The organism is Rhizobacter sp. OV335 (assembly GCF_900142965.1).
In the GTDB taxonomy this organism is placed as follows: Bacteria; Pseudomonadota; Gammaproteobacteria; order Burkholderiales; family Burkholderiaceae_C; genus Rhizobacter.
The window spans coordinates 96,387-148,537 of sequence record NZ_FRCQ01000017.1; the positions used below are offsets into that span (position 1 = coordinate 96,387).

A 52,151-nucleotide genomic window follows, 5' to 3' on the forward strand; every position below is an offset into this window, starting at 1 on the left:
CCAGTCGACCACCTCGTTCGACGGCATGGCGGCCGCGATGCCGTTGCCCTGGGCCATGTCGCAGCCGATCGCGATCAGGCGCTGCGCCTGGGCCCGCGATTCCACGCCCTCGGCCACGACCGTGCAGCCGAAGGTGCGCGACAGGCTGATCACGCCGGCGACGATCGCGTGGTCCTGCGGGTCGAGCAGCATGTTCTGCACGAACGAGCGATCGATCTTCAGCAGGTCGAGCGGCAGGCGCTTCAGGTAGGTCAGGGTGGAGTAGCCGGTGCCGAAATCGTCGAGCGCGAAACGCACGCCGAGCTTGCGGCACTCCTGCATCAGCTGCACGGTGTAGTCCACGTCGGCGAGCGCCGCGGTTTCCAGCACCTCGATCACCAGCCGCTGCGCCACCGGCGAGTTGTAGCGCGACAGCAGCCCGGCCAGGCGCTGCGCGAACAGCGGCTCCTGCAGGTGGCGCGCCGAGACGTTGATGCTGACCGTGAGGTCGAGCCCCTGGCGCTGCCACTGGGCGAGCTGCTCGATGCCTTGCTGCAGCACCCAGTCGCCGACGCTCGCGCTGAGACCGGTGTGCTCGATCAGCGGCAGGAAGTGCGCCGGCGCGATCACGCCGTGCTGCGGATGCTTCCAGCGCAGCAGCGCCTCGACGCCCATCACGGTGCCGTTGCGCAGGTCGACCTTGGGCTGGTAGTAGAGGCAGAACTCCTGCGCATCGAGCGCGGTCTGCACGCGGCTGAGCGCCTCGAAGCGCTCTTCGGTGCGGCGGTTCAGCTCGGTGTCGAAGAACAGCGAACCGTTGCGCCCGGCCTGCTTGGCGCCGTACATCGCATGGTCGGCGTGGCGCAGCAGCGTCTCGGCATCGGCCCGGTCGACCGGGTAGACGGTGGCACCCAGGCTGGCCGTGACGATCACCGGCCCGATGCCCATGCCGAGGTTGTACGGCAGCGAGACCTGGCGCAGCACGCGCTCGACGGTGGCCTGCGCATCTTCGAGGGTGGCGGCGCGCAGCAGCAGCACGAATTCATCGCCGCCGAGGCGCGCGACCTCGTCGGTCCAGTGGTCCCAGCGCCCGAGGGCGTTGCGCAGCCGCTGCGCCAGCTCGACCAGCAACCGGTCGCCGGCCTCGTGGCCATGCGTGTCGTTGACCGGCTTGAAGTTGTCGAGGTCGAGGTAGCAGACCACCAGCAGGTAGCCGTCGCGCTCGCTCGCGCGGATGGCGTCGCGCAGCATCTGCGCGAGCCGGGCGCGGTTCGGCAGCCGCGTCAGCTCGTCGAAATGCGCCTGGCGCTCGAGCTGTTCGCGGTGCAGCCGGGCCTGCGTGGTGTCGGACAGCACCAGCACGTGGTGGCGCAGTTCGGCGTCGGGGCCGGGGATCGCGGAGATCGTCACCTGCAGCGCGCAGAGTTCGCCGTCGCGCCGCCGGTCGATGATCTCGCCGCGCCACGAGCCGGTCGATGCGAGCGCGGCGGCCATGCTGGCGCGTTGCGCGGCACCGGGCTCGCCGTCGCTGGCGGGGCGCAGCAGGGCCGGCACCGCGCCGAGCATCTCCTCGCGCGAGAAGCCGGTGATCTTCGTGAAGGCCGGGTTGACGTCGAGCACCCGGCACGCCGCGTCGGTGATGATCAGCCCCTCGTGCAGGTACTCGAACAGCCGCGCCGTCACGTTCTGCCGCTCCTCGGTGGCATGGCGGTCGGTGATGTCGATCGCGGTGGCGATCACGCGCAGCGGCTCGCCGTCGCGCTGCCGTTCTACGGCGCGGGCATGGCCTTCGAGCCACAGCCAGCGGCCGTCCTTGGTCTGCAGCCGGAACTCGAACGCATCGGCCTCGCCGGCCGGCGTGGTGCCGCGGCTGCGCGGTTGCAGGGCATTCAGCAGGCGGGCGCTGTCGGACGGATGGGTGCGGGCCAGCAAGCCGTCGATGCGGTGGCCGAACTCGACGCTGCCGTAGCCGAGCATGCGCAGCCAGCGGCGCGAGTAGCTGATGTGGCCGCTGCGCAGGTCCCATTGCAGCGTGCCGACGCCGGCCGCATCGAGGGCCAGCTGCCAGCGCGTCTCGTTGGTCGCGGTGCGGCCGACCACGGCACAGGCGAGCAGCGGCGTGGCGCACACCGTGGCCAGCCAGGCGGACAGCGTGGCCACATCGGCCAGCGGCCCTGCGCCCGACGCGACCAGGCCCTTGGCGGCCCAGGCTGCGAGGCCTGCAGCAATCAGCAAGATGGTGGCCGAGGCCGGCAGCAGCCCGCGGCGCGCGGCCAGGCCACCGAGCAGCAGGTGCGGGACACTGGCCAGTGCGAGCATCGACTGGATGTTGCCGTGGCGGGCGAAGCCCCAGGCCGCGGCCAGCGCGGCAGCGCTCAGCGCAGCGGTGGCGAGCCAGCGCCATTGCGCACAGGCCCGCTGCAGCGCACCGCGCGACAACGCGAGCAGTGGCAGCGCGAGCAGCGCCGAGGCCAGCGCGTCGCGTGCCGCGGTGAGGGTGGCCGGGTGCAGCCACGCCTGTCGATCGAGCGGGCCGTCGACCGTCAGGCAGACGAGGGCATTGGCCACCGCGACCACGGTGGGCAGCAGCAGGCCGAGACCGATCATCAACCCGGCATCGCGCCAGCCGTCGATGTTGCCGATGAAGCCGAGGCGGCGCAGCAGCAGCGCCGACAACCATGCGCCGCCGACCGTGCCGGCCGACAGGGCGGCCGCTTGCCAGGGCAACAGGTCGGCACCGAGCAGCACGATGCACCCGGCCAGCCACAACCCGGGGGCCATGCCGGAGCCCCAGCGCAGCAGGGCGGCCAGCATCACGCCGCCGGGCAACCAGGGCAGCGGCGCCGCGAGACTCTCAAGATTCAGGAGGGGATTCGACAGCCCCCAGCGGCCGAGGGCCAGACATGCCAGCGACGCCAGCACGGCCTGCAGGGCCCAGACGCTCAGGCGTTTGGACGGCAGCAGGATGACGGGCAGGGTGGGCAGGCGGGAAACGGGCACGTGGGCGTCGCGAGGAAGCTTTTGAATGTACCCCGCGGCGCCTCCGCCAGACACCGGCCGATACCCTGCAGATGCGGGGTATCGGTCAGTCGATGGAATCGATACGGATTTCGGAAACTCAGAGCGCGAAGTCTTCGAGTTTCTTGCCGGCCGCGACGGCCGCCTTCAGCCATTTGGGTTGCAGGCCGCGACCGCTCCAGGTTTCGCCGGTGGCGTTGTTGCGGAACTTGGCCGCGACTTTCCCGCCTTTGCTGGCGCCGGCTTTGCCACCCGACTTGGCGCCGCTCTTGCCGGTCAGGTCGGAGGCCGACAGACCGTATTCGTTCATCAGCGACTTGACTTTGGCAATCGCATCCTGGCGTTCACGCTTTTGCGTGGCTTCGATTTCCTGCTCGAGGGCAGCCTTCTTGGCGAGCAAATCCTGCAACGTGGTCATCGATGGTTTCCTGTTGAACCCGGCTATATGTGCCGGCGCCGGGATTCTAATTCAGGAAACCCCGGCAAGCCAAGCGGAAACTGTCGGCCGCGAAACTCCCGGTTTCAGGGCGTCGGCGGAACGTATCCCGCGGGTTGCTCGGCGCCTTCGCCGAAGAAGAATCGCTCCATTTGCCGGGCCAGGTACTGGCGGGCACGCTGGTCGGCCAGGTTCAGCCGGTTCTCGTTGACCAGCATGGTCTGGTGCTTCATCCAGGCGGCCCAGGCCTCCTTGCTGACCTCGTTGTAAATGCGCTTGCCGAGTTCGCCGGGGTAAGGCGCGAAATCCAGGCCTTCGGCCTCCTTCTTCAGGTAGACGCATTGCACCATTCGAGCCATGAGGTAACTCCAATCGATCTGTTTGTGATGTTGTGAAACGAAACTGGCGATTCAGGCCAGCTTCTTGACCAGGACCTGGGAACGCCGATCCCAGTTGTATTTGCGCTTGCGGGCCTCGGGCAGCCAGTCGGGATCGACCTGCTTGAAGCCGCGCTTGATGAACCAATGCATCGTGCGGGTGGTCAGCACGAAAATGCTGTCGAACCCGGCGCCACGGGCACGCTGTTCGATGCGCTTGAGTATTTTCTCGCCATCGCCTTGCCCTTGCACATTCGGGGACACCGTCAGCGCGGCCATTTCGGCGGTATGCGCTTCGGGGTACGGATACAGCGCGGCGCAACCGAAGATAACGCCGTCGTGTTCGATGACGGTGTAATGGTCGATATCGCGTTCGATTTCGGTCCGGTCGCGTTTGACCAGGGTTCCGTCCTTCTCGAACGGTTCGATCAATTGCAGGATGCCGCCGATGTCGTCGGCGCTGGCTTCGCGCAGGCTTTCGAGTTTCTCGTCGACGATCATCGTGCCGACGCCGTCATGGGTGAACAATTCCATCAGCACCGAACCGTCGACCGAGAACGGCACGATGTGCACCCGCTCGACGCCGTCTTCGCAGGCCTTCACCGCGTGCTGCAGGTAGAACGCGGTGTCGGTCGGCTGCATCGGGTTGGGCAGGCCGGCGAGCAGCTTGCGCGCGTCGGCCAGCCCGAGCTCCTGGTCGATCTCGCTGTCGGGATCCAGCGGGTCGAGCGGGATGCCGCGCACCTCGGTCACGTAGATCAGCTTGTCGGCCTGCAGCTCGCTGGCGGTGCTGGCGGCCACGTCTTCCATGCTGAGGTTGAAGGCCTCTCCGGTGGGCGAGAAGCCGAACGGCGACAGCATCGCGAGCGCGCCGATCTCGACCAGCTTGCGGATGCCGCTTGCATCGATCTTGCGCACCAGGCCGGTGTGCTGGAAATCGATGCCGTCGACGATGCCGACCGGGCGTGCGGTGATGAAATTGCCCGAGACGACGCGGATCTGGCTGTGCGCCATCGGCGTGTTCGGCAGGCCCTGCGAGAACGCGGCCTCGATCTCGTAGCGCAGCTGGCCGGCGGCTTCCTGGGCGCAGTCGAGCGCGAGCGGGTCGGTCACGCGCATGCCGTGGCTGAAGCGCGAGGTGTGGCCCTTGGCGCGCAGCTGCTCCTCGACCTGGGGGCGAAAACCGTGCACCAGCACCAGCTTGATGCCCATTGCGTGCAGGATCGCGAGGTCTTGCGCGAAGGCCGACAGCTTGCCGGCGGCGATCAGCTCGCCGGCGATGGCCACGACGAAGGTCTTGCCGCGGTGCGCATGGATGTGCGGCGCCACCGAACGGAACCACGGCACGAAGGTGTGGGGGAAGACGAGGTTCATGGCGTGGCCGCACGATGGGCCGCAGTTTGAAATAATCGACGATTTTGCACGAAGGCTTCGAGTGACCTCTGCCCCGCGCCGCGGCCCATCGCCGGTGGCCAAACCTGTTGTTGCCAACCCGATCCCACCGATCACCTTTCCCGAATCGCTGCCGGTGTCGTCGCGGCGCGACGAGATCGCGCAGGCCATCGAGGCAAACCAGGTCGTGATCGTCTGCGGCGAGACCGGCTCCGGCAAGACCACGCAGCTGCCGAAGATCGCGCTGACGCTCGGCCGCGGCAGGGGCGCCGGCGGCAGGGGCCTGATCGGGCACACGCAGCCGCGGCGCATTGCCGCGTCCAGCGTCGCCAAGCGCATCGCGCAGGAGCTGAACACGCCGCTCGGCGAGCATGTCGGCTTCAAGGTGCGCTTCCAGGATCGCCTGTCAGCCGGCGCGAGCGTCAAGCTGATGACCGACGGCATCCTGTTGGCCGAGACCCAGACCGATCCGCTGCTGAAAGCCTACGACACGCTGATCATCGACGAGGCCCACGAGCGCAGCCTGAACATCGACTTCCTGCTCGGCTACCTGCGGCAGATCCTGCCGCGCCGGCCTGACCTGAAGGTCATCGTCACGTCGGCCACCATCGATGCCGACCGTTTTGCGCAGCACTTCGCGTCGCGGAACGGGCCTGCGCCGGTGATCCAGGTGTCGGGGCGGCTGTTCCCGGTCGAGCAGCGCTGGCGGCCCTTCGAGGAGTCGCGCGAATACGGTCTGAACGATGCGATCGGCGATGGCGTCGACGAGCTGTGGCGCGAGGGTGCTGGCGACGTGCTGGTCTTCCTGCCCGGCGAGCGCGAGATCCGCGAGGCGGCCGAGCATTTGCGCAAGCACCATCCGCCGGGTGTCGAGGTGGTGCCGCTGTTCGCGCGGCTGAGCCAGCAGGAGCAGGATGCCGTGTTCGAGCCGCACAGCGCGCGCCGCATCGTGCTGGCCACCAACGTCGCCGAGACCTCGCTGACGGTGCCGGGCATCCAGTACGTGATCGATGCCGGCACCGCGCGCGTCAAGCGCTACAGCTACCGCAACAAGGTCGAGCAGCTGCAGATCGAGCCGGTCAGCCAGGCGGCGGCCAACCAGCGAGCCGGCCGCTGCGGGCGCGTCAGCAACGGCATCTGCATCCGGCTCTACGACGAGAAGGACTACAGCGAGCGGCCGCGCTTCACCGACCCGGAGATCCTGCGCTCGTCGCTGGCCGGCGTGATCCTGCGCATGATGTCGCTCGGGCTCGGGCTGGTGGAAGACTTTCCGTTCCTCGAGCCGCCGCCGCGCCGCGCGATCGCCGACGGCTACCAGCTGCTGCACGAGCTGGGCGCCGTCGACGAGCAGAACGAGCTGACGCCGACCGGGCGCGAGCTGTCCAAGCTGCCGCTGGACCCGCGTGTGGGCCGCATGATCCTGGAGGCGCGCAACCGCGAATCGCTGGCCGAGGTGCTGGTGATCGCGTCGTCGCTGAGCGTGCAGGACGCGCGCGACCGGCCGATGGAGCACCAGCAGGCGGCCGACGCGGCGCACAAGAAGTTCGACGACGACCGCTCGGAGTTCGTCGGCACGCTGAAGCTCTGGAAGTGGCTCGAAGACGCCCGCGGCGGCAGCAAGGAGCACAAGCTCTCGCACCGCAAGCAGGAGCAGCTGCTGCGCGACAACTTCGTCTCGCCGCGCCGCGTGCGCGAATGGCGCGACATCCATTCGCAGCTGCACACCGTGGTGGCCGAGCACGGCTGGCGGCTGAACACGCTGCCTGCCACCTACGACCAGCTGCACCTGGCGATGCTGGCCGGTTTGCTCGGCAACATCGGGCTGAAGAGCGACGAGGACGACTGGTACCTCGGGGCGCGCGGCATCAAGTTCTACAAGCACCCGGGTTCGCACCTTGGCAAGAAGCCGGGGCGCTGGATCGTCGCCGCCGAGCTGGTCGAGACCACGCGCCTGTTCGGCCGCGGCATCGCCAACATCGAGCCGCAATGGCTGCCGGGCATCGCCGGTCACCTGATCAAGACCCAGCTGCTGGAGCCGCACTGGGAGAAGAAGGCGGCCGAGGTGGTCGCGCTCGAGCGGGCGACGCTGTACGGCCTGGTGATCTACAGCAACCGGCGCGTCAACTTCGGGCGCGTGGATGCGCCGGCGGCGCGCGAGATCTTCATCCGCGAGGCGCTGGTGAACGGCGAGTGGGAGACGCGGCTGCCGTTCCTGGCCGCCAACCGCAAGCTGATCGCGCAGGTCGAGGAGCTGGAGCACAAGTCGCGCCGGCAGGACGTGCTGGTCGATGACGAGCTGATCCATGCCTTCTACGACCAGCAGTTGCCGGCCGACGTGTGCAGCGGGCACAGCCTGGAGCGCTGGTACCGCGAGGAGAGCCAGCGCCAGCCGAAGCTGCTGTTCCTGACGCGCGAGGAATTGATGCGGCACGAGGCGGCCGGCATCACGACCGCGTCGTTCCCGAAGACGCTGCGCATGGGGGGCGTCGACTGCATCGCGACCTACCTGCACGATCCGGGCGACCCGAAGGACGGCGTGACCGTCACCGTGCCGATCTATGCGCTGAACCAGGTCAACGACGAGCGCTGCGAATGGCTGGTGCCCGGCATGCTGAAGGACAAGGTGCTGGCGCTGCTGAAGACCTTGCACCAGCGCCCGCGCTCGCGGCTGGTGCCGCTGCCGGACTATGCGCAGGGCTTCATCGACCAGGTGCAGGAGGCGCATGGTTTCGGCGCGGGCAGCCTGGTCGACGTGCTGCTGAAGGCGGTGCGCGACAAGACGCAGCTCGACGTGAAGCGGGCGGATTTCAAGCTGGAGCAGCTGTCGCCGCACCTGTTCATGAACTTCCGCGTCGTCGACGAGAACGGCCGGCAGCTGGGGCAGGGCCGCAACCTCGCGAGCCTGAAGGCCGAGCTGGGCGTGCAGGCGCGTTCGGCGTTCCAGGCGCTGGCGGTGTTGCGGCCGGCGGTGGCGGTGGCGCCGGCGGCACCTGCGGTTGCGGCCGGAGCGGCGTCTGCTGCGAACACGATCGTCGTCAAGACGGCACCGGGCCGCGCGAGTGCACCGGTGGCCGACGTTCCCGATCCCGCCTACACCGACTGGACCTTCGGCGAGCTGCCCGAACTGATGGAGGTGAAGCGCGGCAACCAGGTGCTGGTGGGGTTCCCGGCGCTGATCGACCGCGGCAGCCATGTGCAGATCGAGGTGTTCGACGAACCCGACGTGGCGGCGCACAAGCACCGGGCCGGCTTGCGCCGGCTGGTGGCGTTGCAGATCCGCGACGCGCTGAAGTACCTCGAGAAGAACATCCCGGACCTGCAGAAGATGGCGGTGCTGTACATGCCGCTGGGCACGGCCGAGGAGCTGCGCGAGCAGATCATCGACCTGGCGCTCGACCGCGCGTTCCTGGCCGACCCGTTGCCGGCCGATCCGCAGGCCTTCCGGCGCCGCATCGACGAAGGGCGAGGGCGCCTGACGCTGATCGCCAACGAGATCGCGCGCAGCGTGATCGTGGTGCTGACCGAGTTTGCCGCGGCGCAGCGCAAGCTGAAGGATGCGCGGGCGCCGAAGGAGGTGGGCGACGACGTGCAGGCGCAGCTGGCGCGCCTGATGCCCAAGCGCTTCGTGCTGGCGACGCCGTGGGCGCAGCTGGCGCACCTGCCGCGCTACCTGAAGGGCGTGACGATGCGCCTGGACAAGCTGCGCGCCGACCCGGTCCGCGACGGCCAGCGCCTGGCGGAGCTGCGCCCGCTGGAGCAGCGCTACCTGCGGATGGTGGCCGATCGCAAGGGCGTGCACGACGCGCGGCTGGAGGAGTTCCGCTGGCTGCTGGAGGAGTTGCGAATCAGCCTGTTTGCGCAGGAATTGCGCACGCCGCAGCCGGTCAGCGTGAAGCGGCTGGAGAAGGCGCTGGGGGCGCTGACGGTGTGATGGATGCAGCGAAAGCCGGACGGAATTCGATGCGAAGTCGATCTGTTCCGGTGCGCGAGCGGCCCGGAACGCTGCGAGCGCTGGTTACAATGCGCCGGTTCGGGGTGTAGCGCAGCCTGGTAGCGCAACTGGTTTGGGACCAGTGGGTCGGATGTTCGAATCATCTCACCCCGACCATCAACTCTCTTCCTTCGTCAGGCCCTCAGCCTGTTCCCTCGCTGCCCGTAGCTCAACTGGATAGAGCAGCTGCCTTCTAAGCAGCAGGTCGGGGGTTCGAGTCCCTCCGGGCAGACCAAAATCAATGACTTAGCGTCGCTTGGGTGCGGCAGGTGTCTAACTATTCGGCATCTGTCTAACTTCTAGCGGCGCCGGCCCGACTTCACCCGGCGCTCAGACTTGCCGTCGACGTAGTGCTCGGTCATCTTGATCGAGCGGTGGCCGAGCAAGTCCTTGGCACCTCTGCACGACCACGCAGGTCGTGGATGTTCAGGTCTTCGATCCCTGCGCGAAGGGCACGTCTGGGTGTTCGTCGAGTGCACATCGAATCAAGCGCTTCCTGAGTCGTGGGTTCATCATGCGCCAGACGACGGTGGCCACTCGTTCCGCTTCTTCTGGCATCCGCTGGTTGCTCCGTCGCCGTCGAGCGAATGGCATGTGGTTTTCAGAGGCGCATTGCGCTTCATCCAGAATGCCGCCTAACCCGTCCATCTAGGGGACGTCCAACATCTGGCTTCGCCAGCTGTCGGCCGCCCCTCATGTCAAACGTTAGGGCTCATTGATTGCTCACGATCTGTCTCGAAGGGCCGAGTGCTGCTGGCAAGAGCAGTCTCGTGCAAGCTCTGGCTACCATGGTCGAGGCTGTCGCCGTTCCAGAAGTGAACCTGCTCTTCTCGAGACCCAGCGATCCAGATCCGCACTGGTACCTTGAACGGCAGCAAGAACGTTGGGAGCGTGCGTGTCGCTCTGCATCCGGCGCTTCGCTAGCCGTTCTGGACGGTGATGTCCTGCAGGCGCTCTGGTACGGTTGGGCATACGGTTTCACCAATCACCAGTCGTTGTCCGAGCTCGTTGCGTTCTACCGGCCGTTGATGGCATGCGGAACGCTCGCGTTCCCCGACGCATACTTCGTTCTCGAATGCTCTGTCAAAGAGCTGCGCTCTCGTAAAGCAGGCGACGCAACCCGGAAGCGTAGAAACTTCGACCTTCATCTCCAGTTCATCGAGCCCCAGCGCGTTTATTTCCAGGTGCTTCAATCATTGGCACCGGCGCTCGTTCATTGGCTGCCCATGTCCTCGGTCTCTGGTAACGTGGAAGCAGTTCGACGCGTGCTGGCGTCAACAGAGCTTCGAAACAAGTCCAATGATTTGGCAATCTTTGATCAGGTGTCTGAGTTCCTTCAACGAAACGTGTTCCGCGGTGAGCCTTGGCAGGCTGTTGAAATTCGACGTTGAGGACGTTGATCGATTGTCCTGATCACGCGATTCGAGCCGAATTGACGAAGGCTTGGCTGTCGATCTCTACTGATGAGGTCTGGAGCACGCGCGTCACGCGTCGCTGCTGGTCGACACGCTGGAGTCCGCGGTACATCGTCTGTCGTAGCCGCCCGACCGTCTTTGCCCAGCCGAAGTGCTCTTCGATGCGCTTGCGCACGATGTGGCTGGCGGCGTAGCCGGCGTGACGAGCCGTTCGGCCATCGACGGCGCTACCGCCCCTACGAGTCGTGTGGCTCGCCACGTGCGGCGTCATGCCGCGCTTGCGGCAACCGGCGATGAAGTCTCGCGTGTCGTAACCCTTGTCGGCCGCGACCGTCTTGCGGTGCGCTCCGGGGACGGTGTCGAGCATCGTCAATGCTGCCGACCCGATGAACCAACGAAACAGCAGGTTGTAGCGAACCTGCTCCATCAGTTGCCGCTCGTTGCGAACGGAGAAGAACACCTGGATCAGCATTGCCCGCAGCAGCTTCTCGGGTGCAATCGATGCTCGCCCTGTCTCGGCGCAGATGGCATTGAACAGCCCGTTCAAGCCCGTCAGCGCCTCGTTGACCACCCCGTGAATGGCTCGCAGCGGATGGTCTGCCGGCACGAAGTCGTCGAGCTTGGCCAGCGTGAACAAGCCTTCCTGCATTCCATCTGATCCGCGCATCGGTCTCACCCACGTCGTTGCGTCGACTCAACCGTACCAGCATCAGCCTCTTCGCGAACCGGCAGTTCCCCGGGGAATTTCAACAGCCTGCCAGGTCGTCCGCCGTCGGACTGGGCCTGATTCGAGCCGCTGCAACGCGGGTGGAGCAGTCGATTCACGGCCACGCTCTGGCGACGCGCCACCGCAACGGGAGTGAATTGCGTGTGCCGCTATCGGCGAAATGCTGATTTCACGATGCGCCAAGTCTGAGCTGCCGGACTTGGAAGAACGTGTGCCCAAGCTGCACAGGTGCAGGAACGCGGCGAGAAATCAGTGCGCCGCTGATGGACGGGTGCCGCGCGCTCTTCTACACCTATGGGCCGTGCCCAGATGCCTGTCGCTTGCTGGTGCGCGCGATGAAGGGAGTGCAATGACTGTTTGCCATGACGACTCAAGAGACTCCGGGAGGAAAACCGTGGCAGATGTCGCTTCAAGACCTCGCGTTGGAGATGACTTCAATTCGATTTCTCGAGATGGCACACTCGAGAATATTTCTCAACGGCAGTTGAAAGACTTCGTGAATGGCAGTCAAAGGACGCGTGAGTCCGACGTGCTGCAAAAAATTGCAATGAGCAGCCGAGGTGCCGCTCGGAGTGCGAGCTTCCAGGCCATGGCGGACAGATATGTCTTGCAGAAGACCGGTTGGCAGGGGCGGCAAGAAATTCCAGGGAGTGGAATTGCGCAGCTGGCGCGGATAGATGTTCCGGCGCAATTGCAGAATGTGTTTGCTGCCCAATATATTGACACCCAGCAGCTGACTCTCGCAGAGTTGGAGGCGCTGTATGCGAAAGTCACCGAAATGAGTGAGAAGCCGGCAGGTGACACGGTGGCCGAGAGGGAGAAATATCAAGCGCTGCTGGAGAGTATTTCCGTGGGCCTGCTGGATGCCATTGTCGCGGAGGATTACAAAGCGGAGGCATCAGTTGCCGCTGAAAGCGGCCTTGTGGATGAGCCATCGATGATGGGTGAGTCCCCACCGAAATCCTTGGGCGAGGATGAGAAAAAGGCTGAGCCAGGCGTCAGTGGTGGCTCCAAAGCATGGGCTCCGACAATTGGTGGATATTATTGGAAGCATATCTTCGAAGGTCATGCTCTGGGATCGGACAAGAAAGGTAAATCCAAGTGGGCGACGGATGACAAGGAAATACTCAAGGCGTACGTGGATGCAATCTTCGAGGCAAACAAGGGGTATATCAAGCCGCATCATTTCGGTCAGAATAATCGTCGCCTGTGGGGGCAACTGCCGAGCGTCGTAGGGGTCGGGGGGAAAACAGGTGCTCCAACCAAAGGGGTCATAATTTGGGTGCAGGTCGAGCGTGCATATGGGCGTTGCAAAATAATCAGCGCATACCCAGGTGAATATTAAATTCGAAGGTCGCGAGCATGCATGCACCGGCAGATAAACCACAGGTGGATGGAACTCGATCGAGTGACGATTCTCCCTCCCGAGGTCGCAGGGGCGCCGAAGCCGCCCCCAGCTCCTTTGATACACCAGGAGGTGTTGCGCAAAGAAGAATGCAAGAGATCGTCAACAACAGCCCGCAGGCCAGACGGACTTCCAAATTCCAGTTGATGGCCGACAACTTCGCGACGAGGCTGAATGCTCCAATTCAGGGAAAGTTTTCTTTCGAGAGCAGTCTCGCGAACGGTTGGTATGCTTTCCTGAAGAAATTCTCTTCACGCATGGATCTCTTCAAACTGGTGGAGAGAGATGAGGATCTGAATATCACGATCAAGGCATCCGACAACAATCCGAACATGAAGAACAAGTTCGGGGCGACCCTGGGGATGATCGAAACCGATGATGAAGAATTTGTGCCGATCAAACATCTGGGTCAGGAAAAGCACGACAAGAAGATGAATTCGATGAAGGCGATGTGGTTGACCATTGAAGTTTTTGGAAGTCCGCTGGTCGGCATGCAGAACGAGGAAGCCGTGCCTACCCCTCGTTCACTGGAAGAGCAGCTTGTGACGTTTGCACATGAATGGCATTTGCACGCCGTTCCCTACATCGAGTTGTATCAAAGCATCAAGATGTACAGGTCAAATGCAGATTCGCTTGAGGAGCATGACCTTGGTGAAGGAGTGAAGATTCCCAGGGGAGAATTCTTCAGGCTCCGCATGAATGATAAATTGAGGAGTGTTCTGACGGACGACCAGCACAAAGACTACAAAACCATTGCTGCATTCATCAAGTCGGTTGGAGGAAAAATGGAGGATCTGGGTAAATTGAAGAGTCTGCAGGAGAATCCAGCCGTGATAGAAGGAATCATCGGCAGATTGGATTCTGCAATGGAGGATCAAGGCGATCGATATGATTGGGACCAGGACGCCATCGCAGACGAGCTGTCGAAGTTGACGTAGATATTCGCCTGCGCGGCTACTTCGTTGCAGCCTGGGCCGACGGCAAACCTTGCGCCTGCGCCGACCACCGCGCCATCGTCTGCATCGTCCGCTGGATCGGCTCGGGGCCGATGCTCTCCGAGCCGGCGAACGGCCGGTCCATCGCGGCGATGAAGAAGAACACCAGCCCGAACACGCCCGAGAGCAAGGCCACCGCGCTGAGGTTGAACGCCGAGCGCGGCAGCACGTAGGTCGTCAGCAGGGTCAGCATCGTCGCCAGCACGACCACGCTCCACAACGTGGCGGGCACCTGCGCCTCGCTGGCCTGGGTGCGTTCCCGGCGGGCCCTGATCAGTTCGTTGGTCCGGGCCCAGATCTCCGGCATCAAGGCGGCTTCGCGCGGCCCCACCGGGTCGATCCGGCCGATCACGCGAAACATGTCATCGAGGAGGTCGCGCGCCTGTTCCGGGAATTCGCCCTTGCGCATCGCGGCCCATTCCTGGTCGACCACGACACCGGCGTATGTCCGCAGCAGGTCGCGGGCTTGGCGCGACTGCGCGGTGTCGTAGACCGCCAGGTCGCGCGCCAGCGCGGTCATCACGACAGCCTCGTTTCGCACCGCCTTCTCGGCCGAGCCGAACGACTCCCACACCGAGATCGCCGAGAACGCGAGCAGCAGCGAGTTGATCGTCGCGATCACGCCGAGCAGTGCGATCGCGAGGTTGCGCTCGGCCTCGGCGAAGGTGACGCGGCAAAGGCGCTGGAAGGCGAGGTAGCCACCCAACCCGATCAGGATCCAGCCGCCGCTGATCAAGAGGCCGAAGAGCCAGTTCGGAAGGTCGTAGAGGGCCAGTGGCATGCCGCCACGATAGCCTCGCGCCCCATGCCGGGCCATCAGCGAATTGCTGAGATGGCCCTTCGAAAAACCCGCGAGTACAACGGAAGCGGGAAGGCTACGCGACCTGCGAGCGCACCCACGAGACGATCTCCTGTGCCGGCAGGGCACCGCTGCGGCGGGCCACCTCCTTGCCGCCGCGGAACAGCAGCAATGTCGGGATGCTGCGGATGCCATAGGCGGCCGCACTGCGCTGCGCGGCCTCGGTGTCGAGCTTCGCGAAACGCACGCCGGGCAACTGGCGTGAGGCCGCCTCGAACTGCGGCGCCATCGAGCGGCACGGGCCGCACCATTCGGCCCAGCAGTCCACCAGCAGCGGCATCTCGTTGCCGGCGACATGCCGCTCCAGGCTCGCATCGTCGACCTCGATCGGGTGCGATGGCAGCAGGCTCTTGCCGCAGTGGCCGCACAGCGGATCGTCGCCCAGCCTCGCATCGGGGACGCGGTTGCGGGTCAGGCACGAAGGGCAGACGAGTTGCATGCAGGGCTCCTTGCCGTCCTCAGGCAGCGTAGTTTTCAGGGAAGAACCGGCGCTCGATGAGTTCAATGAGGATGTGCAACACCTTGATGTGCAGCTCCTGCACGCGGTCGGCATAGCGGCCCCCCGGCGTGCAGACGTAGACGTCGGCGAGCGCCTCGAACTCGGGGTTGCGCTTGCCGGTCAGCGCGATCACCGACAGGCCTTGCTCCTTCGCGACGCGGGCGGCGCGCAGGATGTTCTTGCTGGTGCCGCTGGTGCTGATCGCCAGCAGGCAGTCGCCCGGCCGGCCGTGCGCCTCGACATAGCGAGAGAACACCTGCTCGTAGCCGAGGTCGTTGCCGACGCAGCTCATGTGGCTGGCGTCGCTGATCGCGGCGGCGCCGAGGGGCGGGCGGTCATTCCGGTAGCGGCCGGTGAGTTCTTCGGCGAAGTGCATCGCGTCGCACATCGAGCCGCCGTTGCCGCACGAGTAGACGCGCCCCTTGCGCTCGAAGACCTGGATCAGCAGCGCGGCGGCCTGCTCGACGCTCGCGAGCGCCGGACCATCGGACAGCAGCGCGTCGAGCGCGCGCTGGGCTTCGCGCAGGTTGGATTGGATGTGTTCGATCATGTCGGGTGTTCCATCAGGACATCTGGGGACGGCCAGCCCGTCCGCAATGCCCCGAAGGTTAACCCTTGGCCGCGCCCAGTCCGGTCGTGGCCGGCACGATGCGGCCCCATCGGGCGGTGTGCGAGGCCAGCACGCAGACCGTCCAGCAGACCCACGCGGTCCACAGCGAGTGGCTCAGGTAGTGCGCGCCGCGCATCACCTGCACCCAGGCGAAGACACTGCCACAAGCCAGCGTGATGGCCAGCCAGCGGCGTGCCGCCACCGGCGATGCGCGGCGCAGCGCGAACCAGCCCGCCAGGAACGAGAACGCCGTCGACGCGTGGCCGGACGGGAAGCACTGGCCCGAGCCGCCGTCGCGCTTCCAGAACTGCCAGTGCGGCACGTAGTCGAGCACGTCGCCACCGAAGCGGGCGAGGTCCCAGGGGCAACTGGTGGCGCTGTTGCGCTTGAGCAGCGGAATCAGGATCACGCAGGCCAGCGTGGTCGTCACCCACCAGACCCGCTCCCGCTTCGTCAGGCCGCGGGCGAAGGGCAGCGGGCGCCAGATGCCGACCAGCAGCACGCCGAACAGCGCCCAGGCCGGCCAGCGGGCGGCGTCGTGGAGCAGCGTGCCGGTGAGCCAGCGGTCGCGCCAGGCAAAGCCTTGGGCGTTGCCGAACCACGAGGTGAGGGCGAGGTCCAGGCCGCTCAGGTCCCAGGCGAGCAGCACGGCCAGCGACAGCAGCACGACCAGCAGGTCGGCGCGCAGCGTGAGCGCATGCCGGGCCGGTGTTGACGGATAGACGGGAGCCACCATGGGTCGCGATGCTCGCGACCCAGACTTAGGCCCGCCTTAGTCGAACCCGTCAACGATCCGGCAGTGTCAACTGCGTCACGTGGGATGGGCCCTCGGGATGCCGTGTGATATGGTCGCGCCGGCACATCCGGGGCTCAGTCCGCGGTGTGCAGCCCTGGTCTCGGCGTACGAAGGAAGTCGGTCAATCAAGAACCGGCACGGGAGGCGGCGCCTGTCGCAACTCATGGAAACTCCGATGTCGAAAACTCTGGCCCAACTGAAAAAAGAGATCGCAAACCTCACGCGTGAAGCGGAGAAGCTGCAACGCAAGGAAATCGAAGGCGTCGTCGTACGCATCAAGGAAGCGATCGAGGCCTATGGCCTGACGGCCGCCGACCTGGGCCTGGGCGGCGCAAAGCGCGGCCCGAAGCTGGCCGCAGCCAAGAAGGTCACTGCGAAGCGCGGCCGCAAGAAGGCGGGCGGCGAGGTGAAGTTCCGCGACGAGTCCGGCAACGTCTGGGGCGGCCGTGGCCCGCGTCCGAAGTGGCTGCGCGATGCGTTGACGTCCGGCAAGCAGCTGTCTGATTTCGCCGTGGAATGACGACCCCTCGGTCGACGAGTACGTCGACCGATCCCCCGGGGGGATGCGGCCCGGCGCTCGGCCCGCTCCGCTTCAATCACCCGGGTATTCCCTCTGGTGACTCCAACGCGATGGTCCTTAAATAGCAAACGTTCGCGCAAACGTTTGCGTATGAAGATGGACCGCCGCAACGAAGAACGTGGTGCGAACGAAGTACCGTCCGGGCGGTTGACCGTCCCGCTGCCCGGGCAACAATCCACGCTTCGAGGAGACACACAACATGACGATCGCTTTCCACAGCCGCCAACGCCGCGGCATCGCCGTGGCCGCCGCCGCCCTGGCTGCCGGCTTCTTCCTGACCGCCGCCCACGCCGATGACGCCAAGCCGCGCGTCGGGCTGGTGATGAAATCGCTGGCCAACGAGTTCTTCAAGAACATGACCGAAGGCGCGCTTGCCCACGAGAAGAAGCGCGGCGACTTCACGCTGAAGGCGGTCGGCATGCAGTCCGAGACCGACTTCGACGCGCAGACCGCCGCGGTCGAGAACTTCGTGACGCAGAAGTACGACGTGATCGTGATCGCGCCGGCCGATTCGCGGGCGATGGTCGCACCGGTCGCGAAGGCGCTGAAGGCCGGCATCACCGTCGTCAACTTCGACGTGGCACTCGACCCGGCGGCGATGAAGAAGGCCGGCCTCGACCTCGCCTTCGTCGGTCCCGACAACCGCGCCGGCGCCAAGCTGGCCGGCGATGAACTCGCCAAGGCGATCGGCCCGGGCGCCAAGATCGTCATCATCGAAGGCAACCCCGGCGCCGACAACGCGCTGCAGCGCAAGCTCGGTTTCGAGGACGCGGCCAAGGCCGGCAAGCTGAACATCGTCGCGTCGCAGACCGCGCACTGGGAGACCGAGGAGGCCAACGCGGTCTTCACGAACATCCTGACCGCCAACCCCGACATCAAGGGCGTGATGGTCGCCAACGACTCGATGGCGCTCGGCGTCTCGAAGGCGCTCGATGCCGCGGGCAAGTCCGGGCAGATCAAGGTGGTCGGCTTCGACAACATCCCGGCGATCCGCCCGCTGATCAAGCAGGGCAAGGTGCTCGCGACGGTCGACCAGTTCGGCACCGAGATGGCCGCCAACGCGATCGACTACGGCATCAAGTCGCGCAAGGACAAGCAGCCGCTGAAGGGCTGGGTCAAGACGCCGATCGAGCTGGTCACCGCCAAGAACCTCAAGTAGTTCGCGCTGCCCAGGGAGCCCGCGCGTGGACAGCACCACCAACACCGCAACCAGCGCCACCGTCGCGCTCGAGCTGCAGGGGCTGACGCGCCGGCATCCCGGCGTGACGGCGCTCGACGGCGTCGACCTCACGCTGATGCGCGGCGAAGTGCACGCGCTGGCCGGCGAGAACGGCGCCGGCAAGTCCAGCCTGATCAAGATCCTGTGCGGCGCCGACCGCCCCGACGCCGGCCGCATGCGGCTGTTCGGCGAGGTCTACGCGCCGCAGTCGCCGCTGGCCGCGATGCGCGCCGGCATCCGCGTCGTGCACCAGGAGCTGCACATGCTGGGCGAGCTGTCGGTGGCCGAGAACCTGCTGTTCGAGCGGCTGCCGCGCACCCGGCTCGGTCTGCTCGACCGCGCTGCGATGGAACGGCGTGCACGCGAGCTGCTCGCTCTGGTCGGGCTCGACGAGCTGTCGCCGGCCACCCGCGTCGGCACGCTGGGCATGGCGCAGCAGCAACTGCTCGAGATCGCGAAGGCGCTGTCGAACCAGCGCGGTGGCACGGCGCGCATCGTCATCATGGACGAGCCGACCGCGACGCTGACCCCGCGCGAGACCGACCGCCTGCTCGCCATCATCCGCAAGCTGCGCGGCGACGGCGTCACGGTGGTCTTCGTGTCGCACCACCTGCAGGAGCTGTTCGAGGTGTGCGACCGCGTCACGGTGCTGCGCAACGGCCGCCACGTCGCGACGCAGCCGATGGCCGGCACCTCGACCGGCGAGCTGGTTCGCCTGATGGTCGGGCGCGAGCTGGTCGAGCGGCCGGCGCGCGTCGCACCTGCAATCGATGCCAGCCAGCCCACGGCGTTGCGGGTCGAAGGCCTGCGCCACGCCGGCCGCCGCGATGCACCCAGCATCGATTTCAGCCTGCGCTACGGCGAGATCGTCGGGCTGGCCGGCCTGGTCGGCTCCGGCCGCACCGAGACGCTGCGCGCGATCTTCGGCGCCGACCGCGCCGCCGCCGGGCAGGTCTTCCGCGACGACCGGCCGGTGCGCATCGCGAGCCCGAAGGATGCCCTCGCGCACGGCATCTGCCTCGTCACCGAGAACCGCAAGGAAGAAGGCCTGGTGCTCGACATGCCGATCCGCGCCAACCTGAGCCTGGCGCGGCTCGGCGCGGTGTCGCGCGGCGGGCTGCTGAGCGCCGAGGCCGAGAACGCGGCCGCGCGCCGCATGGTCGGCGAGCTGCAGATCCGGCTCGCGTCGATCGCGCAGCCGGTGCGCCAGCTGTCGGGCGGCAACCAGCAGAAGGTGGTGCTCGGCAAGTGGCTGCTGCGCGACCCGAAGGTGCTGCTGCTCGACGAGCCGACGCGCGGCGTCGACGTCGGCGCCAAGGCCGAGATCCACGCGCTGCTGGAGCGCATGGCCGCGCAGGGCATGGCGGTGCTGGTGGTGTCGTCCGACCTGCGCGAGCTGATCGGCCTGTGCGACCGCATGCTGGTGATGAGCCGCGGCGTGCTGGTCGGCGAGCTGCCGCGCGCGCAGTTCGATGAAGAGGCCATCCTCGCGATGGCCTACCGTGAATACCTTGTTCGTCCGCCACAAGCGGCCTAGCAACAGAAGGCCTGGATCCGATGCAAACGATGAACCTGACACCGTCCCCCTCCGCCGGCGCCTCGATGGGCGACCGCGCCGCGCTCGTGCTGCGCGAGGCCGGCATCGGGCTGGCGTTGCTGGTGCTGCTCGGCGTGTTCGCGCTGCTGTCGCCGATCTTCCTGACCGCCGGCAACATCACCAACATCTTCACGCAGATCTCGATCAACGTGATCCTCGCGGTCGGCATGACCTTCGTGATCCTGATCGGCGGCATCGACCTCTCGGTCGGCTCGGTGATGGCGCTCTGCGCGGTGGTGGCCGGCACGGTGCTGAAGCTCGACGGGCTCGACCCGGCCATGGCGATCGTGCTCGCGCTGGCGGCGAGCATCGCGGTCGGCGCGGCCTGCGGGCTGGTCAACGGCGCGGTGTCGGCCTGGTGGGCGATCCCGTCGTTCATCGTCACGCTGGGCATGCTGAACATCGCGCGCGGCGCGGCGCTGCAATGGACGCAGGCCCGTTCCATCTACGAGTTCCCCGACGCCTTCAACAACTTCGGCAGCGCCACGCTGCTGGGCGTGCCGGCGATCTTCCTGGTGGCGCTGGCGCTGGTGGCGGCCGGATGGTTCGTGCTGAACCGCACCGTGTTCGGCCGCCTGGTCTACGCCATCGGCAACAACGAAGAGGCGGTGCGGCTGGCCGGCCACAGCGTGCGCTTCTACAAGATCGCGGCCTTCGTGATCTGCGGCGCGGCGGTTGGCGTCGGCGCGGTGATCTACATGACGCGGCTGACGATCGCGAGCCCGATCTCGGGCATCGGCTTCGAGCTGAATGCGATCGCGGCGGTGATCATCGGCGGCACCAGCCTGTCGGGCGGGCGCGGCTCGATCATCGGCACGCTGCTCGGCGCGTGCATCATCGGGGTCCTGGCCAACGGCCTGATCCTGATCGGCATGAGCGACTTCCTTCGGCAGATGGTCACCGGTTTCGTCATCATCCTCGCGGTGGTGCTGGACGTGCTGCGCGCACGGCTGGCGCAGCGTGCCGCGCGATGAACGGCAGCGAGCGCAACGAGAGCGGCGAACGCAGCACCGGGCGCGAGGCCCGTGTGCCGGCCCGCATCAGCACCATCAAGGACGTGGCGCTGCAGGCCCAGGTCTCGGTGACGACGGTGTCGCACGTGGTCAACGGCACGCGCTTCGTCAGCGAGGCGGCGCGCCAGCGGGTGCAGCAGGCGATCGAGGAGCTGCGCTACGTGCCGAGCGCGCTGGCGCGCAGCCTGAAGAGCAACCGGACGCACACCGTCGGGATGATGATCCCGAACAGCTCGAACCCGTATTTCGCCGAGATCATCCGCGGCATCGAGGACACCTGCTACGAGGCCGGCTTCAACGTGATCCTGTGCAACTCCGACGACGACCCGCTGAAGCAGAGCACCTACGTGCGCCTGCTGAGCGAGAAGCAGGTCGACGGGCTGATCGTGATGTCGTCCGGCGCCGACGGCGAGCTGCTCGACACGCTGCGCGATGCCAACATGCCCCAGGTGGTGGTCGACCGCGAGATCGACGACCTGGAGGCCGACCTGGTCGAGGTCAACCACGAGGCCGGCGGCGTGATCGCGACCGAGCACCTGCTGTCGCTCGGGCACCGGCGCATCGCCTGCATCGCGGGGCCGCAGACGCTGTCGTCGGCGCGCCAGCGCGTGCTGGGCTACCACCGCGCGCTGCGCGAGGCCGGCCTGTCGGTCGACGACCGGCTGCTGCGCAGCGCCGATTTCACGAGCGCCGGCGGCCATGCCGCGATGGCCTCGCTGCTGCAGGGCGGCGTGCAGCCGACCGCGGTGTTCGTCTCGAACGACCTGATGGCGATCGGCGCGATCTGCGCGGCTGCGTCGCAGGGCTTGCGCATTCCGCAAGACCTGTCGGTGATCGGCTTCGACGACATCGCGCTGTCGGCCTACAGCAACCCGCCGCTGACTACCGTCGCGCAGCCCAAGCACCGCACCGGCGAGCTGGCGGCGCAGCTGCTGATGCAGCGCATCGCCGACCGCGGGCGGGCGTTGCAGCGCGAGATCCTGCAGCCGTCGCTGACGGTGCGGCAGTCCACCGGGCCGGTGCCGTCATGACGCAACGGATTGTCGTGCTCGGCAGCGTCAATGCCGACCTGGTGCTGCGCTGTGAACGGTTGCCGGGGCCCGGCGAGACGGTGCATGGCCGCGAGTTCAAGGTGCTGCCGGGCGGCAAGGGCGCGAACCAGGCAGTGGCCGCGGCGCGGCTCGGCGCGGCGGTCAGCTTCATCGGCTGCGTCGGTGCCGACGACCACGGGCGCGAGGCGCGGCGCCGGCTGGCGGCCGAGGGCGTCGACATCGCGCACCTGGCCGAGGTGGCGCAGCCGACCGGCGTCGCGATGATCCTGGTCGACGACCACGGGCAGAACAGCATCGCGCTGTCGGCCGGCGCGAACGCGGCGCTCGATGTCGCGCAGGTCGAGGCGGCGGCGGCGCTGATCGCGTCGGCGGCGCTGCTGGTGTGCCAGCTCGAATCGCCGCTCGCCGCGGTGACACGGGCCATCGCGATCGCCCATGCGGCGGGCGTGCCGGTGCTGCTGAACCCGGCACCGGCGCAGGCCTTGCCGGCGGCCTTGCTGCAGCAGGTCGACGTGCTGGTGCCCAACGAGAGCGAGGCGGCGGTGCTGCTCGGCGAGGCGCTCGCGCCGGCCGACGCGGCGGCGCGGCTGCGCGAGCGCGGCCCGGTCACGGTGATCGTCACGCTGGGCGCCGACGGCGTGCAGTGCGCCGACGAGCGTGCCAACGTGCACGCGCCGGCACCGCGCACGAAGGCCGTCGACACCACCGGCGCGGGCGACACCTTCATCGGCGCGTTCGCGGCCGCGCGCTGCGCCGGGGCAGAACTGCACGCGGCCATCGCGCATGCGCAGCAGGCCGCGGCCTTCAGCGTGGCGCGGCCCGGCACCATCGATTCGATGCCGTTCGTGCGCGACCTGCAACCGGCGCTCTCGCCCTCGTGAAGAAGACGCCGCTGCTGCACCGCGGCCTGTCGCAGCTGGTGGCGGGCCTGGGCCATGGCGACCTGGTCGTGATCGCCGATGCCGGGCTGCCGGTGCCGGTGGGCACGCCGTGCATCGACCTCGCGCTGACGCGCGGCGTGCCGTCGTTCGACCAGGTGCTGCAGGCGATCCTCAGCGAGATGCAGGTGGAGCGCATCGCGCTGGCCGACGAGGCGCTGCAGCGCAGCCCCGGCTTCGTCGAACAGGTGGGGGCCCGGATGCAGGGCGTGCCGGTGGAGCGGCTGTCGCACGACGAGCTGAAGCGGCGCAGCGCGTCGGCGCGCGCGATCGTGCGCAGCGGCGAGTTCACGCCGTACGCCAACCTGCTGCTGTACGCCGGCGTCGTGTTCTAGTGCCGACAGGCCCTGGCGCGATACAGTCTCGCCCCATGGACATCGCCGCCGAACTGTCGAGCCTGCACCAACCGCTGCTGCGGTTCGCGCAGCTCCAGCTGCGCCATGACAGCCTGGCCGAAGACGTGGTGTCGGAAACGCTGCTGGCCATCCTCGAGACACCGGAACGCTTCGAGGGCCGCAGCTCGCTGAAGACCTACGCGACCGGCATCCTGAAGTTCAAGATCATCGACGTGCTGCGCCGGCGCGGGCGCGAAATCCACGTCGAGCCGCTGGGCGAGCAGAGCGTCGACGACGCGCTCGACGCGCTGTTCGCGGCCGACGGCCACTGGCGCGAGGCGCCACCGGCCTGGCAGCACCCCGAACGGGCGCTGGAGCAGGCGCAGTTCTTCGACACGCTGCAGCTGTGCATCGACAAGCTGCCTCCGAAGCTCGCGCGCATCTTCATGATGCGCGAGTGGCTCGAACTGGAGATCGACGGTATCTGCGGCGAGCTGCAGATCACCAGCAACAACTGCAGCGTGATGCTGTACCGCGCGCGCATGCAGCTGCGCGAGTGCCTGCAGCTGCGCTGGTTCAAGGACGCGGCATGAGCGAGCCGGCTGAAGACGACGACATCGACTGCCGCGCCGCATCCCACCTGTTGAGCGCCGCGCAGGACGCGCCGCTGCCGCCGGACGACGAGCGGCGGCTGCTCGCCCATCTGACGGCCTGCAGCATGTGCCGCAACGTGCAGGGGCAGCTGGGGGTGTTGCGAGACGCGCTGCGCAAGCTTGGCCGCGGCGATTGACAAGATCACGCCGGGATCACATTTTGGAATGGGTGCATCCAGCGGGTAAGTGACCCCGGCTTCCTTCGACGAACCGCAACGCCAAGGCCTTGGCGTTGCCCACACCATTCGAAGGAGCCACATCATGAACAACGCCAGGAAGCCTGCCCACCACCGCGTCGCACTGCTCGCCACCGCGCTCGCCGCCACGATGTTCGTTGCCGCCTGCGGCGGCGGCGACGACGATGCACCGGCCCCCGCACCGCAGCCGGTGCTGTCCCACCAGCTCTACACCGAGACCAACGAGACGGCGAACGCCATCGTGCACTTCACGCGCCAGGCCGATGGCACCCTGGTGCGCAAGGAGACCACGCCGACCGGCGGCGCCGGCACCAACGCGGTCAATGCCGCCGGCAACACGGTGCCCGATTCGCTGGTCAGCCAGCACAGCATCATCGCGAGCCCCGACGGCTCGACGCTGTTCGTCGTCAACGGCGGCGACGATTCGATCTCGGTGATGGCGGTCGACCCGTCCACCGGCGCGCTGACGCTGAAGAAGCGCAGCAGCACGGCGGCCGGCCACATCCCGAACAGCCTGGCGCTGAACCACGGCGTGCTGTACGCGACCTTCATCGGCGGTGCCTCGCAGCTCGCGGCGTTCAAGGTCGAGGCCGACGGCGGCCTGACGCAGCTCGGCAGCTACGACCTGCTGGCACTCGGCGGCCTCGCGACGGCCGCGCCGACGCAGGTCATCGTGTCGCCCGACGGCGGCTTCGCGGTGGTCAGCGCCGGCACCGGCAGCAACGCGATCCTGTCGTTCCCGATCGCGGCAGACGGCACGCTCGGCGCGCCGGTCACGTCGGCCGGCGTGCTGGCCACGCCGTTCGCCGGGGCCTTCGTGCCCGGGGCGGCATCGCCGGTCTACCTGTCCACCGGCATCTCGACGCAGTCGCTGAACGCGTTCTCGTTCTCGGCGACCGGTGCGCTCGCGGCGCTGGGGCAGGCCAGCGCGCCGGGCACCGCGGCGCCGTGCTGGCTGGTCGTCACGCCGGACGGCAAGACCGCGTTCGTCGGCAACGGTTCGGGATCGATCTCGTCGTACGCGATCAACGGCAACACCTTGACGCTGCTCGACGCCACGGCGGCACTCGAGCCCTCGGTGCAGGCCGGCATCAACAGCGTCGCGGCCGATTCATGGATCAGCCCGGACAGCAAGTTCCTCTACACCGCCTACCTCGGCGACGACAAGGTCGTGGCCTACGCGATCGGGTTGAACGGCTCGCTGGCGAAGCTCGGCGAAACGGTGATCGGCACCGCCACGCACCTGAGCCTGCAGGGCATGGTCGGCATCTGAGTCAGGGCCGGCGCAGCAGCGCCCGCAGCGGCACCGCGTCGGCCATCGCGCGGTGCCCGGCGTCGCCGGGGTGCAGGTGATCCCCGGAATCGAACGCCGGCTGCAGGCGCGACGGCTGTGCGGGATCGCGCAGCAGCGCGTCGAAGTCGATCACCGCATCGAACTCGCCGCTGTCGCGGATCCACGCGTTGAGTTGCCGGCGCAGCGCGTCCTTGTGCGGCTGGAAGTAGTCCGCGAGCGGCGTGCCGGCGAGGGCACCCTCGAACGGCGTCAGCGTCGCGCCCAGCACGCGCACGCCGCGCCGGTGGGCACTGGCGATCAGCTGGCGGTAGCCCGCGATCAACTCGGCGAGCTCGGGTGGCCTGCGCTGCGGGTCGAAGGCGGTGCCCGGCCAGCTGATGTCGTTGATGCCGATCAGCACGATCACGCTGCGCACGTGCGGTTGCATCAGCACGTCGCGGTCGAAGCGCGCGAGTGCGCTCGGCCCCATGCCATCGGTCAGCAGGCGGCCGCCCGAGATGCCGGCGTTCAGCACCGCGATGCGCTGCGGCGCGAGGCGCGCGGCCAGGAAGTCGGGCCAGCGCGTGTCGGCATCCATCGTCGCGCCGTTGCCGTCGGTGATCGAATCGCCGGTCACGACGACGCTGCCGCGCGGCGAGTCCGCTTCGACCGCGATGGCGCTGAGGAAGATCCGCGCGGTCAGGCCCGGCGTGGGTGGGAGCTGTGCGGCAGCCACCTGATTGCCGGGCGCGAGCGATGCGGCCTGCCGGCCGTCCCAATGAAAAGTCTGCGTCGAGGTCGGCTTCGGGAAGTAGAGGCTGACCGCCAATGACGCGAGCGGCGCGACCTCGAACTCCACCGGATCGCTGAGCACCGGCGCGCCGGGCGGCACGATGACGCCGGCCTGCCCGCCGAAGGTCACGACGCGGCCGCGTCCAGGTGCCGAGGCCAGCGCCACCTGCGCCGCGCCGATCACCAGCGGCTCGCTGCCGTACTCGTTCGACAGTTGCAGCCGCACGCGGTGCCCGCCGAGGCTCAGCCGGACGACTTGGCGCAGTGTCTGGTTGTCGAGCAGCGGCGGCGTGCTTGTCGGCAGCGCGAACTCCGCGCCCCAGCTCGCCTCGGGGCTGGCGGTCCAGCTGGGGATCCAGGTGCCGGCGTCCGCAGGCAATGCGGCCACGCAGGCGAGGGCAGACACGGTCGCGGCGAGGCCGCGCCGCAGGGTGCGGCGTGCTGTCATGGGGTGTCCTTGGTCAGGCGTTGGCGGAGGCGATCGCGGTCGGCCGGCGGTCCAGCGTCATCGCGAGCGCCGCGATCGCGAGGCCGGCCAGCGGCAGCAGCGCCGCCACCCAGGCCAGCGACGCGAGCCCTGGTCCACTGGCGATCACCGCGCCCCCGAGCCACGCGCCGAGCGCATTGCCCAGGTTGAAGGCTGCTATGTTGAAGCTCGACGCGAGGCTCTGCCCGGCGCCTTGCGCCTTGTCCAGCACCCACATCTGCAGCGGCGCGACGGTCGCGAACGACGCGGCCCCGAGCAGCCCGACGAACAGCACCGCCGCCACCTGGTTGTGCAGCGCCCAGCCGGTCAGCGCCAGCACGATCGCCAGCACCGCCAGCGAGCCCAGCACCGTGCCGGCGAGGTGCTTGTCGGCCAGCTTGCCGCCGGCCAGGTTGCCGATCACCAGGCCGCCGCCGAACACCAGCAGGATCGGCGACACCGCGGCGGCGCTGAAGCCGCTGACCTGCGTCAGCAGCGGCGCGATGTAGGTGAACAGCGCGAACAGCCCCGCGAAGCCGAGCACCGTGGTCGCGAAGCCGAGCAGCACCGGGCGGCGCAGCAGCGCGTCGAGGTCGGCGCGCAGCGAGCTGCCGTCGCGGTTCGCGGGCTGGGCCGGCACGAACAGCGCCAGTGCCGCCATCGCCAGCAGCCCGACCGCGCTGACGGCCCAGAAGGTGGCGCGCCAGCCGAAGTGCTGGCCCAGCCAGGTGCCGAACGGCACGCCGAGGATGTTGGCCACCGTGAGGCCGGTGAACATGATCGCGATCGCCGACGCGCGTTGCTGCGGCGGCACCAGCCCGGTCGCGACGACCGAGCCGACGCCGAAGAAGCTGCCGTGCGCCAGCGCCGTCAGCACGCGCGCGGCCATCAGAAGCTCGTAGGTCGGCGCCAGCGCGCAGCTCAGGTTGCCGAGCGTGAAGACTGCCATCAGCGCCAGCAGCAGCGTCTTGCGCGGCCAGTGCTGGGTCAGCGCGGTCAGCAGCGGCGCGCCGACCACGACGCCCAGCGCGTAGCCGGAGATCAGCAGCCCGGCCGACGACACCGACACGCCGAGATCGGTGCCCACGTCGAGCAGCAGTCCCATGATCACGAACTCGGTGACGCCGATGCCGAAGGCGCCGACGGTCAGCGCATACAGCGCCAGCTTGGTGTTCTTCATGACTGTGAATTCAGATGCCGTTGAGTCGGGAATGATGAGTTCAAACTACGTCTTGGACTAGACTGCCCGGCGGAAAAGCACTTGTGAACCGATTTCATCAGCGAGGACCGGCATGGCACGACTGGATGTGAACCGCTCGGGCGAGATGGAGGTGTTCGTGCGGGTCGTCGAGCTGGGCGGCTTCTCGGCCGCGGCGCGGGCATTCCGGATGACGCCGTCGGCGGTCAGCAAGCTGGTCGGGCGGCTCGAGGCGCGGCTGGCGGTGAGGTTGCTCACCCGCTCGACGCGGCAGGTGCAGCTGACGCCCGAAGGCTGCGTGTTCTACGAGCGCGCGGTGCGCGTGCTGGCCGACCTCGACGAAGCCGAGCGCGGTGCGGCCACCAACGATGCGCCGCGCGGGCGCCTGAGCGTGAACGTCAACGTGCCGTTCGGCGAGCATTTCCTGCTGCCGCTGGTGCCGGCCTTCCTGGCGCTGCACCCCGAGGTCACGCTCGACATCGTGCTGACCGACGAAGTGATCGACCTGCTCGAGCGCCGCACCGATGTCGCGGTGCGGGCCGGGCCGCTGAAGAGTTCGCAGCTGCTGGCGCGCAAGCTGGGCGAGACGCGCAAGCTGATCGTCGGCTCGCCGGCCTACCTGCAGCAGCGCGGCACGCCGGTCACGCCGGCCGACCTGGCCGCGCACAACCGCCTGGGCTTCACCTATGCGCGGGCGTTGGAGGGATGGCCGCTGCTGCAGGACAGGCAGGTCGTGCCGGTGGCGCTGAACGGCACTGCGCAGGTGAGCGACGGCGAATCGCTGCGCCGGCTCGCGGTGGCCGGCCTCGGGCTGGCGCGGCTGGCGGCGTTCCAGGTGCGCGACGACATCGCGGCCGGGCGGCTGGTGGCGGTGCTGGAAGACTTCAACCCCGGCGATGTCGAAGAGGTGCACGCGGTGTTCGTCGGCCAGGGCGGGCACCTGCCGTCGCGGGTGCGGGCGCTGCTGGATTTCCTGGTCGAGAACGTGCGGATCGGCTAGCCGCGCCGCTGCCGCGAGGAGATACTCTCTACCATCGTTCGCGTTGCGACAAGGAGCTGACATGGGACCCCTGGAACGCATCACACAGCGACCTGACATGATGGGCGGCAAGGCCTGCATCCGCGGCATGCGAGTCACCGTGGGAATGGTGGTGGGGCAGGTCGGCGCGGGCCGTAGCGTCGATGACATCCTGGCCGACTACCCCTATCTTGAGCGGGAAGACATCCTGCAGGCGTTGCGCTATGCCGCCTGGCGCGCCGACGAGCGCGAGGTCGAGTTGGCCGGTGTGTGACGCAGGATGCGTCTTCTCGTCGACATGAACCTGTCGCCTCGATGGATCGGTGTCTTGAATGCTGCCGGCATCGAAGCCCGCCATTGGTCGACACTGGGTGCCTGCGATGCCCCCGACCCGTTGATCATGGCGTATGCGGCCGAACACGACTACGTCGTGCTGACGCACGACCTGGACTTCGGCGCCATGCTGGCTGCGACCCAAGGTGACAAGCCGAGCGTCGTGCAGATCCGCGCCGAGGACGTGAGTCCCTCTGCGATCGGCTTGTACGTGGTTGCCGCGCTGCGCCAGATGACGGCCGAGCTAGAGGACGGTGCGCTGCTGACGATCGACACGAAGCGCGCGCGCTTGCGCTTGTTGCCGTTGCAAGTGAAGCGCTGATCAGCTGACCGCGCGGCGCCAGGTGTCGCGCCCGGCGATCTTGAATGCAACAGGCGCGCTTGCCTAGAATGCCCAGCCTGTCCGGGTGTTCTCCGCCCCGGCGCCATCGTGAGGAAGGCATTCATGCAACACCTGTCCGGCATCTGGGTCCCCGTCATCACGCCGTTCGCGGCCGACGGGCGCGTCGACCATGAACGGCTCGCCGCGCTGGTCGCCGGGCTGGTCGCCGACGGCATCCACGGCCTGGTGGCTTGCGGCACCACCGGCGAAGCGGCGACGCTCGACGAAGCCGAGCAGGCCGCCGTGCTGCGCACCGTGTTGCAGGCGGCGGGCGGGCGCAAAGTGCTGATGGGCGTGAGCGGCATCGCGCCGCGCGAGGTGGCGGCCGCGTGCCGGCGCTTCGGCGAGCAGACGGTCGCCGGCTTCCTGGTGCCGCCGCCGTCTTACGTGCGGCCGTCGCAGCAGGGCATCGTCGAGTTCTACCGCGAGGTCGCGGCCGCCGCGCCGAGCGCGATCGTCGTCTACGACATTCCGTACCGCACCGGCACCGAGATGAGCCTGGCGACGCTGCGCAGCATTGCCGCGATCCCCGGCGTGCGCGGGCTGAAGGACTGCGGCGGCGATCCCCGCAAGACGCAGGCGCTGATCGCCGACGGCCGGCTCGCGGTGCTGTCCGGCGAGGACCACAACATCTTCACGACGCTGTGCCAGGGCGGGCAGGGCGCCATCGCGGCCAGCGCGCACCTGCACCCGCGCGGCTTCGTCGAGATGTACGACGCGGTGCAGGCAGGCGACCTGCCGCGCGCCCGCCGGCTGCACCATGCGCTGGCGCCGATGGTCGGCGCGCTGTTCGCCGAGCCGAACCCGGGCCCGCTGAAGGCGCAGCTGGCGGCGCTGGGCCGCATCGGCCCGGCCTTGCGCGCCCCGATGACCGCGGCCAGCGCGCCGGTGGCCGCGGCGCTGCACGCGGCCTGGCAGCAGGCCGGCGTCAGCCTGTCGGGCTGATCGACTTCAGCGCCTGCTGGCAGGCGGCATCGCGGTCGGCCTGCGGTTTGGTCTTCAGTTCCTCGAACGCCAGGTCGCCATTCAGGCGGCCCTGCATGAAGAGCTTCAGGATGTTGATGTCCAGCTTGGCCAGCAGGTCCTGGCGGCCGCGGGCCTCGGCCTCGAAGCGCTCCTTGAAGGCATCGAGCGCGGCGTCGCTCGCGCCGCAGTGCTGCGCGAGCTGGTAGCGCTGGCCGGACTGCAGGCCGCCTTCGACGACCTCGTCCTTGGATTGCGCCATGGCAGCGCAGGAGAACCACAGCAGGCAGGCGATCGGCACGAGGCGCATGGGAGTGTCGGAGGTTGCAGAGTCAGCGAGGTTAACCGAGCCGCCGCCGGCCGCCCATGGCGCGCGATGCGATCTGGCGGTAACGCGCGTCACCAGCCGTTGCTTTCGCGGCTAGCATTTGAAGATGGTCGACACGTCGTTGGGATTCCTCGAAAGAGGCGGGGAGATGGGCGAGCGCATGCGCGCCTTCGATTGGGGCCGCACGCCGCTCGGCGACCCGATCGGCTGGCCGCAGAGCCTGAAGACCATCGTGCGGGTGATGCTCGACTCGCGCTTCGCGATGTGGATGGCCTGGGGCAGCGAGGCGACGTTCTTCTGCAACGACGCCTACCTGCCGACGGTGGGCATCAAGCGCGACTGGGTGCTCGGCGCACGCGCCGACGTGGTCTGGGCCGAGATCTGGCACGACATCGGCCCGCGCATCGACCAGGTGCTCAGCACCGGCACCGCCACCTGGGACGAAGGCCTGCAGCTGTTCCTCGAACGCAGCGGCTACCTCGAGGAAACCTTCCACACCTTCTCGTACAGCCCGGTCTACGACGATGCCGACAGCGTGGCCGGCATGCTGTGCGTGGTGGTCGAAGACACCGAGCGTGCGATCGGCGAGCGCCGGCTGCGCCTGCTGCGCGAGCTGGCGGCGCTGCCGATCCGCGAGCTGCCGTCGCTTGCGGCCGCCGCGGCGCAGCTCGTCTCGACGCTCGGCAACAGCCCGCAAGACCTGCCGTTCGCCGCGCTGTATTTGCCCGATCGCCTGCCCGACGGCCCCGATGCGCCCGACGGCCGCGACGCGGCGCTTGCCCGCATCACGCAGACGGCCAACGTGCCGCCCGATGCGCTGCCGCGTCGGTTGGCGCGCGATGCGGCGTCGCCGGGCCCGCTGGCGCAGGAAGTGCGCGAGGCCGAGCGCAGCGGTCTGCCGCAGCTGGCCGACGGCATCGCGGCCCAGGTCGGCGAGATCCGCGGTGCGTGGACCGAGCCGGTGCAGCAGGCGGTCGTGCTGCCGCTGGTGGTGGCCGGGCAGGCCCCGAACGTCGGCGCGCTGGTGGTGGGCATCAGCCCGCGCCGGCGGCTCGACGACGACTACCGCAGCTTCCTGTCGCTGGTGGCTTCGCAGGTCGCGTCGCGGCTCGGCGAGGTGCGTGCACGGCTGGAAGAGCGCCAGAAGGCCGAGGCGCTGGCCGAGCTCGACCGCGCGAAGAACCTGTTCTTCAGCAACGTGAGCCATGAACTGCGCACGCCGCTCACGCTGATGCTCGGGCCGCTGCAGGACGCGCTGCTGCGCCCGGACCTGCCGGCCGACCTGGTCGAGGCGCTGCAGCTCGCGCATCGCAACGGCGAGCGGCTGCGCAAGCTCGTCAACTCGTTGCTGGAGTTCTCGCGCATCGAGGCCGGGCGCGTCGAGGCGAGCTACCAGGCGACCGACCTGGCGGCGCTGACGCGCGATTTCGCGTCGGCCTTCCGCTCGGCGATCGAGCATGCCGGGCTGCGCTTCGTCGTGGCCTGCGAGACGCTGTCGAACGAGGTGTTCGTCGACGTCGACATGTGGGAGAAGGTGGTCCTGAACCTGCTGTCGAACGCGTTCAAGTTCACGTTCGACGGCGAGATCGCCGTCTCGCTGCGCACCGAGGCGGGCCAGGCCGTGTTGGAGGTGCGCGACACCGGCATCGGCATGGACGACGAGGCGCTCGCCCATGTGTTCGACCGCTTCCACCGCGTGGCCGGGGCGCGGTCGCGCTCGCACGAAGGCACCGGCATCGGGCTGGCGCTGGTCAAGGAGCTGGTGCGCCTGCACGGCGGCAGCGTCACCGTGACCAGCGCGCCGGGAAGCGGCAGTTGCTTCGTGGTGCGCGTGCCGCTGGGCGTGGCGCACCTGCCGGCGCACCGCGTGGGCGTCGCGCCGGTAGCCGCGACCGCATCTGGCACCGCGTTGGCCACGACAGGCAGGGCGATGGCGCTGGATGCGTTCGCCGAGGACGCGCTGCGCGCCGGCCAGGCGCCGGGCGTGCCATCGCGTTCACAACGGCCGGGTGACGCGTCGCGCGCGACCGTGCTGGTGGTCGATGACAACGCCGACATGCGCAGCTACATCGCCGGCGTGCTGGGCGCGCGCTGGAACGTCGAGGGCGCGGCCGACGGCCTGCAGGCGCTGGCCGCGATCGCCCGGCGCCGGCCCGACGTGGTCGTGACCGACATCATGATGCCGGAGCTCGACGGTTTCGGCCTGCTCGCGCGCATCCGCGCGCATGACGCGTTGCGCACGCTGCCGGTGATCCTGCTGTCGGCGCATGCCGGCGAAGAGGCGCGGCTGGAGGGGCTGGCCAAGGGGGCCGACGACTACATCGTGAAGCCGTTCTCGGCGCGCGAACTGGCGGCGCGCGTCGAGGTGCTGCTGGTGCGCGAGCAGATGCATGCGATCCGCGATGCCGCGAACCGCCGGCTGGTCGAGGTGTTCGACAACGCGCCGGTGGCGGTCGCGCTGCTCGACGGTCCGCAGCACGTGTTCAGCTATGCGAACGACGAGCAGCGGCGCCTGGTGGGCGACCGTCCGCTGCTGGGGCTGCCGCTGCTGACGGCGATGCCCGAGCTGCGCGACCTGAACGTGAAGGAGCTGCTCGACAGCGTGATGCGCAGCGGCGAGCCGTACTTTGCGAAGGCCTTCGAGGTGCGGATGCCCGAGCCGCGCTACTTCGATTTCGTCTACCAGCCGCTGACCGAGCCGGACGGCACCCAGCCGGTCAAGATTGCCGTGGTCGCCTACGAGGTGACCGAGCAGTTGAGCGCGCGCCAGCAGGCCGAGGACGCGAGCCGCGCGAAGGACGAATTCCTCGCGATGCTGGGCCACGAGCTGCGCAACCCGCTTGCGCCGATGCTCACGGCGCTGCACCTGATGCGCATGAACTGGAAGGATGCGGCGGTCAAGGAGCGCGGCATCATCGAGCGCCAGGTGCGGCACATGGTGCGGCTGGTCGACGACCTGCTCGACGTCGCACGCATCACGCGCGGGCGCGTCGAGCTGCAGCGTGCGCCGCTCGACCTGGGCGCGGCGATCGGCCAGGCGGTCGAGACGGTGAGCCCGCTGTTCGAGCAGAAACGCCAGCGGCTGGAGGTGCGGGTCGAGGAGCCGCTGCCGCTGCACGGCGATGCGGTGCGCCTGGGGCAGATCGTCGCGAACCTGCTGACCAACGCGAGCAAGTTCACCGAAGTTGGCGGGCACGTGGCCTTGCAGGCGCGGCGCGATGGCGACGATGCGGTGCTGGTGGTCGAGGACGAAGGCATCGGCATGTCGTCCGACGAGTTGATGGTGGTGTTCGAGCCCTTCGTGCAGGGCAAGCGGCAGGCGCTGAACCGGCCGCACGGCGGGCTCGGCCTGGGCCTCGCGATCGCGCGCAGCCTGGCGGCGCTGCACGGCGGCACGCTGGGCGCGCAGAGCGACGGGCCGGGGCGCGGCAGCCGGTTCACGCTGCGGTTGCCGCTGCAGGCGCCCGGCGCTCCGGCCGAGGCGCCGGCGGGCGCCGATGCGTGGCGCGTCGCCACGCACGGCAGCGTGCGGCGCGTGCTGGTCGTCGACGACAACCAGGACGCAGCGACCACGATGGCCACCTTGCTGGAGGCGCTGGGCCACCTGCCGGTGGTCGCGCACGACGGGCCGTCGGCGCTGCAATTGCTGGAGCAGCAGGAGGTCGACATCGCGGTGCTCGACATCGGGCTGCCGGTGATGGACGGCTACGAACTGGCGCAGCGCATCCGCGCAAAGGCGGGTGGCCACGCGCTGAAGCTGATCGCGCTGACCGGCTACGGGCAGGCGGAAGACCGGCTCAAGTCAGCCGCGCATGGTTTCGACGAGCACCTGGTGAAGCCGGTCGACATGGAGACGCTGCTGCAGTTGCTGCGGTGAGCGGGCTTCAACCCGCCGCCTTGGTACGCATCTCCTCGTACTTGCCTTTCAGGATTTCTGCGTAGGCCAGGTCATTGCTGACGTCCGATCGGTCGTCTTCATTCAGGGCGCCACTCTTCAGCGACGTTTCGTATTTCTCGATCAAGGCTTCGAGTGCCGAGATGATGCAGTTGATTTCGGACCATTCCACGTGGTTGCTCTTCCATTGACACGGCGGGCCAAAGCGTACGCCCGTCAGGCCGGCAGCGGCGTCACCATGTACCTCAGCAATTCCCCCACCCCGCGGATCTGCGCCCCGAACGGCAGTTTGCCGACGCCTCGAAAGAACAACCCCTTCTTCACATCCCCTCGCAGTGCCGCCGCGAGCTGCGTGTCGATGCAGAACTGCCCCCAGCCCGGCAAGCCGTCGCGCAGGCCGCATTGCGCGAGGCAGTCGAAGTCGAGCGTGCAGCGCGGCTTCACGTGCACCGTCTGCTGCAGGCGCGGTTCGGCCTTCAGGTAGTTGCGCAGCCACACCGTGGGCACCGCGCGTGCCGGCAGGCCGGCCACGCTGGTGAACTCGACCAGGTCTTCGTCGCGCGCCTGCGCCAGCACCTGCTTGAAGGCCGCGTGCGCATCGCATTCGTGCGTCACCGCGAACGGCGTGCCCAGTTGCACCGCCGCCGCGCCCAGGCCTTGCAGGCGCAGCACGTCGGCATGGCTGCGCACGCCGCCGGCGGCGATCAGCGGGACCTCGCGTTCGTAGCCGCCGCTGCGCAGGAAGGCCAGCACCTGCGGGATCACCGTCTCGAAATCGAAGCGGGTGTCGTGCAGGTCGCCGATGCGCGCCGCGCCCAGGTGCCCGCCGGCCAGCCCCGGGTGCTCGATGACGATCGCATCGGGCAGGCGCTTGCGGCGCTCCCACTTGCGCACCAGCAGTTGCACGCCGCGTGCGTCCGACAGGATCGGGATCAGCAGCGCCTTCGGGTGATCGCTCGCCAGCTCCGGCAGGTCCAGCGGCAGCCCGGCGCCGACGACGACCGCGTCGATGCCGCATTCGAGCGCGCGCGTCACCGACGGCGCATAGTCGCTGACCGCGCGCATCACGTTGATCGCGAGCAGGCCGCGCCCGCCCGACAGCTCGCGCGCGGCGCGGATCTCGCGCTCGATGGCCACCAGGTTGGCCGCGTTGATCGCCAGCTTGGCGCTCGCGGTCGCCGCGGGTCCGGGCGGCAGGTCGGGCGTCTGCGCCATCAGGTCCGGATGGAGTCGGCGCAGGTCCACCGACGACAGAGTGCCCATCGCGCCCAGCCCCGCCACCGTGCCCGCGAGCCGATGCGCCGAGACGCCCACGCCCATGCCGCCTTGCACGATCGGCAGCAGCGTGCGGCCGCCGAGGCGCAGCGGCTGCAGGCCACCGCGCACGGTCTCCTCCATCAAGGCAGCGGGCAGGGCGGAGCGATCGGTGGATTCGTTCATCGGGCAGGGCGGGGTCACGGTGGCCGGCACCATAGCAACGGCACGGCCGGCGCGCCTTGCGCCGGATCAAGTCTCAACGCATCACGAGGTCGAAGCCACCGTCCGCGGCGCGGCGCGCGCGCCTTGGTCCAGCGCAGCCCGGGGGGACTCAGCGGTGCGCCAGGCAGGCCTCGATCTCGGCCAGCAGCAGTGCCGACTCCATCGGGCGCTGGAGGTAGCGAAGCGCACCGAGCTGCAGGCCCAGCGCGCGCGAGGCCTCGTCCTGGTGCGTGGACGACAGGAAGATGAAGGGAATGTCGCGCAGCCACAGGTCGGCCTTCACGGTGCGGATGAAGTCGAAGCCGCTGCCCTCGGACATCCCGACGTCCGACAGGATCAGCGCCGGCCGGTGCTCGCGCGCGAGCCGCAGCGCGTGAGTCGGCGTCCCGGCCGTGACGACCGTGTAGCCGTGCGGCTCCAGCAGGTCGCGCTTGAGTTCCAGGTTCATCGGCGAATCGTCGACCACCAGCACCGTGACGCCCCTGGGCGGCAGCCGCTTGAAGGTGGGCTGCGGCTGCGGCGCCTCGTTGGCGCGCAGCGTCGTCGGCAGCGCTGCGTTGACGGCCTGGATGAAGGCCAGTGGCTCCAGCGGCTTGGCGATGTAGCCGTCGAAGCCGTGCGACAGCACCCGGTCGCGGTCGCCCACCATCGCGAATGCCGTCACCGCCACCAGCGGGATCTCGCGCAGCGACGGGTCGGTCTTGGCGTCGTGCGCGAACGCATAGCCGTCGAGCACCGGCATCTGGATGTCGCACAGGATCAGGTCGGGGCGCTCGCGGCGGGCGATCTCCAGGCCGATGGCGCCGTCAGCCGCCTTCATCGTCTCGAAGCCGAAGGCGCGCAGCAGGTAATCCATCAGCTCGCGGTTCGCCGCGTTGTCTTCGACGATCAGGATGCGTGCGCTCATCGTGCGGGCAGGTGCAGGGTGAAACAGCTGCCGCGGCCGCATTCGCTGTCGAGTTCGATGCGCCCGCCCAGCAGCTCGGCCAGCTTGCGGCTCAGGTACAGCCCGAGGCCGGTGCCCTCGATGCGGCTGCGCGACGTCGCACTGCCCACGCGGGTGAAGGCCTGGAAGAGCCGCGCCTGCTCGTCGGCACCGATGCCCGGCCCGGTGTCGCTGACCGACACCGACACACCGGTCGCGTCCGGCGCATCCAGCGTGACCGTCACCGTGCCGCTCTCGGTGAACTTGACCGCGTTGCTCACCAGGTTGAGCACGATCTGCTGCAGCGCGCGGGCATCGCTGTCGACCGACACGTCCTGCGGCGGCAGCCGCACCAGCAGCCGCAGCCCCTTGGCCTCGGCCGTCGGGCGCAGCGTCGCGGCGACTCCCTCCACCAGCGCGCGGCAGGCCACCGGCTTGAACTGCATCTGCACGTTGCCGGAATCGATCTTCGCGAGGTCGAGCAGGTCGTTGATCAGCGACAGCAGGTGCTTGGCGCTCGACTGCACCATCGTCAGCTGCTTCTCCTGGTCGCCCGTCAGCGGCCCCGGCAGCCTCATCAGCAGCAGCCCGGTGAAGCCGATCACCGCGTTCAGCGGCGTGCGCAGCTCGTGGCTCATCGTCGCGAGGAACTTGTCCTTGGCCTGGTTCGCGCGCTCCAGCTCGACGTTCTTCTCCTGCAGCGCATGCTCGACGCGGCGGCGCTCGGAGATGTCGCGGATCGAGCCGCTCACCAGCGTGCCTTCTTCGGTCTCCAGCGGGCTCAGGCTGATCTCGACCGGAAACTCCGAGCCGTCGCGTCGGCGCCCCTGCAGCTCGAGCCCGGCGCCCATCGGCCGCACGTTCGGGTCGGCGAAGAACTGGTGCCGATGGCCCGGGTGCAGCGCGCGGAAGCGCTCCGGCACCAGGATCTCGATCGGCTGGCCCAGCAGCTCGACGCGCGGGTAGCCGAACAGCCGCTCGGTCTGCGTGTTCACCAGCACGATCTGGCCGCTGCGGTCGACGATCACGATCGCGTCGGGCGCCGATTCGAGCAGCCCGCGGAACTTCTGCTCGGCCTTGCGGCGGTAGGTCATGTCGCGGATCGCGCTCATGCCCATGCGGCCCGCCTCGGTCTCCAGCGGGCTCAGGCTGATCTCGACCGGGAATTCCTCGCCGTTCTGACGCAGCCCGTACAGCTCGAGCCCGAGGCCCATCTCGCGCGTGCGCGACTGCGCCAGGTAGCGCGCCAGGTGGGCGCCGTGCGCGCTGCGATAGCGCTGCGGCATCAGGTGCTCGAGCGGGCGGCCGGCCAAGTCTTCGTGCCGGTAGCCGAAGACCGCCTCGGCCTGGCCGTTGACGAACACGATGCGGCCGATGTCGTTGACGATCACGATCGCGTCCGGTGTCGATTCCAGCAGGCCGCGGTAGCGGGTGTCGATCAGGTGGGCGTCGCGCGCCACCTTCATGTGCGTCACGTCGGCCATGCCGTAGGCGCGCACCGTGCTGCCGGGGTTGCCGGGCTCTGCGGCCAGGACACGCACCGACGCGAGCACGTAGATCAGCGAGCCGTCCTTGCAGCGGCGCACCACCTCGTGGCTGCGCCCGTCGTCGTGCGGCGGCTCGGCCATGCCCGCGGGGAGCAGCAGGTCGGCCAACCGACGCCCGAGCGCTTCGTCGCGGGAATAGCCGAACAGGGCCTCGGCGGCGTGGTTCCACCAGGTGACGTTGCCGCCGGCGTCGGTGGCGACCAGCGCCTCCGGCGAGTGGTGCGCCAGCTGTACCGCCAGCAGCTCCGTTGCTGTCATGTCGAACCCTCCCTGCACCCGGGGGGAAATGCGCGAGGCCGGGTGCGGTGCGTTGTTTTCAGATGTGACCGCATTCAACTCCAGGCAGAGGCAGCGCGCAACCGGGCCTTCCCACCGATTCACGGCTTGACTTGCGTCGGATTTCGCCACCCTTTGCCGAGGCACTCGCTTGATGCGGATCAAGCCGCAGCGGCGGCCCGGGCGCCAAGCTCGGGCTTCCGTCGCCGACCGGGACATCGCCATGAACCACGCTGCCATCCGCGTCATCCTCGAAGAACACAGCGCCATGTCGGCGATGCTGCGCTCGATCAGCCTGCTGCTGGCCGATCACCGGCGCCGCGGCAGCCTGCCGGATTTCGCGGTGCTGCGCGCGATGCTGTTCTACGTCGACGAATTCCCCGAGCGGCTGCACCACGCGAAGGAGAGCGAGTTGCTGTTTCCGCTGCTGCGCAAGCGCACCACCGAGGGCGACGAGGTGCTCGACCGGCTCGACCGCGAGCATGCCGACGGCGAGCGTGCGATCCGCGAGCTGGAGCACGAGCTGCTCGGCTTCGAGATGATGGCCGACACCGGTCAGCTGTGCCAGCGGCGCGACCGTTTCGAGCAGGCGATGCAACGCTACGTCGACTTCTACCTCGCCCACATCGCGGCCGAGGAAACCGAGGTGCTGCCGCTGGCGCGGCGCGTGCTGACGGCCGAGGACTGGGCCGGGCTCGACAGTGCGTTCTGCGACAACCGCGACCCGCTGACCGGCCACGAGCCGGACGAGAACTACCGCCATGTCTTCAAGAAGATCCTGTGGGCGCTGCCGCCGCCGTTGGGCATCGGGCCCGCACTGGCCCACACGGCCCGGCCGCCGGGCGGGCGTTGACCGCGTGGGGCGCCTGTCGCGGGCCTTCGTGCTGGCCGGCCTGCTCGGCCTGGCCGGCTGCGCCGCCGGGTTGCCGCCCGCGGCCCCCGCGCCGGCGGCGGGTTTCGCGGTGGCGGTGAACCGCGGCAGCGCGTTCGCCGTCGGCGTCTACGGGATCGGCGCCGATGCCGATGCGGATGTCGACGACGCCTCGCTGCCGCGTGGCGATGAACTCGCGCCGTGGAGCACCGCCCAACTGCCGGCGCGCGTCGGCGCCGGCTTCTTCATCGACGACAGCGGCGCGGTCGTGACGGCGGCGCACGTCGTCACCGGTGCGCACCAGGTGCTGGTGAAGCTGCCCGACCAGCGCGTGCGTCCCGCACGGGTGCGCGCGATCGACCGCGACATGGACATCGCGCTGCTCGACATGGACACGCCGCCCGACGGCGCGCCGGTGTTCGGCCGTTCGGCCGCGCTGCGTGCCGGCGACTGGGTGCTGGCGGTCGGCGAGCCCTACGGCCTGAACCGTTCGGTGGTCGCCGGCATCGTCGGCGGGCGGGCCCGGCATTTCGCGGAGGACGGCGAGGTGCTGTTCATCCAGAGCGACCTGACGCTGAACCCCGGCAATTCCGGCGGCCCGCTGCTCGACGCCCGCGGCGCGATCGTCGGCATGAGCCTGCGCACCGTGGTCGGCCCCTACGGCAGCTCGGGCGTCAGCCTGTTCATGCCGATCGAGGTGGTGCAGCAGGTGGTGGCCGAGCTGCGCAGCGAGAACGTGCCGCCGCGCCCGCGGCTGGGCGCGGGCTTCGAGGACGTGTCGCCGCTGGCGGCCTGGCACGCCGGCCGGGCCGATGCACGCGGTGCTTTCGTCAATGCGGTGGCGCGCGGCAGCGTCGCGGCCGGGCTCGGCCTGCGCGTGGGCGACATCGTGGTCGGCATGAACGGCAGGGCGCTCGGCGACAGCGGCGATTTCGTGCGCGCGCTGCTGTCGTGGCGCGCGCTGCCGGGCACGCGGCTGACGGTGTTCCGCGCGGGCGGCTTCGTCGAGCTGCGCGCTGCCGAGTCGCGCTGAGCCGAGCGACGTGCCGCGTATAGTGCTGCCGGGCGGCCGGGGGCATGCCGCCGGCCGCGCGACTGCGCAAATGGGGGAGCATGTCGTGACATCGCAGGGGGTTCCGCAACACATCGCCGTGCTGGACGACGAGGTGGACATCACCCAGCTGCTCGCCAACTACCTCGGCGGGCAGGGCTTCCGGGTGTCGCAGGTGCACCAGGGCCGCGCGCTCGATGCGCTGATGGCCGCCGACCCGCCGTCGCTGGTGCTGCTCGACCTGGGCCTGCCCGGCGAAGACGGCTTCGTGATCGCGCGCCGCTTGCGCGAGCACCACCAGTGCGGGCTGATCATCATCACCGGCCGCGGCGATGCGGTCGACAAGGTCGTCGGGCTGGAGATCGGTGCCGACGACTACGTGACCAAGCCGTTCGACCTGCGCGAACTGCTCGCGCGGATCAAGTCGGTGCTGCGGCGCGTGGCCCCGCCGCCGACCACCTCTTCCACGGCCGTTGCGCCGCCCGCCGTGGCGTCCGCGCCCGAGCGGCTGCGCTTCCTCGACTGGGAACTCGACCTCGCCGCGCGCCGCCTGGCCAACCGCGGCGGTGTCGAAGTGATGCTGACCAGCGGCGAGTTCGACCTGCTGAGCGTGTTCGTGCGCCACCCGGGGCGGGTGCTGTCGCGCGATTTCCTGCTCGAGAGCACCCGCGGCCGCGAGGCGGCGCCGTTCGACCGCACGATCGACGTTCAGGTGGGGCGCTTGCGCAAGAAGCTCGAAGCCGATCCGGACAGCCCGCAGCTGATCAAGTCGGTGCGCAGCGCCGGCTACATGCTCGCGGTGCCGGTGGTCGGTGTCTGATCGAGGGTCCCCGATGCCGCACCGCCTGCCGCCGCCGACACCGGAAGAGGGGCGCCTGTTCCGCTCGCTGTTCTCGGCCTACCCCGATGCACTGCTGCTGGTCGATGCGCAGGGCCTGATCGCGCGGGCGAACCCGGCGGCCGCCTTGCTGCTGGGCTACGAGCTCGCGGAGCTGGTCGGCCTGCCGGTCGACGCGCTGGTCCCCGACAGCATCCGCCCGCGCCATGCGGCCTACCGCGGCGCCTACGGCATGAGCCCGAAGCCGCGGCCGATGGGCACGCAGCTCGAGCTGACCGCGCGCCGCAAGGACGGCAGCGAGGTGATGGTCGAGATCGCGCTCAGCCCGCTGCAGGACGACGGCCTGCCCTACGTGGTCGCGGCGATCCGCGGCATTGCCGGCTACCCGCGCGTGCAGCAGGCGCTGCAGCAGGCCCGCTACAGCGAATACATCGCCAAGCTCGCGCGGCTGGCGGTCGACACCCGCGACCCGCAGGCGCTGCTCAGCCAGGTGCCCCGGATCGCCGCGGAAGGCATGCAGGCCGAGACGGCGGTGGTCTGGCTGCTGGAGCCGAACCGGCTCGAGTTCCGGCTCGCCGCCGGCGTCGGCCTGGGCGGCGCCGAGGTCGAGGGGCGGCGCCTGCCCAATCGTCCCGACACGCCGGCCGGCTTCGTCGTGGCCGAAGGCAAGCCGGTGCTGGTGTCCGACTACGCCCGCGAGACCCGCTTCAAGGTACCGCCCGACTACCTCCAGCGCGGGCTGGTCAGCGGCCTGGCCGTGCCCCTGTCCGACCGCGGCAGCATCGTCGGCACGCTGGCGGTGCGCAGCCGCGAGGCCCGCCGTTTCGGCGACGACGAACTGCGCTTCCTCGACTCGCTGTCCAGCCTGCTGGCGACCAGCCTGCAGCGCGCGCAGACCGAGGAGCAACTGAGCCATGCGCAGCGCATGGAGAGCGTCGGCCAGCTGACCGGCGGCATTGCGCACGATTTCAACAACCTGCTGACGGTGATCCAGGGCAACCTGCAGGTGCTCGAGTTCGAGCCGCAGGTGGCCGACGAGCCGCGCCTGCAGCAGATGCTGGGTGCCGCCACGCGCGCGGCCAAGCGGGGCGCCGAACTGACCGGCAAGCTGCTGGCGTTCTCGCGCCGCCAGCGCCTGGTGCCCACGCGCGTGGAGCCGGCGCTGCTGCTGCGCTCGCTGGCCGACATGCTGCACCGCACGCTCGACGAGCGGGTGCAGATCGTCGTCGACGCCGCCGAGGCGTGCCCCGGCTGCCGGGCCGATCCCGGGCAGCTGGAGTCGGCCTTGCTCAACATCGCGATCAATGCGCGCGACGCGATGCCCGAGGGTGGCACGCTGTCGTTCGCATGCCGGCCGTGCCGGCGCGTGCCGACGGAACTGGCGGCCGAGCTCGGCGAGGCCGCGGCGGCCGACGACGGGTTCGTCGAGATCAGCGTCTCGGACACCGGCCACGGCATGTCCGAGGCGGTGCGCGACCGCGCGTTCGAGCCGTTCTTCACGACCAAGGAGGCCGGCCGCGGCACCGGGCTCGGGCTGAGCACGGTGTACGGCTTCGCGAAGCAGTCGAACGGTGCGGTCGTCATCGATTCGGCGCCCGGGACCGGCACGCGCGTCACGCTGTACCTGCCGCGCTTCGATGCGCCGGGCCGTGCCGAAGCGCGCGGCGTGGCGCCGGCGGTGCTGGCGCCCGGCCTGCGCGTGACGGTGGTGGAAGACGATCCGGAGGTGCTGGCGGTGTGCCGCAGCTTCCTGCTCGCACTGAAGTGCGAGGTGACGGCCCATTCGAGCGCCGAGGCGGCGCTGGCCGCGCTGGAGCGGGCCGAGCCGGTCGACCTGCTGCTCAGCGACGTGATCCTCGGCGCCGGCATGCGCGGCACCGAACTCGCGCGGCGCGCCACCGCGCTGCGGCCGGCGCTGGCGGTGCTGCTGATGTCGGGCTATTCGTCGGAGGCGATGGTCGGCGACAGCAGCGCCGGCCTGCCGTGGGAGCTGCTGCGCAAGCCCTATTCGCGCGAGGAGCTCTCCGAGGCGATGGTCCGGGCGGTCACTGCAGCACCCGCGACTGCGGCGTCATCGCCGCCTGGATGAACGACGCGAGCGCCTCGGTGCTCGCGATGCACAGGTCGCGCCGGCCCTTCTCGGTGAAGCGGATCACGTTGCTGCGGGCCATGCGCGACAGCGCGCGGCTGACGCTCTCGAGCGTCATGCCGAGGTAGTTGCCGATCTCGGCGCGCGTCATGCGCAGCGTGATCTGGTCGGCGCGCAGGCCGCGCTGCGACAGCGATTCGGCCCAGTAGCGCAGGAAATCGGCGACGCGCGCATCGGCCGGCAGCGTGCCCAGCGACAGCAGCGAGTCGCGGTCGCGCGAGATCTCGCGGCTCATCGCGGCGTGCAGCAGGCCCAGCAGTGCCGGCTGGCGGGCGGCGGCCAGCAGCAGCGTGTCGTAGCGGATCGTCCAGACCTCGCCGGTGTCCATCGCGATCGCGTCGCAGCCGTACTGGCCGTGCGCGATGCCGTCGAAGCCCATCCAGTCGCCCTTGAAGTGCAGGCCGACGACCTGCTCGCGGCCATCGGCCGCGACGTTCAGCGTCTTGAAGAAGCCGGAGTTGATGATGTACAGGCACTGGAAGCCCTGGCCACCCTGGAACACCGTGTCGCCGGCGTGCACGATGCGGCGCTGCAGGTCGACCGATTCGGCCAGCAGCTTCAGCGAGTCGTTGACCCGGGCGCACACCGCGGCGGCATCGGGGCGGGCCGCGCCGCGCGCTGCCGCCGGGATCGCCGCCGGCATCTGCATGAGAGCCGGCATCGGAGTCGGCATCGATAGGCGGCTGGCGGATTCGGTGTGCGGCGTGGCGATGTGCATGGCGGGCTCCTGGTGTCTTGTGGAATGGACGAGAGCTTGGGAGCCGCCTGTCAATGCAGCGCGACCGGCGGGGGTCGCTGCGTAACAGCGCGTGAACCGTCGGTGTCCGGCGTGTATCAGCCGCGGCCCCTGCGCCGCGGCTTGACGGGCATCAAGGGCGACGCGGCCGCTCCCGCTAGGCTGCTTCCACGCCCGCCGAAGGGCATTGCAATGGAGCCATGGAGAGGCGAGCGCGATGGCCTACAGCTTGAAGAACCGCAGCCTGTTGTCGTTGGACGAGCTGGACGCGCGCGACATCCAGCAGCTGCTGGCGCTGTCGCACGAGCTCAAGCGTGCGAAGGCGGCCGGCACCGAGCAGCCGACGCTGCGCGGGCGCAACATCGCGCTGATCTTCGAGAAGTCGTCGACGCGCGAGCGGTGCGCGTTCGAACTGGCAGCGCACGACCAGGGCGCGCACGTCTCGTTCATCGGTCCGGACCATTCCCCGATGCACGAGGCGGAAAGCCTGAAGGACACCGCGCGCGTGCTGGGCCGCCTGTACGACGCGATCGAGTACCGCGGCTTCGCGCGCCAGACGGTGAGGACGCTGGCGGCGCATGCCGGTGTGCCGGTCTACAACGGATCGCCCGACGAGTTCCACCCGACGCAGGTTCTGGCCGACCTGATGACGATGCAGGAGCACTGCGACAAGCCGCTGCGCGAGATGCGCGTGGCCTGCCTCGGGGATGCCCGTTGCGACAAGGGCGATTCGTTGTTGCTGGGCGCGGCGCTGACCGGCATGGACCTGCGCATCGCGGCGCCGCGGGCGCTGTGGCCGGCCTGGCAGCTGCAGGCACAGTGCGAGGCGCTGGCCCGCGTGAGTGGCGCGAAGCTGACGCTGACCGAGCTGCCGCTGCAGGCGGTGGCGGGCGTCGACTTCATCTACACCGATGTGCGGGCGGCGATGGGCGAGTCGGACGCAGCCTGGGCGGAGCGGATGGCCTTGCTTCGACCGTACCAGGTGACTGCGCGGCTGATGGCGGCGGCGGGCAATCCGTCGGTCAAGTTCATGCACGGCCTGTCGGCCGAGGCGACGGAGGAGGTCTTCGAGTCGCCGGCCTCGATCGTGCGGGACCAGGCGGAGAACCGGATGCACGCGATCAAGGCGCTGCTGGTGGCGACCTTGGGATGAATGGGCGTTCTACTGAGCTGAATCAACCCATTGCGGCGGCACAGGCGTACCGTCGAGGCATGTCGCAACGCCTCGCCCCCGCGAACCCGATCCGCACGATCCTGATGCTGGCGGACACCTCGCCGCGCACCACGGCCCGGCTCACGGTCGCGCGCGAACTGGCCGAGCGCCACAACGCCGAAGTCACCGCACTGTTCGCCGCGACGCCGCTGCGCGCCCAGACCGACGGGCGCTTCGGGGCCGTGGCCGGCGCCGCCTCCGCCATCGGCGAACCCGACCTGCGCGAGCTGGCCCGCGACCGCCTGCTGCACGACATCACCGGCGGCGAGGAGCTCTCGCGCGTGCGCTGGGCCGAGGTCGTGCGCGAGCCGGTGCTGCAAGCCGTCGTCCAGCATGCGCTGTGCACCGACCTGCTGGTGCTCGGCCAGCGCGACCCCGCGATCCCGGGCCACGACCTGCCGGCCGGCTTCACCGAGTCGCTGCTGATCGAGAGCGGCAAGCCCGCGCTCATCGTGCCCGGCACCGGCATCGCCGCGTCCGCGCCGGAGTGCGTGCTGGTCGCCTGGAAGCCTTCGCGCGAGGCCGCCCGTGCCGTCACCGCCGCCTTGCCGTTCCTCGTGCAGGCCCGCGAGGTGCACGTGGCCAGCTGGTCACGCAGCGCGGTCGTCGGTGCCGCCGGCGGGCTCGACATCGTCGGCCACCTGAAGGCCCACGGCATCACGCCCGTCCTGCACCAGCGCGGCCACGAACCGCGCTCCATCGGGGCAGAACTGACGACGCTGGCGGCCCAGGTCGGCGCCCAATGGCTGGTGATGGGCTGCTACGGCCACGGCCGGCTGCGCGAGCAGGTACTCGGCGGCGCCACCCGCTCGCTGATGCACACCGCCCGGCTGCCGCTGCTGATGGTTCATTGAGATCGAACGTTCCCATCCCGGTTTCCACCACGACGAAGGAGAAAGACCATGAAGATCCTGCTGGCTGTCGATGGCAGCGCCTGCACGAAGCAGATGCTGGCCTACCTAGCCGCCCACGACGAGTTCCTCGGCGCGGGCCACGACTACACCGTGCTCACCGTGACGATGCCGGTGCCGGCCCATGCGAAGGGCTTCTTCGACCGCGAGACGGTCGAGACCTACTACCGCGCCGAAGCCGACGACGTGCTGAAGCCGGTGAGGGCGTTCATCGCCCAGCAGACATGGCGCGCCAGCTTCGTCGAGAAGGTCGGCCACGCGCCGTCCGTCATCAGCGAGATGGCCGACGGCGGTCGCTTCGACCTGGTGGTGATGGGCTCGCACGGCCACTCGGCCCTCGGCTCGGTGGTGCTCGGCTCGGTGACGAACCGCGTGCTGAACCACTGCAAGACGCCGGTGCTCGTCATCCGCTGACCGGCAGCCCCTGCAGCGGCAGCACCAGGCGCAGCGCGTCGCTGTCGCCGCCGTGCTGCGCGAAGCCCAGGCGCTGCATGAACGCACGCATCCCCACGTTGTCGTGCAGCACCAGGCCCACCAGCCGCTGCGTGCCCTGCGCGGCCTGGTAGGCGATCAGCTTGTCCATCAGCAGGCGGCCCAAGCCGCGGCCCTGCAGGTCGCTGCGCACGACGATCGCGAACTCGGCCTCGAGGTTGTCCGGGTCGATTGCCGCGCGGGCCACCCCGAGCGTCTCGCTGCCGCCATCCGTCCCCGGGCGCACCGCGACGAAGGCCATCTCGCGGGCGTAGTCGATCTGCGTCAACCGCGCGAGCTCGCTGTGCGCCAGTTCGCGGCGCGCGTTGAAGAAGCGGAAGCGCAGGTCGTCGGGGCTCAGCTGCTCGACGAAGCGGCGGTGCGCCGGCTCGTCCTCCGGGCGCACCGGCCGCAGCACCAGCGTCTCGCCGTGCCACTGGATCGTCTCGACCAGTGCATCGGGATACGGCCGGATCGCGAAGCGCTGCGCACCGGCGACCGGCACGCGGCTCAGCCGGATGCGCGCGTCCAGCGCCAGCACGCCGTCGTGGTCGGCCCACAGCGGATTGATGTCGAGCTCGGCCAGCTCCGGCAGGTCGGCCAGCATCTGCGACACCGCGACCAGCGCGTCGCCCACCGCATCGAGCCGCGCGGCCGGGTGGTCGCGGTAGCCGGCCAGCAGGCGCGACACGGCGGTGCGCGACACCAGCTCGCGCGCCAGCGCCCGGTTCAGCGGCGGCAGCCCGATCGCGCGGTCGGCCAGCACCTCGACCGCGGTGCCGCCGTGGCCGAGCATCAGCACCGGGCCGAAGCTCGGGTCGATGCTCGCGCCGACGATCAGCTCCTGCGCCATCGGCCGGCTCGCCATCGCCTGCACGTTGAAGCCGCCGAGGCGGGCCTGCGGCTGCGCGGCGCGCACCGTGTCGAGCATGCGGACGGCCGCCGCGCGCAGCGCCGCCTCGTCGGCCAGGCCGAGCGCGACGCCGCCGACGTCGGACTTGTGCGTGATGTCCGGCGAGACGATCTTCAGCGCCACCGGGTAGCCGATGCGGCCGGCCGCTTCGACGGCCGCATCGGCGTGGGCGTCGACGCGCAGCGTCGCCACCACCGGGATGCCGTAGGCCGCCAGCACCGCCTTGGCTTCGTGCTCGTGCAGCATCTCGCGGCCGTCGGCCAGCACCGCGTCGATCACGCGGCGTGCGGCCGCGAGGTCGGGCGCCGCATTGGCGCTGGCCGACGGGGTCTCCAGCAGCGTGGCCTGGTTGTGCCGGTAGCAGCGCAGCATCGAGAACGCGTTGACCGCCTCCTCGGGCGTTGCGTAGTCGGCCACGCCGGCCCCGGCGAACAGGCCGCGTGCCTCGGCCACCGCACCGTCGCCGAGCCAGCAGGCCATCAACCGGCCGGTGGCGTCGCGGGCCAGCGGCAGCAGCGAGCGCGCGATGTCGGCGCTCGGCACGATCGCGGTCGGCGCATGCATGAACAGCACCGCGCCGGCCCGCGGTTCGGCCAGCACTGCCTGCAGCGCGTCGACGTAGCGCTGCGCCGGCGCGTCGCCGATGATGTCGACCGGGTTGCCGTGCGACCAGGTGGCCGGCAGCACCGCATCGAGGCGGGCCAACAGCGCCGGCGTCAATTCGGCCAGCGGCACGCCGGCCCGCGCCGCGGCATCGGCGGCCAGCACGCCGGCACCGCCGCCGTTGGTCACGAGGGTCAGCGTGTCGTCGCGGTTGGCGCCGAAGCGCGCGAGCGTCTGCGCCGCGACGAAGAGTTCCTGCAGCGTGTCCACCCGCAGCATGCCGGCGCGGCGGATCGCGGCGTCGAACACGATGTCGGAGCCGGCCAGCGCGCCGGTGTGCGACGCCGCGGCGCGAATGCCGTTGCCGGCGCGACCGGCCTTCACGACGATCACCGGCTTGTTGCGCGCCGCCGCGCGCGCGGCCGACATGAACTTGCGCACCGTGGCGGTCGAGCCGCCGATCGATTCGATGTACAGCAGGATCGCGCGCGTGTGCGCATCGCTGGCCAGGTGGTCGAGCAGGTCGCCGAAATCGACATCCGCATGCTCGCCGAGCGACACCAGGTGCGAGAAGCCGACGCCGCGCGCCTTGGCCCAGTCGAGCACCGCGGTGACCAGCGCGCCCGATTGCGAGATGAAGGCGATGTTGCCGGGCAGTGCATCGGTGTGCGCGAAGCTCGCGTTCAGCCCGAGCCGCGGCGTCAGCAGGCCGAGGCAGTTCGGCCCGAGGATGCGCAGCACGTGCGGCCGCGCGGCATCGAGCACCGCCTGCTTCTGCGCGGCGCTGAGCCCGGCCGTCATCACGATGGCGGCGCGCGTGCCGAGCCGGCCGAACTGGTCGATCAACGCGGCCAGCGTGTCCGGTGGCGTGCACAGCACGGCCAGGTCGGGCGCGGCCGGCAGCTGGTCGGGGCGCGTGAAGACCGGCTGCCCGTCGAGCGTGCGCAGCCGCAGGTTGAGGGCATGCAGCGGGCCGCGGAAGCCCGCGCGCAGGTTGCGCCAGACGGTCGCGCCGACGCTGGCAGGGCGGTCGGAGGCGCCGGCCACGGCGATCGATCGGGGTTCCAGCAGGTGGTCGAGGTGGCGGACGCTCATGGTTCAGTGTGACATCGTGGCTTTGGGGTGTCTGCGTGCGTGGGGGTCTTCTTGACGTGGCGCAAGCCGCGGCGCGGGCGCACACCGAAGAATGGATCCGTTCAATCCATCGTCGAGGGGGAGATTCCATGGACCTGCCGATCCAGCCGGCGAGCAACCTGGCTTGCACGCGGCGCCGCTTCATTGCGCTGGTGCCGGCCGGTGCGGCGCTGCTCGTGCCGGCCGTCCACGCCAAGCCGAAACCGGCCCCACCGCCGGACCCGTCGACCTTCGCGCACCTGGACGAGCGCGACCCGCATGCGAAGGCGGTCGGTTACGTCGAGGACGTGGCACGCGTCGACCGCAAGGTCTATCCGAAGTTCACGGCCGGCAGCACCTGCGACAACTGCGCGCTGTACCGCGTGCCGGCGCAGCCCTGGTCGGAGTGCACGCTGTTCCCGCGCAAGCTGGTGGCGGCCAAGGGCTGGTGCGACGCCTACGTGCGACGTGCCGGGCCCTGATCTGACCTGACCTGCTCTGACCTGACAATGGTGCGATGACCCTCGACGATCCGATCCTGTCCCACGCCCGCACGCTGACCGAACTGTTCGACGCGCGCGTCCTGCGCAGCCCCGACGACACCGCTTACCACCGCTTTGATCCCACCGCGAGCCGCTGGGTCGCGCTCAGCTGGCGCGAGGCCGCCGCCGCGGTGCAGCGCTGGACGCAGGCACTGGCCGCGCTGCGCCTGCCGGGCGGCGCACGCGTCGGGCTGCTGCTGCCGAACGGCGTCGAGGCCGTCTGGGCCGACCTGTCGACGATGGCCTGCAGCTGCGTGCCGGTGCCGATGCATGCGCTCGACAACCCGGCGAGCATCGCCTACATCCTCGGCGACTGCGAGGCGGCCGTGCTGATGGTGCAGGAGGTGGCGCAGTGGGAAGCGATCCGTGCCGCCGGCGTCGCGTTGCCGGCGCTGCGCTGCGTCGTCGTGGTGGGCGCAAGCGCCATTGCATCCGCCCAGGGCGGCGCCATTCCCGTGATCGCGTTGGGCGAATGGCTGGCCGCCGGCGCGCAGGCTGCGGGCCTGCCGGCCACGCCGCCGCAGCCCGATGACCTGGCCGCGGTCGTCTACACCTCGGGCACCACCGGCAAGCCGAAGGGCGTGATGCTGACGCATGCCAACGTGGTCGCGAACGTGATGGCGGTGCTCGCGCACGTCGCGCCGGGGCCGGACGATGTCTTCCTGTCGTTCCTGCCTCTGTCGCACACCTTCGAGCGCACGGCGGGCTACTACCTGCCGATCGCCGCCGGCAGCAGCGTCGCGCATGCGCGTTCGGTGGCGTTGCTGGCCGAGGACCTGCGGACCGTGCGGCCGACCGTGCTGATCTCGGTGCCGCGCATCTACGAGCGGGTGCGCGCGCAGCTCGATGCGCGGCTGGCCGGCTCGCGCGCGAAGCGCTGGCTGTTCGAGGCGGCGCAGGGCGTCGGCTGGCGGCGCTTCTGCCGGCGGCAGGGCCTTGCCACGGCGGCCAGCCCCTGGGCCGCGGCCGAGCTGCTGGTCGCGCCGCTGCTCGACGCGCTGGTGGGCCGCCCGCTGCGCGCGAGCTTTGGTGGCCGGCTGCGGGTGGCGGTCAGCGGCGGCGCGCCGCTCGCGCCGGCGCTGGCGCGCTGCTTCCTCGGGCTGGGCGTGCCGGTGCTGCAGGGCTATGGCATGACCGAGACCGCGCCGGTGGTGGCGGCCAACACGCTGGAGCACAACGACCCGGCCACCGTCGGCATCGCGCTGCAGGGCGTCGAGCTGCGGGTGGGCGAGAACCGCGAGCTGCAGGTGCGTGGCCCGAACGTGATGAAGGGGTACTGGAAGCGGCCGGAGGACAGCGCCCGCGCCTTCACCGACGACGGCTGGCTGCGCACCGGTGACCAGGCCTCGATCGACGAGGGCGGGCGGGTGCGCATCCTCGGGCGCATCAAGGAGATCATCGTCACGTCGACCGGCGAGAAGATCGCGCCGGCCGACCTGGAGCTCGCGATCGCCGCCGATCCGCTGTTCAGCCAGGTCTTCGTGCTCGGCGAGAACCGGCCGTTCATCGCCGCGGTGGCGGTGCTCGATCGCACGCAGTGGCAGGCGTTCGCGCAGTCGCTGGGCGTCGACCCGGCGCAGCCCGAGAGCCTGAACCTGCCGGCGGTGCAGCAGGCCGCGCTGCGGCGCATCGCGCAACAGGCCGCCGCGTTCCCGCGCTACGGCGTGCCGCGCGCGGCGTGGCTGAGCCTGGAGCCGTGGACGGTCGAGAACACCTTGATGACGCCGACGCTGAAGCTCAAGCGGCACAACCTGATGGCGCGCTTCGAGCAGGAGATCGAAG

General features: G+C 69.4%; 46 protein-coding genes and 2 tRNA genes (1 of these 48 only partly in view). 30 read left to right on the top strand and 18 right to left on the bottom strand.

Annotated features, from left to right (window positions below):
• The 4 genes from BUE42_RS18210 to argA all read right to left on the bottom strand — a co-directional run.
• On the bottom strand, positions 1-2,979 hold the 5' portion of the coding sequence (locus tag BUE42_RS18210; RefSeq protein WP_073466673.1) for a bifunctional diguanylate cyclase/phosphodiesterase. Its footprint begins 51 nt before the window's first position; 2,979 of the gene's 3,030 nt are visible here — the first part of the coding sequence; the start codon lies at positions 2,977-2,979; its stop codon lies beyond the left edge, outside the window.
• A gap of 118 nt (positions 2,980-3,097) precedes the next feature.
• Positions 3,098-3,415, bottom strand: coding sequence for an H-NS histone family protein (locus BUE42_RS18215; RefSeq protein ID WP_073466674.1), 318 nt, complete (start codon positions 3,413-3,415; stop codon positions 3,098-3,100).
• Between the two features lie 104 nt (positions 3,416-3,519).
• On the bottom strand, positions 3,520-3,792 hold the full coding sequence (locus BUE42_RS18220) for an oxidative damage protection protein (protein ID WP_056809621.1): 273 nt from the start codon (positions 3,790-3,792) through the stop codon (positions 3,520-3,522).
• 51 nt (positions 3,793-3,843) lie between these two features.
• Entirely contained in the window at positions 3,844-5,184 is a 1,341-nt protein-coding gene (gene argA, locus BUE42_RS18225; protein WP_073466675.1) for an amino-acid N-acetyltransferase, read from the bottom strand.
• On the opposite strand from argA, the gene hrpA reads away from it, so the two are divergent.
• The 4 genes from hrpA (at position 5,183) to BUE42_RS32315 (ending at position 10,584) form a co-directional block, all read left to right on the top strand.
• On the top strand, positions 5,183-9,133 hold the full coding sequence (gene hrpA, locus BUE42_RS18230) for an ATP-dependent RNA helicase HrpA (RefSeq protein WP_083614245.1): 3,951 nt from the start codon (positions 5,183-5,185) through the stop codon (positions 9,131-9,133). The genes argA and hrpA overlap by 2 nt on opposite strands.
• A gap of 100 nt (positions 9,134-9,233) precedes the next feature.
• Positions 9,234-9,310, top strand: a tRNA-Pro gene (locus tag BUE42_RS18235).
• A gap of 41 nt (positions 9,311-9,351) precedes the next feature.
• Positions 9,352-9,428, top strand: a tRNA-Arg gene (locus tag BUE42_RS18240).
• A 484-nt stretch (positions 9,429-9,912) separates the two neighbouring features.
• Complete coding sequence (locus BUE42_RS32315; protein WP_255376870.1) at positions 9,913-10,584, top strand: AAA family ATPase; 672 nt, start codon at positions 9,913-9,915, stop codon at positions 10,582-10,584.
• Positions 10,585-10,606: 22 nt separating this feature from the next.
• Here BUE42_RS32315 and BUE42_RS31685 read toward each other — a convergent pair whose 3' ends face one another.
• A complete protein-coding gene (locus BUE42_RS31685; protein ID WP_083614247.1) occupies positions 10,607-11,275 on the bottom strand; it encodes a transposase in 669 nt (222 codons plus the stop codon).
• Positions 11,276-11,729: 454 nt separating this feature from the next.
• Between BUE42_RS31685 and BUE42_RS32320 the strand changes: the two genes are divergently transcribed.
• On the top strand, positions 11,730-12,680 hold the full coding sequence (locus BUE42_RS32320; RefSeq protein ID WP_143171585.1) for a hypothetical protein: 951 nt from the start codon (positions 11,730-11,732) through the stop codon (positions 12,678-12,680).
• Between the two features lie 17 nt (positions 12,681-12,697).
• Positions 12,698-13,678: a hypothetical protein gene (locus BUE42_RS18255; RefSeq protein WP_143171586.1), complete on the top strand. Its 981-nt coding sequence runs from the start codon at positions 12,698-12,700 to the stop codon at positions 13,676-13,678.
• Between the two features lie 16 nt (positions 13,679-13,694).
• On the opposite strand, the gene BUE42_RS18260 is transcribed toward BUE42_RS18255, so the two are convergent.
• From BUE42_RS18260 to BUE42_RS18275, 4 genes are all read right to left on the bottom strand, one after another.
• Positions 13,695-14,516 carry a bestrophin-like domain gene (locus BUE42_RS18260; RefSeq protein WP_073466677.1) on the bottom strand — a complete coding sequence of 274 codons (822 nt, stop codon included), beginning with the start codon at positions 14,514-14,516 and terminating at the stop codon, positions 13,695-13,697.
• A gap of 94 nt (positions 14,517-14,610) precedes the next feature.
• Positions 14,611-15,033 carry a thioredoxin TrxC gene (gene trxC, locus BUE42_RS18265; protein ID WP_073466678.1) on the bottom strand — a complete coding sequence of 141 codons (423 nt, stop codon included), beginning with the start codon at positions 15,031-15,033 and terminating at the stop codon, positions 14,611-14,613.
• A gap of 19 nt (positions 15,034-15,052) precedes the next feature.
• Positions 15,053-15,643 carry an SIS domain-containing protein gene (locus BUE42_RS18270; protein WP_073466679.1) on the bottom strand — a complete coding sequence of 197 codons (591 nt, stop codon included), beginning with the start codon at positions 15,641-15,643 and terminating at the stop codon, positions 15,053-15,055.
• Between the two features lie 58 nt (positions 15,644-15,701).
• A complete protein-coding gene (locus BUE42_RS18275) occupies positions 15,702-16,439 on the bottom strand; it encodes a phosphatase PAP2 family protein (protein WP_073466680.1) in 738 nt (245 codons plus the stop codon).
• 235 nt (positions 16,440-16,674) lie between these two features.
• On the opposite strand from BUE42_RS18275, the gene BUE42_RS18280 reads away from it, so the two are divergent.
• The 10 genes from BUE42_RS18280 to BUE42_RS18325 all read left to right on the top strand — a co-directional run bounded on the left by BUE42_RS18280 (position 16,675) and on the right by BUE42_RS18325 (position 25,356).
• Positions 16,675-17,019 carry an H-NS histone family protein gene (locus BUE42_RS18280; RefSeq protein WP_073466716.1) on the top strand — a complete coding sequence of 115 codons (345 nt, stop codon included), beginning with the start codon at positions 16,675-16,677 and terminating at the stop codon, positions 17,017-17,019.
• Between the two features lie 259 nt (positions 17,020-17,278).
• Complete coding sequence (locus BUE42_RS18285; protein WP_073466681.1) at positions 17,279-18,238, top strand: sugar ABC transporter substrate-binding protein; 960 nt, start codon at positions 17,279-17,281, stop codon at positions 18,236-18,238.
• 25 nt (positions 18,239-18,263) lie between these two features.
• Complete coding sequence (locus tag BUE42_RS18290) at positions 18,264-19,835, top strand: sugar ABC transporter ATP-binding protein (protein ID WP_073466682.1); 1,572 nt, start codon at positions 18,264-18,266, stop codon at positions 19,833-19,835.
• A 20-nt stretch (positions 19,836-19,855) separates the two neighbouring features.
• On the top strand, positions 19,856-20,869 hold the full coding sequence (locus tag BUE42_RS18295; protein WP_073466683.1) for an ABC transporter permease: 1,014 nt from the start codon (positions 19,856-19,858) through the stop codon (positions 20,867-20,869).
• The gene (locus BUE42_RS18300) at positions 20,866-21,939 is read left to right on the top strand and encodes a LacI family DNA-binding transcriptional regulator (RefSeq protein WP_235002432.1); all 1,074 of its coding nucleotides are present in this window, start codon (positions 20,866-20,868) and stop codon (positions 21,937-21,939) included. The genes BUE42_RS18295 and BUE42_RS18300 overlap by 4 nt, the downstream gene beginning before the upstream one ends.
• Positions 21,936-22,841 carry a ribokinase gene (rbsK, locus tag BUE42_RS18305; RefSeq protein WP_200798987.1) on the top strand — a complete coding sequence of 302 codons (906 nt, stop codon included), beginning with the start codon at positions 21,936-21,938 and terminating at the stop codon, positions 22,839-22,841. The genes BUE42_RS18300 and rbsK overlap by 4 nt, the downstream gene beginning before the upstream one ends.
• Positions 22,838-23,233, top strand: coding sequence for a D-ribose pyranase (gene rbsD, locus BUE42_RS33470; RefSeq protein WP_073466685.1), 396 nt, complete (start codon positions 22,838-22,840; stop codon positions 23,231-23,233). Before rbsK ends, rbsD begins: the two co-directional genes overlap by 4 nt.
• Before the next feature lie 35 nt (positions 23,234-23,268).
• Complete coding sequence (locus BUE42_RS18315) at positions 23,269-23,826, top strand: sigma-70 family RNA polymerase sigma factor (protein WP_073466686.1); 558 nt, start codon at positions 23,269-23,271, stop codon at positions 23,824-23,826.
• Positions 23,823-24,023 carry a zf-HC2 domain-containing protein gene (locus BUE42_RS18320; protein ID WP_073466687.1) on the top strand — a complete coding sequence of 67 codons (201 nt, stop codon included), beginning with the start codon at positions 23,823-23,825 and terminating at the stop codon, positions 24,021-24,023. Before BUE42_RS18315 ends, BUE42_RS18320 begins: the two co-directional genes overlap by 4 nt.
• Before the next feature lie 124 nt (positions 24,024-24,147).
• Complete coding sequence (locus tag BUE42_RS18325; protein WP_073466688.1) at positions 24,148-25,356, top strand: lactonase family protein; 1,209 nt, start codon at positions 24,148-24,150, stop codon at positions 25,354-25,356.
• Position 25,357: 1 nt separating this feature from the next.
• On the opposite strand, the gene BUE42_RS18330 is transcribed toward BUE42_RS18325, so the two are convergent.
• Positions 25,358-26,596, bottom strand: coding sequence for an SGNH/GDSL hydrolase family protein (locus BUE42_RS18330; RefSeq protein ID WP_073466689.1), 1,239 nt, complete (start codon positions 26,594-26,596; stop codon positions 25,358-25,360).
• Between the two features lie 13 nt (positions 26,597-26,609).
• Positions 26,610-27,794 (bottom strand): MFS transporter, encoded by a 1,185-nt coding sequence (locus BUE42_RS18335; protein ID WP_073466690.1) that lies wholly within the window; start codon positions 27,792-27,794, stop codon positions 26,610-26,612.
• Between the two features lie 112 nt (positions 27,795-27,906).
• On the opposite strand from BUE42_RS18335, the gene BUE42_RS18340 reads away from it, so the two are divergent.
• The 4 genes from BUE42_RS18340 to dapA all read left to right on the top strand — a co-directional run bounded on the left by BUE42_RS18340 (position 27,907) and on the right by dapA (position 30,490).
• Complete coding sequence (locus BUE42_RS18340; RefSeq protein ID WP_073466691.1) at positions 27,907-28,812, top strand: LysR family transcriptional regulator; 906 nt, start codon at positions 27,907-27,909, stop codon at positions 28,810-28,812.
• Between the two features lie 61 nt (positions 28,813-28,873).
• Positions 28,874-29,104: a DUF433 domain-containing protein gene (locus tag BUE42_RS18345; RefSeq protein ID WP_073466692.1), complete on the top strand. Its 231-nt coding sequence runs from the start codon at positions 28,874-28,876 to the stop codon at positions 29,102-29,104.
• A gap of 6 nt (positions 29,105-29,110) precedes the next feature.
• On the top strand, positions 29,111-29,485 hold the full coding sequence (locus BUE42_RS18350) for a DUF5615 family PIN-like protein (RefSeq protein WP_073466693.1): 375 nt from the start codon (positions 29,111-29,113) through the stop codon (positions 29,483-29,485).
• Between the two features lie 123 nt (positions 29,486-29,608).
• Positions 29,609-30,490 (top strand): 4-hydroxy-tetrahydrodipicolinate synthase, encoded by an 882-nt coding sequence (gene dapA / locus BUE42_RS18355; protein ID WP_073466694.1) that lies wholly within the window; start codon positions 29,609-29,611, stop codon positions 30,488-30,490.
• On the opposite strand, the gene BUE42_RS18360 is transcribed toward dapA, so the two are convergent.
• Positions 30,474-30,818, bottom strand: coding sequence for a hypothetical protein (locus tag BUE42_RS18360; RefSeq protein ID WP_073466695.1), 345 nt, complete (start codon positions 30,816-30,818; stop codon positions 30,474-30,476). The genes dapA and BUE42_RS18360 overlap by 17 nt on opposite strands.
• A 166-nt stretch (positions 30,819-30,984) precedes the next feature.
• On the opposite strand from BUE42_RS18360, the gene BUE42_RS18365 reads away from it, so the two are divergent.
• Positions 30,985-34,713: an ATP-binding protein gene (locus tag BUE42_RS18365; protein ID WP_083614249.1), complete on the top strand. Its 3,729-nt coding sequence runs from the start codon at positions 30,985-30,987 to the stop codon at positions 34,711-34,713.
• 7 nt (positions 34,714-34,720) lie between these two features.
• On the opposite strand, the gene BUE42_RS18370 is transcribed toward BUE42_RS18365, so the two are convergent.
• The 4 genes from BUE42_RS18370 to BUE42_RS18395 form a co-directional block, all read right to left on the bottom strand.
• Positions 34,721-34,903: a hypothetical protein gene (locus tag BUE42_RS18370; RefSeq protein ID WP_073466696.1), complete on the bottom strand. Its 183-nt coding sequence runs from the start codon at positions 34,901-34,903 to the stop codon at positions 34,721-34,723.
• A gap of 44 nt (positions 34,904-34,947) precedes the next feature.
• Positions 34,948-36,171, bottom strand: coding sequence for an NAD(P)H-dependent flavin oxidoreductase (locus tag BUE42_RS18375; protein WP_073466719.1), 1,224 nt, complete (start codon positions 36,169-36,171; stop codon positions 34,948-34,950).
• A 148-nt stretch (positions 36,172-36,319) separates the two neighbouring features.
• Positions 36,320-37,117, bottom strand: coding sequence for a response regulator (locus tag BUE42_RS31690; protein ID WP_083614250.1), 798 nt, complete (start codon positions 37,115-37,117; stop codon positions 36,320-36,322).
• Entirely contained in the window at positions 37,114-38,940 is a 1,827-nt protein-coding gene (locus tag BUE42_RS18395) for a PAS domain S-box protein (protein WP_073466697.1), read from the bottom strand. Before BUE42_RS18395 ends, BUE42_RS31690 begins: the two co-directional genes overlap by 4 nt.
• 241 nt (positions 38,941-39,181) lie before the next feature.
• Between BUE42_RS18395 and BUE42_RS18400 the strand changes: the two genes are divergently transcribed.
• From BUE42_RS18400 to BUE42_RS18415, 4 genes are all read left to right on the top strand, one after another.
• Positions 39,182-39,811: a hemerythrin domain-containing protein gene (locus BUE42_RS18400; RefSeq protein ID WP_073466698.1), complete on the top strand. Its 630-nt coding sequence runs from the start codon at positions 39,182-39,184 to the stop codon at positions 39,809-39,811.
• Between the two features lie 4 nt (positions 39,812-39,815).
• Entirely contained in the window at positions 39,816-40,862 is a 1,047-nt protein-coding gene (locus BUE42_RS18405; protein WP_073466699.1) for a S1C family serine protease, read from the top strand.
• Between the two features lie 85 nt (positions 40,863-40,947).
• A complete protein-coding gene (locus BUE42_RS18410) occupies positions 40,948-41,700 on the top strand; it encodes a winged helix-turn-helix domain-containing protein (protein ID WP_235002436.1) in 753 nt (250 codons plus the stop codon).
• 13 nt (positions 41,701-41,713) lie between these two features.
• A complete protein-coding gene (locus BUE42_RS18415) occupies positions 41,714-43,807 on the top strand; it encodes an ATP-binding protein (RefSeq protein ID WP_083614252.1) in 2,094 nt (697 codons plus the stop codon).
• Here the strand turns inward: BUE42_RS18415 and BUE42_RS18420 are convergent.
• Positions 43,764-44,585, bottom strand: coding sequence for a Crp/Fnr family transcriptional regulator (locus BUE42_RS18420; protein WP_235002438.1), 822 nt, complete (start codon positions 44,583-44,585; stop codon positions 43,764-43,766). The two genes, BUE42_RS18415 and BUE42_RS18420, sit on opposite strands and share 44 nt — an antisense overlap.
• 235 nt (positions 44,586-44,820) lie before the next feature.
• Between BUE42_RS18420 and argF the strand changes: the two genes are divergently transcribed.
• From argF to BUE42_RS18435, 3 genes are read left to right on the top strand one after another with little or no spacing between them, the layout of a single operon-like run.
• Positions 44,821-45,756, top strand: coding sequence for an ornithine carbamoyltransferase (argF, locus tag BUE42_RS18425; RefSeq protein WP_073466702.1), 936 nt, complete (start codon positions 44,821-44,823; stop codon positions 45,754-45,756).
• A 59-nt stretch (positions 45,757-45,815) separates the two neighbouring features.
• Positions 45,816-46,670 carry a universal stress protein gene (locus tag BUE42_RS18430; RefSeq protein WP_083614253.1) on the top strand — a complete coding sequence of 285 codons (855 nt, stop codon included), beginning with the start codon at positions 45,816-45,818 and terminating at the stop codon, positions 46,668-46,670.
• A gap of 48 nt (positions 46,671-46,718) precedes the next feature.
• The gene (locus tag BUE42_RS18435; RefSeq protein WP_073466703.1) at positions 46,719-47,141 is read left to right on the top strand and encodes a universal stress protein; all 423 of its coding nucleotides are present in this window, start codon (positions 46,719-46,721) and stop codon (positions 47,139-47,141) included.
• Here BUE42_RS18435 and BUE42_RS18440 read toward each other — a convergent pair.
• Positions 47,131-49,809 (bottom strand): bifunctional acetate--CoA ligase family protein/GNAT family N-acetyltransferase, encoded by a 2,679-nt coding sequence (locus tag BUE42_RS18440; protein WP_073466704.1) that lies wholly within the window; start codon positions 49,807-49,809, stop codon positions 47,131-47,133. The two genes, BUE42_RS18435 and BUE42_RS18440, sit on opposite strands and share 11 nt — an antisense overlap.
• A 128-nt stretch (positions 49,810-49,937) precedes the next feature.
• Here BUE42_RS18440 and BUE42_RS18445 point away from each other — a divergent pair, with 128 nt between their 5' ends.
• Together BUE42_RS18445 and BUE42_RS18450 are read left to right on the top strand one after the other, a co-directional pair.
• On the top strand, positions 49,938-50,309 hold the full coding sequence (locus BUE42_RS18445; protein WP_073466705.1) for a high-potential iron-sulfur protein: 372 nt from the start codon (positions 49,938-49,940) through the stop codon (positions 50,307-50,309).
• 35 nt (positions 50,310-50,344) lie between these two features.
• Positions 50,345-52,151: AMP-dependent synthetase/ligase (locus BUE42_RS18450; protein WP_073466706.1), on the top strand; the 1,807-nt coding region annotated here is incomplete at its 3' end.

What these genes read in the sequence shown, in the direction of transcription:
- BUE42_RS18360 (WP_073466695.1), bottom strand. Translation starts at nt 30,818, where the DNA reads ATGCGCCTCGTGCCGATCGCCTGCCTGCTGTGGTTCTCCTGCGCTGCC.
- BUE42_RS18375 (WP_073466719.1), bottom strand. Translation starts at nt 36,171, where the DNA reads ATGAACGAATCCACCGATCGCTCCGCCCTGCCCGCTGCCTTGATGGAG.
- BUE42_RS18325 (WP_073466688.1), top strand. Translation starts at nt 24,148, where the DNA reads ATGAACAACGCCAGGAAGCCTGCCCACCACCGCGTCGCACTGCTCGCC.
- BUE42_RS18350 (WP_073466693.1), top strand. Translation starts at nt 29,111, where the DNA reads ATGCGTCTTCTCGTCGACATGAACCTGTCGCCTCGATGGATCGGTGTC.
- BUE42_RS18335 (WP_073466690.1), bottom strand. Translation starts at nt 27,794, where the DNA reads ATGAAGAACACCAAGCTGGCGCTGTATGCGCTGACCGTCGGCGCCTTC.
- BUE42_RS18295 (WP_073466683.1), top strand. Translation starts at nt 19,856, where the DNA reads ATGCAAACGATGAACCTGACACCGTCCCCCTCCGCCGGCGCCTCGATG.
- argF (WP_073466702.1), top strand. Translation starts at nt 44,821, where the DNA reads ATGGCCTACAGCTTGAAGAACCGCAGCCTGTTGTCGTTGGACGAGCTG.
- BUE42_RS18340 (WP_073466691.1), top strand. Translation starts at nt 27,907, where the DNA reads ATGGCACGACTGGATGTGAACCGCTCGGGCGAGATGGAGGTGTTCGTG.
- BUE42_RS18320 (WP_073466687.1), top strand. Translation starts at nt 23,823, where the DNA reads ATGAGCGAGCCGGCTGAAGACGACGACATCGACTGCCGCGCCGCATCC.
- BUE42_RS31690 (WP_083614250.1), bottom strand. Translation starts at nt 37,117, where the DNA reads ATGAGCGCACGCATCCTGATCGTCGAAGACAACGCGGCGAACCGCGAG.
- BUE42_RS18255 (WP_143171586.1), top strand. Translation starts at nt 12,698, where the DNA reads ATGCATGCACCGGCAGATAAACCACAGGTGGATGGAACTCGATCGAGT.
- BUE42_RS18445 (WP_073466705.1), top strand. Translation starts at nt 49,938, where the DNA reads ATGGACCTGCCGATCCAGCCGGCGAGCAACCTGGCTTGCACGCGGCGC.
- BUE42_RS18400 (WP_073466698.1), top strand. Translation starts at nt 39,182, where the DNA reads ATGAACCACGCTGCCATCCGCGTCATCCTCGAAGAACACAGCGCCATG.
- argA (WP_073466675.1), bottom strand. Translation starts at nt 5,184, where the DNA reads ATGAACCTCGTCTTCCCCCACACCTTCGTGCCGTGGTTCCGTTCGGTG.
- BUE42_RS18330 (WP_073466689.1), bottom strand. Translation starts at nt 26,596, where the DNA reads ATGACAGCACGCCGCACCCTGCGGCGCGGCCTCGCCGCGACCGTGTCT.
- BUE42_RS18430 (WP_083614253.1), top strand. Translation starts at nt 45,816, where the DNA reads ATGTCGCAACGCCTCGCCCCCGCGAACCCGATCCGCACGATCCTGATG.
- BUE42_RS18415 (WP_083614252.1), top strand. Translation starts at nt 41,714, where the DNA reads ATGCCGCACCGCCTGCCGCCGCCGACACCGGAAGAGGGGCGCCTGTTC.
- BUE42_RS18270 (WP_073466679.1), bottom strand. Translation starts at nt 15,643, where the DNA reads ATGATCGAACACATCCAATCCAACCTGCGCGAAGCCCAGCGCGCGCTC.
- BUE42_RS18260 (WP_073466677.1), bottom strand. Translation starts at nt 14,516, where the DNA reads ATGCCACTGGCCCTCTACGACCTTCCGAACTGGCTCTTCGGCCTCTTG.
- BUE42_RS18365 (WP_083614249.1), top strand. Translation starts at nt 30,985, where the DNA reads ATGGGCGAGCGCATGCGCGCCTTCGATTGGGGCCGCACGCCGCTCGGC.
- rbsK (WP_200798987.1), top strand. Translation starts at nt 21,936, where the DNA reads ATGACGCAACGGATTGTCGTGCTCGGCAGCGTCAATGCCGACCTGGTG.
- trxC (WP_073466678.1), bottom strand. Translation starts at nt 15,033, where the DNA reads ATGCAACTCGTCTGCCCTTCGTGCCTGACCCGCAACCGCGTCCCCGAT.
- BUE42_RS18440 (WP_073466704.1), bottom strand. Translation starts at nt 49,809, where the DNA reads ATGAGCGTCCGCCACCTCGACCACCTGCTGGAACCCCGATCGATCGCC.
- BUE42_RS18275 (WP_073466680.1), bottom strand. Translation starts at nt 16,439, where the DNA reads ATGGTGGCTCCCGTCTATCCGTCAACACCGGCCCGGCATGCGCTCACG.
- dapA (WP_073466694.1), top strand. Translation starts at nt 29,609, where the DNA reads ATGCAACACCTGTCCGGCATCTGGGTCCCCGTCATCACGCCGTTCGCG.
- BUE42_RS31685 (WP_083614247.1), bottom strand. Translation starts at nt 11,275, where the DNA reads ATGCGCGGATCAGATGGAATGCAGGAAGGCTTGTTCACGCTGGCCAAG.
- BUE42_RS18395 (WP_073466697.1), bottom strand. Translation starts at nt 38,940, where the DNA reads ATGACAGCAACGGAGCTGCTGGCGGTACAGCTGGCGCACCACTCGCCG.
- BUE42_RS18435 (WP_073466703.1), top strand. Translation starts at nt 46,719, where the DNA reads ATGAAGATCCTGCTGGCTGTCGATGGCAGCGCCTGCACGAAGCAGATG.
- BUE42_RS18300 (WP_235002432.1), top strand. Translation starts at nt 20,866, where the DNA reads ATGAACGGCAGCGAGCGCAACGAGAGCGGCGAACGCAGCACCGGGCGC.
- BUE42_RS18420 (WP_235002438.1), bottom strand. Translation starts at nt 44,585, where the DNA reads ATGCACATCGCCACGCCGCACACCGAATCCGCCAGCCGCCTATCGATG.
- BUE42_RS18220 (WP_056809621.1), bottom strand. Translation starts at nt 3,792, where the DNA reads ATGGCTCGAATGGTGCAATGCGTCTACCTGAAGAAGGAGGCCGAAGGC.
- BUE42_RS18285 (WP_073466681.1), top strand. Translation starts at nt 17,279, where the DNA reads ATGACGATCGCTTTCCACAGCCGCCAACGCCGCGGCATCGCCGTGGCC.
- BUE42_RS18345 (WP_073466692.1), top strand. Translation starts at nt 28,874, where the DNA reads ATGGGACCCCTGGAACGCATCACACAGCGACCTGACATGATGGGCGGC.
- BUE42_RS18315 (WP_073466686.1), top strand. Translation starts at nt 23,269, where the DNA reads ATGGACATCGCCGCCGAACTGTCGAGCCTGCACCAACCGCTGCTGCGG.
- BUE42_RS18215 (WP_073466674.1), bottom strand. Translation starts at nt 3,415, where the DNA reads ATGACCACGTTGCAGGATTTGCTCGCCAAGAAGGCTGCCCTCGAGCAG.
- BUE42_RS18280 (WP_073466716.1), top strand. Translation starts at nt 16,675, where the DNA reads ATGTCGAAAACTCTGGCCCAACTGAAAAAAGAGATCGCAAACCTCACG.
- hrpA (WP_083614245.1), top strand. Translation starts at nt 5,183, where the DNA reads ATGGCGTGGCCGCACGATGGGCCGCAGTTTGAAATAATCGACGATTTT.